General features: G+C 74.0%; 55 protein-coding genes and 2 pseudogenes (2 of these 57 only partly in view). 26 read left to right on the top strand and 31 right to left on the bottom strand.

All coding sequences use genetic code 11. The annotated features are described in order from the left end of the window. On the bottom strand, window positions 1-651 hold the 5' portion of the coding sequence (locus tag ACIQF6_RS31170) for a hypothetical protein (RefSeq protein ID WP_400900999.1). 696 nt of this gene lie to the left of the window's left edge; the window shows 651 of its 1,347 coding nt (coding positions 1-651); its start codon is at window positions 649-651; the stop codon falls past the left edge of the window. A 410-nt stretch (window positions 652-1,061) separates the two neighbouring features. On the opposite strand from ACIQF6_RS31170, the gene ACIQF6_RS31165 reads away from it, so the two are divergent. Continuing rightward, on the top strand, window positions 1,062-1,595 hold the full coding sequence (locus tag ACIQF6_RS31165; RefSeq protein ID WP_400901069.1) for a GNAT family N-acetyltransferase: 534 nt from the start codon (window positions 1,062-1,064) through the stop codon (window positions 1,593-1,595). Window positions 1,596-1,711: 116 nt separating this feature from the next. Continuing rightward, a complete protein-coding gene (locus ACIQF6_RS31160; RefSeq protein ID WP_400900997.1) occupies window positions 1,712-2,608 on the top strand; it encodes an aminoglycoside phosphotransferase family protein in 897 nt (298 codons plus the stop codon). 13 nt (window positions 2,609-2,621) lie between these two features. On the opposite strand, the gene ACIQF6_RS31155 is transcribed toward ACIQF6_RS31160, so the two are convergent. Continuing rightward, entirely contained in the window at window positions 2,622-3,851 is a 1,230-nt protein-coding gene (locus ACIQF6_RS31155) for an MFS transporter (protein WP_400900995.1), read from the bottom strand. Window positions 3,852-4,197: 346 nt separating this feature from the next. Here ACIQF6_RS31155 and ACIQF6_RS31150 point away from each other — a divergent pair, with 346 nt between their 5' ends. Continuing rightward, complete coding sequence (locus tag ACIQF6_RS31150) at window positions 4,198-5,484, top strand: PP2C family protein-serine/threonine phosphatase (RefSeq protein WP_400901067.1); 1,287 nt, start codon at window positions 4,198-4,200, stop codon at window positions 5,482-5,484. 68 nt (window positions 5,485-5,552) lie between these two features. After that, on the top strand, window positions 5,553-6,230 hold the full coding sequence (locus tag ACIQF6_RS31145) for a maleylpyruvate isomerase N-terminal domain-containing protein (RefSeq protein ID WP_400900993.1): 678 nt from the start codon (window positions 5,553-5,555) through the stop codon (window positions 6,228-6,230). Window positions 6,231-6,393: 163 nt separating this feature from the next. On the opposite strand, the gene ACIQF6_RS31140 is transcribed toward ACIQF6_RS31145, so the two are convergent. Continuing rightward, window positions 6,394-7,035, bottom strand: a complete 642-nt coding sequence (locus ACIQF6_RS31140) for a DUF1062 domain-containing protein (RefSeq protein ID WP_400900991.1) — start codon at window positions 7,033-7,035, stop codon at window positions 6,394-6,396. Window positions 7,036-7,309: 274 nt separating this feature from the next. Here ACIQF6_RS31140 and ACIQF6_RS31135 point away from each other — a divergent pair, with 274 nt between their 5' ends. Next, on the top strand, window positions 7,310-7,993 hold the full coding sequence (locus ACIQF6_RS31135; RefSeq protein ID WP_400900989.1) for an HAD family hydrolase: 684 nt from the start codon (window positions 7,310-7,312) through the stop codon (window positions 7,991-7,993). Between the two features lie 13 nt (window positions 7,994-8,006). After that, complete coding sequence (locus tag ACIQF6_RS31130; RefSeq protein WP_400900987.1) at window positions 8,007-8,927, top strand: GNAT family N-acetyltransferase; 921 nt, start codon at window positions 8,007-8,009, stop codon at window positions 8,925-8,927. Here the strand turns inward: ACIQF6_RS31130 and ACIQF6_RS31125 are convergent. Further along, entirely contained in the window at window positions 8,921-9,709 is a 789-nt protein-coding gene (locus tag ACIQF6_RS31125) for a phosphotransferase (protein WP_400900985.1), read from the bottom strand. The genes ACIQF6_RS31130 and ACIQF6_RS31125 overlap by 7 nt on opposite strands. A gap of 114 nt (window positions 9,710-9,823) precedes the next feature. On the opposite strand from ACIQF6_RS31125, the gene ACIQF6_RS31120 reads away from it, so the two are divergent. Continuing rightward, a complete protein-coding gene (locus ACIQF6_RS31120; protein WP_400900983.1) occupies window positions 9,824-10,270 on the top strand; it encodes a hypothetical protein in 447 nt (148 codons plus the stop codon). Here the strand turns inward: ACIQF6_RS31120 and ACIQF6_RS31115 are convergent. Further along, complete coding sequence (locus ACIQF6_RS31115; protein WP_400900981.1) at window positions 10,258-11,352, bottom strand: 2-dehydropantoate 2-reductase; 1,095 nt, start codon at window positions 11,350-11,352, stop codon at window positions 10,258-10,260. The genes ACIQF6_RS31120 and ACIQF6_RS31115 overlap by 13 nt on opposite strands. A 46-nt stretch (window positions 11,353-11,398) precedes the next feature. Continuing rightward, window positions 11,399-12,535: a PP2C family protein-serine/threonine phosphatase gene (locus ACIQF6_RS31110; protein ID WP_400900979.1), complete on the bottom strand. Its 1,137-nt coding sequence runs from the start codon at window positions 12,533-12,535 to the stop codon at window positions 11,399-11,401. A gap of 223 nt (window positions 12,536-12,758) precedes the next feature. On the opposite strand from ACIQF6_RS31110, the gene ACIQF6_RS31105 reads away from it, so the two are divergent. The 4 genes from ACIQF6_RS31105 to ACIQF6_RS31090 all read left to right on the top strand — a co-directional run bounded on the left by ACIQF6_RS31105 (window position 12,759) and on the right by ACIQF6_RS31090 (window position 17,833). Further along, the gene (locus tag ACIQF6_RS31105) at window positions 12,759-14,270 is read left to right on the top strand and encodes a PHB depolymerase family esterase (protein WP_400900977.1); all 1,512 of its coding nucleotides are present in this window, start codon (window positions 12,759-12,761) and stop codon (window positions 14,268-14,270) included. A 180-nt stretch (window positions 14,271-14,450) separates the two neighbouring features. After that, a complete protein-coding gene (locus tag ACIQF6_RS31100; RefSeq protein ID WP_400900975.1) occupies window positions 14,451-15,989 on the top strand; it encodes an APC family permease in 1,539 nt (512 codons plus the stop codon). Then, the gene (locus ACIQF6_RS31095; protein ID WP_400900973.1) at window positions 15,986-16,360 is read left to right on the top strand and encodes a cupin domain-containing protein; all 375 of its coding nucleotides are present in this window, start codon (window positions 15,986-15,988) and stop codon (window positions 16,358-16,360) included. Before ACIQF6_RS31100 ends, ACIQF6_RS31095 begins: the two co-directional genes overlap by 4 nt. Before the next feature lie 81 nt (window positions 16,361-16,441). Next, a complete protein-coding gene (locus ACIQF6_RS31090; protein WP_400900971.1) occupies window positions 16,442-17,833 on the top strand; it encodes an NAD(P)/FAD-dependent oxidoreductase in 1,392 nt (463 codons plus the stop codon). A gap of 130 nt (window positions 17,834-17,963) precedes the next feature. On the opposite strand, the gene ACIQF6_RS31085 is transcribed toward ACIQF6_RS31090, so the two are convergent. Then, the gene (locus ACIQF6_RS31085) at window positions 17,964-18,578 is read right to left on the bottom strand and encodes a DinB family protein (RefSeq protein ID WP_400900969.1); all 615 of its coding nucleotides are present in this window, start codon (window positions 18,576-18,578) and stop codon (window positions 17,964-17,966) included. A gap of 66 nt (window positions 18,579-18,644) precedes the next feature. Here ACIQF6_RS31085 and ACIQF6_RS31080 point away from each other — a divergent pair, with 66 nt between their 5' ends. After that, window positions 18,645-19,082, top strand: coding sequence for a cytidine deaminase (locus ACIQF6_RS31080; protein WP_400900967.1), 438 nt, complete (start codon window positions 18,645-18,647; stop codon window positions 19,080-19,082). 181 nt (window positions 19,083-19,263) lie between these two features. Then, entirely contained in the window at window positions 19,264-19,638 is a 375-nt protein-coding gene (locus tag ACIQF6_RS31075) for a nuclear transport factor 2 family protein (RefSeq protein WP_400900965.1), read from the top strand. Between the two features lie 331 nt (window positions 19,639-19,969). On the opposite strand, the pseudogene ACIQF6_RS31070 reads toward ACIQF6_RS31075, so the two are convergent. Further along, window positions 19,970-20,223 (bottom strand): annotated as a pseudogene (locus tag ACIQF6_RS31070) (IS481 family transposase); the annotation flags it as partial. Between the two features lie 161 nt (window positions 20,224-20,384). Between ACIQF6_RS31070 and ACIQF6_RS31065 the strand changes: the two are divergent. Next, on the top strand, window positions 20,385-20,663 hold the full coding sequence (locus tag ACIQF6_RS31065) for a hypothetical protein (protein WP_400901074.1): 279 nt from the start codon (window positions 20,385-20,387) through the stop codon (window positions 20,661-20,663). A gap of 516 nt (window positions 20,664-21,179) precedes the next feature. Here the strand turns inward: ACIQF6_RS31065 and ACIQF6_RS31060 are convergent. From ACIQF6_RS31060 to ACIQF6_RS31035, 6 genes and pseudogenes are all read right to left on the bottom strand, one after another. Then, a pseudogene (locus ACIQF6_RS31060) lies at window positions 21,180-21,263 on the bottom strand (transposase); the annotation flags it as partial. A gap of 121 nt (window positions 21,264-21,384) precedes the next feature. After that, window positions 21,385-21,855 carry a hypothetical protein gene (locus ACIQF6_RS31055; protein ID WP_400900963.1) on the bottom strand — a complete coding sequence of 157 codons (471 nt, stop codon included), beginning with the start codon at window positions 21,853-21,855 and terminating at the stop codon, window positions 21,385-21,387. Window positions 21,856-21,904: 49 nt separating this feature from the next. Beyond that, the gene (dxr, locus tag ACIQF6_RS31050) at window positions 21,905-22,966 is read right to left on the bottom strand and encodes a 1-deoxy-D-xylulose-5-phosphate reductoisomerase (RefSeq protein ID WP_400900961.1); all 1,062 of its coding nucleotides are present in this window, start codon (window positions 22,964-22,966) and stop codon (window positions 21,905-21,907) included. Further along, the gene (locus tag ACIQF6_RS31045; RefSeq protein WP_400900959.1) at window positions 22,881-23,099 is read right to left on the bottom strand and encodes a hypothetical protein; all 219 of its coding nucleotides are present in this window, start codon (window positions 23,097-23,099) and stop codon (window positions 22,881-22,883) included. The genes dxr and ACIQF6_RS31045 overlap by 86 nt, the downstream gene beginning before the upstream one ends. A gap of 261 nt (window positions 23,100-23,360) precedes the next feature. Beyond that, window positions 23,361-23,630: an acylphosphatase gene (locus ACIQF6_RS31040; protein ID WP_400900957.1), complete on the bottom strand. Its 270-nt coding sequence runs from the start codon at window positions 23,628-23,630 to the stop codon at window positions 23,361-23,363. A 94-nt stretch (window positions 23,631-23,724) separates the two neighbouring features. Further along, window positions 23,725-24,996, bottom strand: a complete 1,272-nt coding sequence (locus ACIQF6_RS31035) for an MFS transporter (protein WP_400900955.1) — start codon at window positions 24,994-24,996, stop codon at window positions 23,725-23,727. Window positions 24,997-25,288: 292 nt separating this feature from the next. Here ACIQF6_RS31035 and ACIQF6_RS31030 point away from each other — a divergent pair, with 292 nt between their 5' ends. From ACIQF6_RS31030 to ACIQF6_RS31020, 3 genes are all read left to right on the top strand, one after another. Then, on the top strand, window positions 25,289-26,341 hold the full coding sequence (locus ACIQF6_RS31030; RefSeq protein ID WP_400900953.1) for a hypothetical protein: 1,053 nt from the start codon (window positions 25,289-25,291) through the stop codon (window positions 26,339-26,341). Window positions 26,342-26,606: 265 nt separating this feature from the next. Next, window positions 26,607-27,815: an MFS transporter gene (locus ACIQF6_RS31025; protein WP_400900951.1), complete on the top strand. Its 1,209-nt coding sequence runs from the start codon at window positions 26,607-26,609 to the stop codon at window positions 27,813-27,815. 176 nt (window positions 27,816-27,991) lie between these two features. Beyond that, the gene (locus tag ACIQF6_RS31020; protein WP_400900949.1) at window positions 27,992-28,960 is read left to right on the top strand and encodes an LLM class flavin-dependent oxidoreductase; all 969 of its coding nucleotides are present in this window, start codon (window positions 27,992-27,994) and stop codon (window positions 28,958-28,960) included. 286 nt (window positions 28,961-29,246) lie between these two features. On the opposite strand, the gene ACIQF6_RS31015 is transcribed toward ACIQF6_RS31020, so the two are convergent. Next, complete coding sequence (locus ACIQF6_RS31015) at window positions 29,247-30,524, bottom strand: MFS transporter (protein ID WP_400900947.1); 1,278 nt, start codon at window positions 30,522-30,524, stop codon at window positions 29,247-29,249. Window positions 30,525-30,892: 368 nt separating this feature from the next. On the opposite strand from ACIQF6_RS31015, the gene ACIQF6_RS31010 reads away from it, so the two are divergent. Then, entirely contained in the window at window positions 30,893-31,270 is a 378-nt protein-coding gene (locus ACIQF6_RS31010; protein WP_400900945.1) for a hypothetical protein, read from the top strand. A gap of 818 nt (window positions 31,271-32,088) precedes the next feature. Here the strand turns inward: ACIQF6_RS31010 and ACIQF6_RS31005 are convergent. From ACIQF6_RS31005 to ACIQF6_RS30995, 3 genes are all read right to left on the bottom strand, one after another. After that, the gene (locus ACIQF6_RS31005; protein WP_400900943.1) at window positions 32,089-33,159 is read right to left on the bottom strand and encodes an RNA ligase (ATP); all 1,071 of its coding nucleotides are present in this window, start codon (window positions 33,157-33,159) and stop codon (window positions 32,089-32,091) included. A 184-nt stretch (window positions 33,160-33,343) separates the two neighbouring features. Next, window positions 33,344-34,411, bottom strand: coding sequence for a phytanoyl-CoA dioxygenase family protein (locus tag ACIQF6_RS31000; protein WP_400900941.1), 1,068 nt, complete (start codon window positions 34,409-34,411; stop codon window positions 33,344-33,346). Window positions 34,412-34,596: 185 nt separating this feature from the next. Next, window positions 34,597-36,915 carry an ATP-binding protein gene (locus tag ACIQF6_RS30995; protein WP_400900939.1) on the bottom strand — a complete coding sequence of 773 codons (2,319 nt, stop codon included), beginning with the start codon at window positions 36,913-36,915 and terminating at the stop codon, window positions 34,597-34,599. 293 nt (window positions 36,916-37,208) lie between these two features. Here ACIQF6_RS30995 and ACIQF6_RS30990 point away from each other — a divergent pair, with 293 nt between their 5' ends. Then, window positions 37,209-37,862, top strand: a complete 654-nt coding sequence (locus ACIQF6_RS30990; RefSeq protein ID WP_400900937.1) for a GNAT family N-acetyltransferase — start codon at window positions 37,209-37,211, stop codon at window positions 37,860-37,862. 75 nt (window positions 37,863-37,937) lie between these two features. Continuing rightward, window positions 37,938-38,255 carry a hypothetical protein gene (locus ACIQF6_RS30985; protein WP_400900935.1) on the top strand — a complete coding sequence of 106 codons (318 nt, stop codon included), beginning with the start codon at window positions 37,938-37,940 and terminating at the stop codon, window positions 38,253-38,255. On the opposite strand, the gene ACIQF6_RS30980 is transcribed toward ACIQF6_RS30985, so the two are convergent. Next, on the bottom strand, window positions 38,230-40,563 hold the full coding sequence (locus ACIQF6_RS30980; RefSeq protein WP_400900933.1) for an FdhF/YdeP family oxidoreductase: 2,334 nt from the start codon (window positions 40,561-40,563) through the stop codon (window positions 38,230-38,232). The genes ACIQF6_RS30985 and ACIQF6_RS30980 overlap by 26 nt on opposite strands. A gap of 126 nt (window positions 40,564-40,689) precedes the next feature. On the opposite strand from ACIQF6_RS30980, the gene ACIQF6_RS30975 reads away from it, so the two are divergent. Then, window positions 40,690-41,463: a hypothetical protein gene (locus ACIQF6_RS30975; RefSeq protein WP_400900931.1), complete on the top strand. Its 774-nt coding sequence runs from the start codon at window positions 40,690-40,692 to the stop codon at window positions 41,461-41,463. 68 nt (window positions 41,464-41,531) lie between these two features. On the opposite strand, the gene ACIQF6_RS30970 is transcribed toward ACIQF6_RS30975, so the two are convergent. Next, window positions 41,532-41,975: a hypothetical protein gene (locus ACIQF6_RS30970; protein ID WP_400900929.1), complete on the bottom strand. Its 444-nt coding sequence runs from the start codon at window positions 41,973-41,975 to the stop codon at window positions 41,532-41,534. Then, on the bottom strand, window positions 41,975-42,604 hold the full coding sequence (locus ACIQF6_RS30965; protein WP_400900927.1) for a hypothetical protein: 630 nt from the start codon (window positions 42,602-42,604) through the stop codon (window positions 41,975-41,977). Before ACIQF6_RS30965 ends, ACIQF6_RS30970 begins: the two co-directional genes overlap by 1 nt. 237 nt (window positions 42,605-42,841) lie before the next feature. On the opposite strand from ACIQF6_RS30965, the gene ACIQF6_RS30960 reads away from it, so the two are divergent. Then, entirely contained in the window at window positions 42,842-44,176 is a 1,335-nt protein-coding gene (locus ACIQF6_RS30960) for an FAD-binding oxidoreductase (protein ID WP_400900925.1), read from the top strand. Between the two features lie 188 nt (window positions 44,177-44,364). On the opposite strand, the gene ACIQF6_RS30955 is transcribed toward ACIQF6_RS30960, so the two are convergent. Then, on the bottom strand, window positions 44,365-45,111 hold the full coding sequence (locus ACIQF6_RS30955; RefSeq protein ID WP_400900923.1) for an alpha/beta hydrolase: 747 nt from the start codon (window positions 45,109-45,111) through the stop codon (window positions 44,365-44,367). A 232-nt stretch (window positions 45,112-45,343) separates the two neighbouring features. Here ACIQF6_RS30955 and ACIQF6_RS30950 point away from each other — a divergent pair, with 232 nt between their 5' ends. Further along, the gene (locus tag ACIQF6_RS30950; protein WP_400900921.1) at window positions 45,344-45,976 is read left to right on the top strand and encodes an AAA family ATPase; all 633 of its coding nucleotides are present in this window, start codon (window positions 45,344-45,346) and stop codon (window positions 45,974-45,976) included. A gap of 203 nt (window positions 45,977-46,179) precedes the next feature. Here the strand turns inward: ACIQF6_RS30950 and ACIQF6_RS30945 are convergent, their stop codons facing one another. The 5 genes from ACIQF6_RS30945 to ACIQF6_RS30925 form a co-directional block, all read right to left on the bottom strand. Further along, complete coding sequence (locus ACIQF6_RS30945; RefSeq protein ID WP_400900919.1) at window positions 46,180-46,413, bottom strand: ferredoxin; 234 nt, start codon at window positions 46,411-46,413, stop codon at window positions 46,180-46,182. Continuing rightward, window positions 46,410-47,621, bottom strand: coding sequence for a cytochrome P450 (locus ACIQF6_RS30940; protein WP_400900917.1), 1,212 nt, complete (start codon window positions 47,619-47,621; stop codon window positions 46,410-46,412). The genes ACIQF6_RS30945 and ACIQF6_RS30940 overlap by 4 nt, the downstream gene beginning before the upstream one ends. 156 nt (window positions 47,622-47,777) lie before the next feature. After that, entirely contained in the window at window positions 47,778-48,182 is a 405-nt protein-coding gene (locus tag ACIQF6_RS30935; RefSeq protein ID WP_400900915.1) for a RidA family protein, read from the bottom strand. Between the two features lie 241 nt (window positions 48,183-48,423). Continuing rightward, window positions 48,424-48,738: a hypothetical protein gene (locus ACIQF6_RS30930; RefSeq protein WP_400900913.1), complete on the bottom strand. Its 315-nt coding sequence runs from the start codon at window positions 48,736-48,738 to the stop codon at window positions 48,424-48,426. Between the two features lie 83 nt (window positions 48,739-48,821). After that, window positions 48,822-49,328: a GNAT family N-acetyltransferase gene (locus ACIQF6_RS30925; RefSeq protein ID WP_400900911.1), complete on the bottom strand. Its 507-nt coding sequence runs from the start codon at window positions 49,326-49,328 to the stop codon at window positions 48,822-48,824. A gap of 108 nt (window positions 49,329-49,436) precedes the next feature. On the opposite strand from ACIQF6_RS30925, the gene ACIQF6_RS30920 reads away from it, so the two are divergent. Then, window positions 49,437-49,838, top strand: a complete 402-nt coding sequence (locus tag ACIQF6_RS30920) for a pyridoxamine 5'-phosphate oxidase family protein (protein ID WP_400900909.1) — start codon at window positions 49,437-49,439, stop codon at window positions 49,836-49,838. Window positions 49,839-49,877: 39 nt separating this feature from the next. Here ACIQF6_RS30920 and ACIQF6_RS30915 read toward each other — a convergent pair whose 3' ends face one another. Both ACIQF6_RS30915 and ACIQF6_RS30910 read right to left on the bottom strand, forming a co-directional pair. Then, window positions 49,878-50,654 (bottom strand): methyltransferase domain-containing protein, encoded by a 777-nt coding sequence (locus ACIQF6_RS30915; RefSeq protein ID WP_400900907.1) that lies wholly within the window; start codon window positions 50,652-50,654, stop codon window positions 49,878-49,880. A 127-nt stretch (window positions 50,655-50,781) separates the two neighbouring features. Next, the gene (locus ACIQF6_RS30910; RefSeq protein WP_400900905.1) at window positions 50,782-51,312 is read right to left on the bottom strand and encodes a 2'-5' RNA ligase family protein; all 531 of its coding nucleotides are present in this window, start codon (window positions 51,310-51,312) and stop codon (window positions 50,782-50,784) included. 62 nt (window positions 51,313-51,374) lie between these two features. Here ACIQF6_RS30910 and ACIQF6_RS30905 point away from each other — a divergent pair, with 62 nt between their 5' ends. Together ACIQF6_RS30905 and ACIQF6_RS30900 are read left to right on the top strand one after the other, a co-directional pair. Continuing rightward, the gene (locus ACIQF6_RS30905; RefSeq protein ID WP_400900903.1) at window positions 51,375-51,869 is read left to right on the top strand and encodes a DUF2809 domain-containing protein; all 495 of its coding nucleotides are present in this window, start codon (window positions 51,375-51,377) and stop codon (window positions 51,867-51,869) included. Window positions 51,870-52,050: 181 nt separating this feature from the next. Further along, window positions 52,051-53,148, top strand: coding sequence for a chemotaxis protein (locus ACIQF6_RS30900; protein WP_400900901.1), 1,098 nt, complete (start codon window positions 52,051-52,053; stop codon window positions 53,146-53,148). A gap of 132 nt (window positions 53,149-53,280) precedes the next feature. Here the strand turns inward: ACIQF6_RS30900 and ACIQF6_RS30895 are convergent, their stop codons facing one another. After that, window positions 53,281-54,009, bottom strand: a complete 729-nt coding sequence (locus tag ACIQF6_RS30895) for a VIT family protein (RefSeq protein WP_400900899.1) — start codon at window positions 54,007-54,009, stop codon at window positions 53,281-53,283. 172 nt (window positions 54,010-54,181) lie between these two features. Further along, window positions 54,182-54,685, bottom strand: partial view of a Clp protease N-terminal domain-containing protein gene (locus ACIQF6_RS30890; RefSeq protein ID WP_400900897.1) — the 3' portion only. It continues 129 nt past the right edge of the window; the window shows 504 of its 633 coding nt (coding positions 130-633); its start codon lies off the right edge, out of view — the gene reads right to left on this strand; its stop codon occupies window positions 54,182-54,184.

Below are 54,685 nucleotides of genomic sequence, written 5' to 3'. Positions count from 1 at the left end.
GGCGAGCAGCTCCGCGTACGCGGTCACGGTGTTCTGGGGGACGATGCGGCGGGCGGCGACCACCGCGCCGAGAGTGCGGATCGCCTGCTCCGGCCGGCCCGCGCGCTCCAGCACCTGTGCGTGCAGGATGTGCGCCCGCCAGGAGTCGTACAGACCGGCGTCCGCGACCTGCGCCAGCCGGGCGAGGACGGCTTCGTCCCGGCCCCGACCGTCCGTCAACTCGACCAGGGCGGTGAGTAGACGGGCCTTCGTGACGTGCGGGTCGAGCACGGCAAGGGCCTCGTCCAGCTGCCCGGCGTGCGCCAGCGCCTCGGCCCGGACCCGGTCGCGCTCCTCGCCGTCGGCGCCGCACCGCTCGGCGAGGGCGAGCGCCTCGCCGGCCCGGCCCGCCGCCGCCAGCGCGGTGACCGCAGCCGACACTGCCGGCGCCCAGCCCGTGCGGGCGAACGGCTCCAGCACCGCCCAGGCCCGCTCCGGCTCGCCCGCCGCGCACAGTCGGTCGGCCGCCGCCCGCGCACAGAACCAGTCCGCCCGGTCCTGCGCCGCCCGCACCACCAGCTCCAGCTCGCCGCGCCCCAGTAGGGCGTCCACCAGTCGCGGCAGGACCCCGCCGTAGTTCCGCAGCTGCCAGTCGAGATCGTCGATGTTCACCGGGGCAGTGTAGGAACCCTCGGCAGGACGGCGGCAGGCCGGGCCCGGTGCGGTCGGTCGGTCGGCCGGCCGGCTTCGGGGAGACCGGTCGGTCGAGAGCGCGGCGGGTGACCGGGCTGATCGGGCCGACCGGGCCGATCGGTTCGACGGCCGCCGCGCCGGGGACGCCGCGTTCGCGCAGCACCGTCCCGGCGCAGCACGTCCTGCGCGACCGCGACCGCGACCGTGACCGCGACCGGGCCGCGCCCGTGCGCCGTGTGCAGGCCCGCCGCGATGCTCGACCTTCCGGACCCGCCGGGTCCGCGCACTGCCGCCAGGCCGTGTCCGTGCTGCCCGGCACATCCACCACCGTCGCCGTGGCGCCGAATTGGCCGCCGCCACGGCCGGTGGGCCAGGATGGGCCGGTGGAGATGCCCAGGGTGGTGCCGGAGATCGCGGCGGAGCACGGATTCCGGCTGCGGCGCTGGGAACTGACGGACCGCGCGCTGCTGCGGGAGGCGGCCACCGACCCGTACATTCCGCTGATCACCACCGTGCCCGCGGCGTACTCCGACGCGGAGGCCGACGCGTTCGTGCACCGGCAGTGGCGGCGCACCGAGATCGGGACGGGCTACCCCTTCGTCATCGAGGACGCCGACGGGCAGGCCGTCGGCAATGTCGGTCTGTGGGTCGGCGAACTGCCGTTGCGCGGCTATGCCACCGCCGGCTACTGGGTGGTCGGCGGCGCGCGGGGCCGAGGGGTCGCGCTCGCCGGGCTGAACGCCGTCACCGCCTGGGGGCTGGGCGAACTCGCCGTCCCGCGGATCGAGTTGCACGTCGAGCCGTGGAACACCGGCTCGCTGCGCACCGCCGAACGGGCCGGGTACCGGCGGGAGGAGCTGATGCCCGCGCACCAGGAGGTCGGCGGCGAGCTGCGCGACATGTGGCGGTTCGCGCTCCCGTAGCGGGCGGCGTGGCTCGCACCCGGGGTCGGGCGGCGCCGGCAGGACGGGCGGGCCGGTGCCGGTGCCGGTGTGACGGGTGGTCGACTCCCGGTCGGCCTGACGTACTGTGCCTCGGCATGAGCGACTCCGAGACGGCGATCGGCGAGGAAATGGTCCGCGATCTGCTCCGGGAGCAGCATCCGGACCTGGCCGGGCTGCCCATCCGCGCGGTGGCGGGCGGGTGGGGCAACCAGATGTGGCGCCTCGGCACCGAGCTGGCCGTTCGGATGCAGCGCATGGACACCGGCCCCGAGCTTCAGCTCAAGGAACGCCGGTGGCTGCCGGCTCTGGCCGCGCGGCTGCCGCTGCCGATTCCCGTGCCGGTGCGGGACGGGACGCCGTCCGAGCGCTTCCCCAGGATCTGGACCGTCATGAGCTGGGTCGAGGGCACGCCGCTGGACCACGGCTCGATCACGCGCGGCGACCACGCGGCCGAGACGCTGGCGGGCTTCCTCCGGGCGCTGCACGTGGAGGCGCCCGCCGACGCGCCGCCCGCCTCGGACTTCGGCGCCCACCCCCGGGACTGCACGGGCGGCTTCGAACACTTCTTCCGGAGCGCGGCCCCCGCCGACCTCGCCGGCGAGATCCGCGAGGTGTGGGGCGAAGCGGTGGCCGCCCCGGCGTGGCAGGGCCCGCCGGTGTGGGTGCACGGCGACCTGCACCCGGCGAACGTCGTCGTCGCGGACGGCACCCTGGCGGGCGTCGTCGACTTCGGCGCACTCTTCGCCGGCGACCCGGCGTGGGACCTCTCGGCCGCCTGGCTGCTGCTCCCCGCGGGCGGTGCCGCACGGTTCTTCGACCGCTACCGGCAGGCCGACGAGGCGTCGGTGCGACGGGCCCGCGGACTGGCCGCGATGAAGAGCCTGTTCCTGATGTCGATGGGCCGGAACGGGGAGCTGGGCCTGCCCGGCGGCCAGCCGAACTGGGGGCCGGTGGGCCGGTCCGCCCTCGATCGCGTCCTCCGGGGCCTGTGACGGTGGCGACCCGTCAGGCGCGGTTGCCGCCCGGCCAGGTGAGGCCGCGAGCGAAGTGGCACAGCGCGGTCAGGACCGCCAGGCCGGCCGTGACGGCGGCGAGGGTCATGACGGCGGACGGGGACGTGCGGTCCACGACGCTGCCCCCGACCAGCGCGCCGAGCGAGATCGTCGCCTGGAACGAGGCGGTGAACAGCACCGACGCCGCCTCGGGAGCACCGGGGGCCGCCTTGGCGAACCAGGTCTGCGAGGAGACGGGCACCGCCCCGTAGGCGACACCCCACACGAACAGCAGGGCCACCGCGCCGACGTTCGAGCCGCCCAGCACCGGCAGCAGCAGCGTGGCCCCGGCGAGCAGGGCGGCCGCCGCACCGAAACCGGTGCGGGGACGCCGGGCGACCAGGGAGCCGCCGAGGAAGTTGCCCACGATGCCCGCGGCTCCGTAGACCAGCAGGAGGACGGTGACCAGTCCGGGGCCCGCATGCGTGACCTGTTCGAGGAAGGGCGTCACATAGGTGTACGCCCCGAAGTGGGCCAGCACCACGAGAAGGGTCATCAGCAGGGCGAAGCGGATGTGCACGCTGCCGAACAGGCCGCCCAGCACCCGCAACCGGGTGGCGGGCCCGACCGGCGGCAGCGGCGGCACGACCGCCAGCAGGAGAACGAGCACACCGACCGAGAGCACGCCCAGGACGGCGAACGCCGCACGCCAGCCCGCCACGTCCCCGAGGAACGTGCCGACCGGGACCCCGAGAACGGAACCCAGTGGGACGGCCGCGAAGATCACCGAGACGGCGCGGCCGACCTGCTGCGCAGGCACCAGCCGGTCGGCGAGCCCGGCCGCGATCGACCAGAAGCCGCCGATGGTGACGCCCACCAGGACCCGTGACAAGAGGATCAGCCCGTAGTTCGGCGCAACCGCCGCCAGGCCGTTCGCCAGGGCCAGCAGGGCCATGAACGCGCCCAACAGCGCCCGGCGGTCGATGCGGGTGGTGGCGGCGGTGACCAACGGCGCCGCGAGCGCGGCGAGGAACCCCGGCATGGTCATCATCAGCCCGGCCATCCCGTCCGAGACGGAGAAGGCGGATCCGATCGAGGTGAGCAGGCCGATCGGCAGGATCTCGGTGGTGACGATCGAAAAGATCCCCAGCGTGATCGCCAGGACGGAGAGCCGTTCGACCACCGGCGACCGGGCCGCCCGGTCGGTCGTACGGGGACGCGGAGCGGTGCTGGTGGGAGCCATGGATTCCGTCCTGGGTCAGGCCGTTCGCGGTCCGGCCAGTCCAGCAGGCCCCTCGGGCAGGGGGCTGGCAGCTTTGCGACATCACCGTGGCCGGGGCGGCCGCGACCAGAGGCGATGCGCAGGGAGCTGCGGGGGGGGGGGCGAGGTCGGGGGCCGGGTGTGTGTGGCGGTCGTGTGCGACCTCGTGGCGAACCTCGGGGACGACCTCGTGGCGTACCTCGGGGACCACGCCGAGGCGGCGCAGGCGGCCGGCCGACCGGGAGCAGGACCCGGGCCGTCTGCCGGTCGCAGCGCGTGTTGCCCCGACAGGGGGAGGTGCGGTGCGTACCGTGGGGTGGTGAACGAGGTGACGCCGGGGCCCGGGCAGGCGGACGACATTGCGGCCCAGCTGCTGGTGCTGGCCGGGGCGCGGGACCGGTTGCAGGGACTGTTGTCGGCGGTGCTGGCCATCGGGGGCGACCTGGAGCTGCCGGCGGTGCTGCACCGGATCGTCACGACGGCGATGGAGCTGGCCGGGGCGCGGTACGGGGCGCTCGGCATTCTCGCGCCGTCCGGGGACCGGCTGGAGCAGTTCGTCACGGCGGGGCTGTCGCCGGAGGAGCGGGCGGCGCTGGCCGGGATCGACTTCCCGCGCGGCCGCGGGGTCCTCGGACACCTGATCCACCACCCCGAGCCGCTGCGGGTGGAGGACATCGGCGCGCACCCGGCGTCGGTCGGCTTCCCGCCGGGCCACCCGCCGATGCGGACGCTGCTGGGCGTGGCGATCACCGTCCGGGGGAAGATCTACGGCGACCTGTACCTGTCGGAGCGTCGGGACGGGCGGCCGTTCGACCGGGCCGACGAGGAAGTGGTGCGGGCGCTCGCGGGGGCGGCGGGCATCGCCATCGAGAACGCCCGCCTGTTCGGGTACATGCGGGACAGCGCCGCGCAGTTCCAACGGCTGCTGCTGCCCACACTGCCGGACCTGACGCCGTTCACCGGGGCCGCCGTGTACCGCACCGCCGCCGACCCGGCCGGGGTCGGCGGCGACTGGTACGACGCGGTGATCCTGCCGGACCAGGCGTGCGCCGCCGTCATCGGCGACGTGGTCGGCCACGACCTGCACGCCGCGGCCGCGATGGCCCAGGCCCGCAACATGCTGCGCGCGCTGCTGTACGACCGCCGCAGCCCGCCCAGCTCGGTGCTCGCCCAACTCGACCGCACCGTGGAGGACATCACCGACCTGCCGGTCACCACCGCGTGCCTGGCCCGGATCGAGCCCGCCGCCGGGGACGGCTGGACGGTGCACTGGAGCACCGCCGGGCACCCGCCGCCGCTGGTGCTCGACCCCGACGGGCGCGCCTGGTACCTGGAGGGCGAGCCCGGCATCCCGATCGGCGTCGATCCCGACGTCCCACGGCCCGACCACGCCGATCCGCTGCCCAGCGGCGCCACCGTGCTGTTCTACACCGACGGCCTGGTCGAACGCCCCGACCGCGACATCGACGAAGGGCTCGCCGCCCTCGCCGCGCTCGCCGCCGCGCACGCCGACCGGCCGCTCGACGAACTGGTGCAGACCCTCGCCGACCTGCACCCCGGCGACGGCCACGACGACATGGCGGTGCTGGCCATCCGGACGCCCGCCCGTAGGTGAGGTCCGACGGGCCGGGCCGAACCGCCCGGCGGGGGACGGGCGGTGGAGCAGGGGTAGCGTGGGCGGCCATGCAGAAGAAACTGGTGGAGCAGGCGTTCCGGGCCGAGGCCGGGGCGCTCGGGGCGGCGCTGGCCGGACTGGGAGCGGGGGACCGGTCCCGGGCCACCCGGTGCGAGCCGTGGACGGTGGTGGAGCTGCTGGCGCACGTCCGGGTCGCCGTCGGGCGGGTGGAGGCGATGCTGGCCGCGCCCGAACCCGGGCGGGCCGAGGTGACGGCGGTGGGGTACTACCGGCCCGACGAGCGGTTCGACGCGGCGACGAACGAAGCGCGGATCGCGCTCGCCCGTGATACGGCGGAGGACGACACCGAGGCGGTCGCCGCCTTCGGGCGGACCTGGCAGGACGTGGCGGCCCGGTTCGAGGCGGAGGCCGGGACGCGAGTGGTGCGGACCCGGCACGGCGACCCGATGCTGCTCACCGAGTTCATGATCACCCGGGTGGTGGAGCTGGCCGTGCACGGCCTCGACCTGGCCGACGCGCTCGACCGTCCGGCCTGGCTGACCGACGAGGCCTCCGACGTGCTGGAGAGCCTGCTGCTGAAGGACGCTGACGGGCCGTCGGTGCGGACGGCGCTCGGCTGGGACCGGGCGACGTTCCTGCGCAAGGCGACCGGACGGGCCGAGCTGGACACGGCCGAGCAGGCCGAGGTGGCGCGGGCCGGGATCACCTGGCTGACGCTGGGCTGAGAAGGCCGGCCACGGCCGGCCTCGCGGGGGCGGGTGTCGGAACGCCGGACCTGCCGGGCTGCTCGGCGTCGGCCGCGGGAGCCGTGGGGTGTCGGCGGGGTCGGGTACGGCCTCCCGGGTGGGCGTAGGAACGCCCGGCCCGGGAGGCCGGATTGACGGATCGTCAGGCTCCGAGGGCCTCCGGGTGGGGCCATCGGGCGGTGGTGGGGAGTTCGGTGGCGGGGGCGGGCGGTGCGGCGGGGCCGTGGAGGGTGAACTCGAAGTCCCGGTGTGCCTTGGCGCCCAGGCCCGGCGGCAGCCGGAGCAGGCCGTCGGTCGTCAGGCGTCGCACCCGGGGCCGGCTGAGGCCGAGCCCGAGCATCAGCAGTCGCTCCACCCGGACCGGTGCGGGCAGGTCGAAGGTGACCTGTATGCGCAGCGGGGCGCGGGAGCCGAGGGCGAACAGTGGGGTCCGGGCGTCCAGCGACCAGGTGCCGGTCCAGTCCAGGCGGTAGCCGTGCTTCGCGGCCAGCGCGGCGTTCATCGTCAACTCCCGTACCACGGACGGATCATTGGTCTCGTAGGAGACCAGCCGGGACGGCTCCAGCGTCGAGACGTGGGCGCGTTCGTGGACGGGGACCTTCGAGGTGCGGTCGCAGCCGGCGCAGCTCAGCAGCAGCCAGACGTCGAGCAGTTTGCCGCTCGCGTTGACCCGGATCCTGCCGGTGGGGCGGTGCCGGGTGCCGGGGCAGTCGGGGCAGGGCCGGACGACGGCGGGCAGGGCGGACTGGCGCACGGCCCACTGGGCCTTGCGGTCGGTATGCATGTGGGTGATGGCTTTCAGGACATGGCGGGGACGCTCAACGGCCGGCGCGCAGGCCGGACCGGGCCCCCGCGGTTCGGCGGGTGCACACGAGGGCGCGAAGCATCGCCCCGGGGCCCGGTCGGGGGCTGCGAGGTCGATCGCGCGACAGATCGGCGGTCACTGCGTGGCATCTGCTAAAAGTCCATGCGGTGATCGTGATCGACACCACGCTCCGGCGGCAACTCAATTTCCGTCCCCCGCCCAGGCGTTCGGGTGTCACACTTATGCTGATCCGATGATCGAATCGAGCAAGCCCGTCGAACTGGTGATCTTCGACTGCGACGGCGTCCTGGTGGACAGCGAGCGGATCGCCGTCCGCGTCCAGTGCGAGGTCGGCGCCGCGCTCGGCTGGCCGCTCACCGAGGACGAGGTGGTGCGGCACTTCATCGGACGCTCGCACGCCGCCGCCTGGCAGGTCGTCGCCTCGCGGCTCGGCGACCGCGTCGCAGCCGAATGGGAGCAGCGGTTCGAACAGCGGCACCGGGAACTGGTGGACACCGAACTGGAGCCGGTGGACGGCATCGTGGAGGCGCTCGCCGAGCTCGACCTGCCGTACTGCGTGGCCTCCAGCGGGACGCACCGGAAGATGCGGCACACCCTCGGCCGGACCGGACTGTACGAGCGGTTCGAGGGACGGATCTTCAGCGCCGTCGAAGTGGCGCACGGAAAGCCCGCACCCGACCTGTTCCTGCACGCCGCGCAGCGCATGGGCTTCGCCCCCGAGGTGTGCGCGGTGGTCGAGGACAGCGGCCCCGGCACCCGGGCCGCCCGCGCCGCCGGAATGCGCTGCTTCGGCTACACCGGCGGCCCCACCGGCGCCGACGCGCTCACCGGCCCCGGCACCGTACTCTTCTCCGACATGCGGCAACTGCCCACCCTGCTGCGGCACGCCGCCACCACCGTCATCACCACCGGCTGAAGGAGCCCGTCCCATGGCAGAGGCCCGACTGCCCGCCGGCTACACCGCCCGGCCGATCGACCCGGCCACCGACCTCCCCGCCGTCCAGCACCTGGTCAACACCTGCGAACGCGCACTCGGCGGCACCGCGACCACCGACGCCGGCGCACTCACCGCCGTCCTGAGCCGCCCCGGGCTCGACCCCGCCACCGACACCCTGCTGGTGCACACCGCCGACGGCCGACTCGCCGGCTGGGCCTGGACCGACCGCCGCACCGACGCCGACGTGCACCCCGAGCACCGCGGCCGCGGCCTCGGCACCGCACTGCTGCGCTGGATCGAACAGCGGGCCCGCGAAACCGGCACCGCCGAAATCGCCCAGGTCGTCCCCGACCGCGACACGGCCGCCACCGCACTGCTGGACGCCCACGGCTTCCGCCCCGCCGTCACCAGCTGGCTGCTGGCCATCGACCTCGACGACCTCCCCGACGACCTGCCGCCCGCACCCGAAGGCATCACCGTCCGCCCCTTCCGGGCCGGCGACCCGGCGGACGAGCAGGCCGCACACCGGCTCGTCGAGGACGCCTTCGACGAATGGCAGCAGCGCCGCAAGGACTTCGACGAATGGGCCGCCCACACCGTGCGCCGCCCCACCTTCGCCGCCGACCGCTCCCCGCTCGCCTTCGCCGACGGCCGCCTGGTCGGCGCCGCCCTCGCCCTCGACCTCCCCGACACCGGCGAGGGCTACGTGGAGAACGTCGCCGTCCACGGCGGTCACCGCCACCGCGGCATCGCCCGCCACCTGCTGCACCACACCTTCCACGCCTGCCGCACCGCCGGCCTGGCCGGCTGCACCCTGTGGACGCACTCCGCGACCGGCGCGCTCGACCTGTACCTGAAGGCCGGCATGACGGTCCGGCACAGCTCGACCGTACGGAAGAAGACCCTTCAGTAGTCCAGCAGCGCCCGCAGCCGCGCGGCCTGCCGGTCGGCGGTGCCGGGCGGGTTGCGGGCCTCCGTCGCCGGATCGGTCGTCAGGAACACCAGCCACAGCAGCGCGAACAGCCGCCGGCACTCCCACAGCCGGGCCGACTCCGCCGGACCGAGCACGAAGCGGCCCAGGAACGCCGCCGCGTCCAGATCGGTGTCCACCCAGGCGGAGAGGTGCTCGACCACCTCGGCCAGCTCGTACGGGCGGTCGCTGCGCCCCGAGTCCTCGAAGTCGACCAGCCGCACGTCGGCGCCGTCCCAGAGGAAGTTCGCCAGGTTGCCGTCCGCCTGCCCGAGCACCGGCGCCCCCGTCTCCGCGCCGGCCAGCAGCCCGGGCTCCGCGCCCGCCAGCCAGCGCAGGCCCTCCTCCAGCGCGGGCGACGAGGCCCGCACCGCCCGGCGGCGGATCGCGGCGACCGAGTCGCGCACGTACCAGCGGCGCGCCGGGAGCGCGGCGGCCGTGGCGGACGGGACGGCGTGCAGCAGGCGGTCGACGGCGCGGGCCAGGGCATCCAGGTGAAGGGGCGTCAGCTCGGCTCCGCGCAGCGGGACCCCGGGCAGCCGAGCCATGGTGACGGTGCGGCCGGCCAGCGACAGCGGGCGCGGCGCCAGGCCCGGCGCGTACCGGTCGAGCAGGGTGAGCGCCCGCCACTCGCGGTCCGGCTCCCCGTCGGCGCCCTCGCGGAAGACTTTGCGGACAGCGCCGGGGAGCAACTCGACGCCGTGGGTGGTCCACTGGGTGGTCATGGCGTCAGTCTCCCCGACCGGCCGGGGGCCGGTGCGGAAAGTCGGGTACGGAGGTCGGTGCGGGTCAGTAGGCTTGGGGCGGCAGCCTGCGGACGACGAGGGGTGGCGGCGCGAATGGTGGGGACCGAACTGGCCGAACTGGCGGCCTCGGGAGCGACGGCACTGGTCGGTGCGGTGGCCACCGACCTGTGGGGCCAGGTCCGGGACCGGGTCGGGCGGCTGCTCACCCGTGGCCGGGAGAGCCGGGTCGAGGCGGCCCGCATCGAACTCGCCTACGCCGAGGTGCTGGACGCCGAGGAGAACGGCCTGCCCGAGGTCCGCGAGAACGTCCGCCAGGACTGGGAACAGCGCCTGCTCACCGTGCTGCGCGAGGACCCGACCGCCGTCGCCGAACTGCGCGCCCTGCTCGACGAGATCGCCCCGCAGGGCGGCGGGCAGCGGGTCGACGTGACGGTCGTCCACAACGAGATCAGCGCCGACGTGAACGGCATCGCCCTGCAGATCGGCCGGGTCGACACCAACAATGTGACGATGCGACAGCCCGGCGATCAGACTTCCTGATCGTCCAGCGCGGCGAGCAGCTCCGGCCCCGACCAGCTCGGCGGGGCCGGCGCGGACTCGGCGGCCCGCACCAGCTCCAGCAGCCGCCGGTTGGCGGGCGCGGCCAGCCCGTGCCGCTCGGCGAGCGCCAGCACCTCGCCCTGGAGTTCGCCGATCTCGGTCCGGCGGCCGCGCTGCAGGTCCTCCCACATCGAGGACCGGGCCTGCGCGTCCACCCGCAGACTGGCCGCCGCGAGCCGCCGGAACAGCCCGTCCGGCAGCCCGAGCACGGCCGGCATCCACCCCGCCGGCACCGGGCCGAGCCGGGCCGGCGCCAGCCCCGCCGCCCGGAGCGCCGCCAGCCCCTCCCGCTGACACCGCGCCAGCACCAGCCGGTACGGCCGGCTCCCGAGCTGCTCACGGAGCGGCCGGCCGGACAGCGCGTTCACCGCGTTGTTCAGGTTCAGCAGCAGCTTGGCCGCCTGCACCTGCGGCATGTCGTCGCGCAACTCCACCGGCAGGCCGGCCGCCCGCGCGAGTTCGGCGAACCGCTCCGCGGGGGAGCTGCGTCGGGCGGGCGCGCGGCCCGCGGGCGGCTGCTCGGGTGCAGCGGGCTGCTCCGCGGCGGCGGTGCGCTCCAGCATCAGGCGGCCGTCGGTGCCCTGGTGGAACGCGGCCGCTCCGGTGCGGACGACGTTGTACGGGACCATGCCGGCCAGGACCTGCCGGTCCGGGAGGGCGGCGGCGAGCAACTCGGCGTTGTGCAGGCCGTTCTGGAAGCTGATCACGGTGGTGCGGGCGTCCAGGTGCGGGGCGAGCGCGCGGGCGGCCCCGGCGGTGTCCGCGGACTTCACGGTGACCAGGACGTAGTCGGCGCCCGCCGCGGCCGAGGCGTCCACGGCGGTGGCGGGACGGACGTGCACCCGGCGGTCGCCGGGGCCGGTCAACGTCAGCCCGGTGCGGTCGAGTTCGGCCATCGCGTCCGGGCGGCCGATCAGCGTCACGTCGGCGACGGCGGCGAGCGCCCCGCCGAGGCGGCAGCCGATGCTGCCCGCGCCGAACACGGCGATCCGCAGCGGGGGCACGGAACGGTCCTCGGACACCGGGGCTCCTTCGTCGACGGCAGCGGCCCCCGAGGCTACCGCCCGGTCAGTCGAGGTCGGTCGACGGGTCGTCGGCCGGAGGCGCGTGGCGGGTGGCGAGGAGGGCGGCCACGTCGTCGTCGGCGGGGCCGCCGGCGTAGCGGCGGAGGTCGCGGCGGAGGTTGTCGAGGAGCCGGGCGGACGGGTCGGAGGTCCAGCGGGTGAGCCGGTCGGTGAGGGGGTAGAACTCGCCGCTGCGGTCGCGGGTCTCGGAGATGCCGTCGGTGTAGAGCAGCACCCGGTCGCCGGGGCCGAAGGGGACGGTCTGGGTGCGGTAGTCGGAGGCCACCAGCGCGGACAGGTTGAGCGGCGGCAGCGGCAGTTCCGGCTCCAGGAGCCGGACCCCGTCGGGCTGGATCAGGCCGGGCGGCGGGTGGCCGCAGTTGAGCAGGCGGGCCTCGGGGCGGTCGTCGGGGATCTCCAGCAGGACGGCGGTGGCGAAGCGTTCGGCGGCGTCCGGGGAGGAGGCGCGTTCGGCGTAGCGGCTCAGGCCGGTCTCCAGGCGGCTGGCCAGCGCCGGAAGGTCCTTGGAGTCGTAGGCGGCCTCCCGGAACGAGCCGAGCAGCGCCGCCGCCATCTCGACCGCCGGCAGGCCCTTGCCCTGGACGTCGCCGAGGATGATCCGGACCCCGAACGGGGTGCGGACCGCCTCGTAGAAGTCGCCGCCGATCTGGGCCTGTTCGGCGGCGGCGTTGTAGTACAGATCGAGGTCGACGCCGTTGATCCGGTCCGGCAGCGGGCGCAGCACCACCTCCTGGGCGGCCTGCGCCACCGAGCGGACCATCGCCAGGTCGCGCTCGCGGTGCACCCGCTGCCCGGCGGTGTACGCGGCGGCCAGCGAGACGGTGACGGTCGCGGCGATCACCGAGACGGCGGACGCACCGACCACGCCCTCCCGGATCAGGGCCAGCAGCACTTCCGTCAGCACCGCGATCACGCCGATCATCAGCGTCCCCAGCGGGCCCCAGCTGGCGGCGGCGAGCGCGGGGGCGGCCACCACGAAGCGGTCGTAGCGCTGACCGGCCGGCGTCTCGGAGTCGGCCGCCGCGGCCAGGGCGATCAGCAGGAACGGCGACAGGAGGCTGATGGTGCTCAGCACCGTGCGGGGCCGAGCCGGATCCGGTGCGTCGGTGATCGTGGGCATGACCCGGTGAACGGTACCCGGGCGAGGTGCCCGGGTGTGGGAGGCACGGGCGGGGCCGCCCGGCCGACGTGGCCTCAATGGTCGCCGCCACCATGCCGGACGGCCCGCCGGTGGTGCACCGGGCCATGGGCGGCCGCCCGGGGCGCGCCGATGATTCACGCCAACCGTGCTCGGCCACCCCCCACCCCGGCCCACGAGCACACAGCGAGAACGGAACCCCCACATGGCACGACACACGAGCAGGGCAGGACACGCGAGCAGGGCAGGACGGATCGGACGCTGGGCGAAGGCGCTGGTGGCAGGAGCGGTGCTGACCGCCGGGATGCTGACCGGCGCGCCGCAGGCCTCCGCGGCCGGCCTCGGCCAGGTCACCGGCTTCGGCACCAACCCCGGCAACCTGGCGATGTACAGCTATGTCCCGAGCGGACTGGCCACCGGCAAGCCGCTGGTGGTGGCGCTGCACGGCTGCACCCAGACCGCCACCGACTACTACAACAACTCCGGCTGGGCGCAGCTCGCCGACCGCTGGGGCTTCGCGGTGGTCTTCCCGCAGACCGGCGCCACCAACAACGCGCTGTCCTGCTTCTCCTGGTTCGACAGCAGCAAGGACACCCGCGGCAAGGGCGAGGCGCTGTCGGTCAAGCAGATGGTCGACAAGGCGGTGGCGCTGTACGGCAGCGACCCGTCCCGGGTGTACGTCACCGGCCTGTCGGCGGGCGCGGGCATGGCCGCCGACCTGCTGGCCGACTACCCGGACGTGTTCGCGGGCGGCTCGATCGCCTCCGGCCTGCCCGCGCAGTGCGCCACCGCGCAGGCCGCCGCGTCCGGCTGCCAGAACTCCAACCAGAACCTGACGCCCGCCCAGTGGGGCGACAAGGTGCGGGCGTCCAACCCGGGTTGGACCGGGCCGTGGCCGCGGGTGGCGATCTGGCACGGCAGCTCGGACACCACCGTCGCCCCCGTCAACGCGACCGAGCTGCGCGACCAGTGGACCAACGTGTGGGGCATCCCGCAGACCGCCTCCGCCACCCAGTCGCTGCCCGGCAGCACCACGCTGAGCGTGTACAACGACGCCGCCGGCAAGCCGGCCGTCCAGCTGTACAGCGTCTCCGGGATGGGCCACGGACTGCCCGTCAGCCCGGGCAGCGGCACCGCCAACTGCGGGCAGAGCGGCGCCTACTTCCTGAACACCATCTGCTCGTCGTACTGGACCGGGCTGTTCTGGGGCCTGGACGGCAGCGGCGGCGGCAACAACGGCGGGGGTGACAACGGGGGCGGCGCCCAGCTGCCCGCGCCGGGCGGACTGGCCGTCACCGGCACCACCGACACCACCGCCTCGCTGAGCTGGAACGCGGTGGCCGGGGCGGCGTCCTACACCGTGTACCGGGGCGGCGCGCAGGTCGGCACCACGACCGGCACCACGTACACCGACAGCGGCCTCAGCGCGGGCACCGGGTACGCCTGGACGGTGGCCGCGGTGGACGCCAACGGGCAGGCGGGGACGGCGAGTTCGGCCGTCACCGGGACCACCGCCGGCAGCGTGTTCACGCCCCGGTGCTTCACCGACAACAACTACAACCAGGTCGCCGCAGGTCGGGCCCACCAGAGCGGCGGGTACGCGTACGCCAACGGCTCCAACCAGAACATGGGGCTGTGGAACCTGTTCGTGGTTCACACGTTGAAGGAGTCCCCGGCCGGGTACTTCGTGCTCGCGGACTCCGGATGCGCTGCGTGAGCGGGTGTTAACCGCCCCTGACCAGCGGTGATGTGGGCTCCGCCGGTTTTCCGGCGGGGCCCGCCAGAGTGTCAGGGGGGCATCAAGACGTCTGACAGATTGAACGATTGTCGTACGTCACAGTGGCGACCAGACTCGTGCACCTCACATTCGTGCCGAAACCCGATTGCCAAGGTGAAAATGACCGCCATCCCCGTGGCCCCGCCGGAGAACCGGTGGGCAACGCCCAAGCGCGTGAGCCTGGTTCCCCTCGTCGCCCTGATCTTCTTCGGAGTCTCCGGCGGCGCCTACGGCATCGAGCCGCTGTTCTCGACCTCCGGGCCCGGCATGGGAATCCTGCTGATCCTGATCGCCCCACTGATCTACAGCGTCCCGCACGCCCTGGTCTGCGCCGAACTCGGCACCGCCATCCCCGTCGAGGGCGGCTACTACCACTGGGTCAAGCGCGGCCTCGGCCGGTTCTGGGCCTTCCAGCAGGGCGTGTTGCAGTGGGTGTGCAGCTTCGTCGACATGGCGCTCTACCCGGTCATGTTCACCTCGTACCTGTCCAGCCTGATCAGCGCGGTCGCCCCCGGCGAGCACGTGCTGTTCGAGATCCTCGGGCTGAAGATCGACCTGAACTGGGTGATCTGCGTCGGCGTCATCGTGATCTTCACGCTGCTGAACCTGATGGGCGCGGGCTGGGTCGGCGACTCCTCGGTGGTGTTCGCGATCATCTGCCTCACCCCGATGCTGATCCTCACCGCGATCGGCGGCTACCACCTGCTGACCGACGGCATCAACCCGGTCTCCTCACTGACCGCCGACCAGGGCCAGTCCACCTGGAACGCCTTCGGGTCGGGCCTGTTCATCGTGATGTGGAACTACTCCGGCTGGGACTCGGTCTCCACCGTCGCCGGTGAGATGGAGAACCCGAAGAAGCACCTGCCCAAGGCGCTGTTCTGGTCGGTGCTGCTGATCATCGTCGGCTACCTGCTGCCCTCGGTCGGCGCCCTCGCGGTCGGCGCGGACGGCGACAACGGCTGGAAGGGCTGGAAGGACGGCTCGTTCTCCGACATCGCGGGCCAGCTGGCCGGCCCCTGGCTCCAGTACACCGTCACCATCGGCGGCCTGTTCGCCTCGGTCGCGATGTTCTCCGCGCTGCTCGCCTCGTACTCCCGGCTGCCCTCCGCGCTCTCGCAGGACGGCTACCTGCCCAAGTGGGTCTCCAAGGAGAGCAAGCGCTACAAGATGCCGATGGCGTCGATCATCGGATCGTCCGTCATCTACGCGCTGTTCTGCTTCTCCAGCTTCAGCAACCTGGTGATCTTCGACGTCTTCCTCACCAACATCGGCATCCTGCTGGAGGTCGCCGCGCTGATCATGCTGCGGATCCGGGAGCCCGAGCTGGAGCGCCCGTACAAGATCCCCGGCGGCTGGTGGAGCGTCGGCCTGATCACCGTCAGCCTGACCGCCGTCAGCGTCTGGGCCGCCATCGAGCAGTACAACGCGGAGGGCGCCAAGGCCGTCGTGTACTGCCTGATCGTGGTCGCCGGCGCGGTGGTGCTCTACCCCGTGCTGTCGATGCGCAAGGCCGCCCGGGACGCCGCCGCCGTCGAGCGCGGGGCCGTCGAGTCGGCCGCCGGTGCGGAGGCGTACGGCCTGTCAGAGCGGCAGCCGGACTCGGCACACAGTGACAAGGCCGCGGCCGGCAGCGGAACGGATAGCGTCGAGGCATGATCAACAGCTTCGCCCTGAACGTCGCGGACGCCGAGCTGGAACCCGAACCGCTCGACGCCGAGCAGATCGTCTCCGGCACCCCCGAGGTCACCGGCAAGGTGGTCTGGGAGTCCGCCGACGGCCGCCAGATCCGCGGCATCTGGCAGATCACCCCCGGCGTGGTCACCGACACCGAGGCCGACGAGATGTTCGTCGTCCTCAGCGGCCGGGCCACCATCGCCTTCGAGAACGGCCCCGTCCTGGAGGTCGGCCCCGGCGACCTCGCGGTGCTGCGCGAAGGCGACCGCACCACGTGGACCGTCCACGAGACGCTCCGCAAGGTCTACACCATCAACCTCGGCCCGGAGACGGCCGAGGACGAGGACCGATAACCGCCGCCAACCGGCACAGCAGCCGGCCCGGCCGCCCCCACGGCCGGGCCGGCGCCCCTCCCAAGGCAAGGAACCGAGAACATGGACCCCGTACACGCCCTGCGGGACGCCAAGCCCACCCCGTTCTGGCTGGAGGACCCCGGTCGTCCGCAGGCCAACTCGGCGCTCACCGGAGACGTCCGCTGCGACCTGCTGGTCGTCGGCGGCGGCTACAGCGGCCTGTGGACCGCGCTGATCGCCAAGGAACGCGACCCCGGCTGCGACGTGGTCCTGATCGAGGGCCAGGAGATCGCCTGGGCCGCCTCCGGCCGCAACGGCGGCTTCTGCGCCGCCAGCCTCACCCACGGCCTCGGCAACGGCTACGAGCGCTGGCCGAACGAACTCGCCGCGCTCGAACAGCTCGGCGCCCGCAACCTGCAGTCCATCGAGGACGCCGTCACCAAGTACGGCATCGACTGCGACTGGGAGCGCACCGGCGAACTCGACGTCGCCACCGAGCCGCACCAGGTCGAGGAACTCGCCGAACTGTACGAACTCGCCAAGGAGTACGGCGACTACGAGTTCCTGGACGCCGACGCGGTGCGCGCCCAGGTGAACTCCCCGACCTACCTCGGCGCGCTGTGGGACAAGGACGGCGTGGCGATGGTCCACCCCGCCAAGCTCGCCTGGGGCCTCAAGCAGGCCTGCGAGCAGCTCGGCGTCCGGATCTACGAGCACACCAAGGCCACCGACATCGCCGAGGCCGGCTCCGGCATGGCCGTGCGCACCCCCTACGGCCGGGTGTTCGCCCGCAAGGTCGCGCTCGGCACCAACGTGTTCCCCTCGCTGATCAAGCGGATCCGCCCCTACACCGTGCCGGTGTACGACTACGCGCTGATGACCGAACCGCTCAGCGACGAGCAGCTCGCCGCGATCGGCTGGCAGGGCCGGCAGGGCGTCGGCGACAGCGCCAACCAGTTCCACTACTACCGGATGTCCGCCGACAACCGGATCCTGTGGGGCGGCTACGACGCGATCTACCACTACGGCGCGCGGGTCCGCTCCGAGTACGACCACCGGCCGGCCACCTACCGGACCCTCGCCCGGCACTTCTTCGAGACCTTCCCGCAGCTCGAAGGCCTGCGCTTCACCAACGCCTGGGGCGGCGCGATCGACACCTGCACCCGGTTCTCCGCGTTCTTCGACACCGCGTACCACGGCAAGGTCGCCCTCGCGGCGGGCTTCACCGGACTCGGCGTCGGCGCGACCCGGTTCGGCGCGGAGGTCATGCTCGACCTGCTCGACGGGAAGCCCACCGAGCGCACCACCCTGGAGATGGTCCGCCGCAAGCCGCTGCCGTTCCCGCCCGAGCCCGTCCGCTGGGCCGGCATCGGGATCACCAAGTGGTCCCTGGACCGCGCCGACCGCAACGGCGGCCGCCGCAACCTCTGGCTGAAGACCATGGACACCCTGGGCCTCGGCTTCGACAGCTGACGCTCCGACACCTCCCGAACCGGCCGTCGGCGTGCCTTGAGAAGTGGCCGGCGACATCCTCCGATTCGGCAGCCCGGTGCTCCGATGCCTCCGCCGGCCACTCTTTTGGGTGGCCGGCGGTACGGCGCCGTCAGTCCGGGACGCTCTCGCCCGCCGCGACGGCCGCCGCACGGGCGGCCTGCTCGACCCGGGCGTGGTGGGCCGGCCAGAAGTCGGCGGCGACGTCCGGGAGGACCGGGTCGCCCGGGCGCAGGCCGGTGGAGCCGTCGACGAGCTCGCGGACCAGGTCGAGCTGGCCGGTGTGGCGATGCGTCTCGGCGACCATGTGGAGCAGGATCCGGGCCAGCGTGAGCTTGTTGCGCGGGGGCCAGGGAACCTGGCCGAGCGCGTCCAGCGGGAGCGCGTCGATGGTGGCGTCGGCGTGCGCCCAGACACGGCGGTACTCGGCGATCACGGTCTCGCGGCTCTCCTCCGGGCGGGCCCAGAAGTCGCCGTTGGCCTCGTCGGTACCCGCCACCCACAGGCCCGGGGCGCCGTCGAAGGGACGGTCGAAGCTCTCGCCGAAGTACAGGGCCTCCGCGCCCGTCAGGTGCTTCACCACACCGAGCAGGTTCGTTCCCGAGGGAGTCACCGGGCGGCGGACGTCGTACTCCGACAGGCCCTCCAGCTTCCACAGCACCGCATCCCGGGCGTCCTGCAGATAGGTCGTCAGATCTGCTTTGACAGCGTCCAGTTGATTGGTCATGGCCGGAGTCTGGTCAAGCCGGGAACGCGCTCGCAAGCGTTTTTGTGCTCGGATAAGGTCCCCGGCATGGCCATCGACAAGGAACTCGTGGACGCCGCGATCGAACTGACCCGCCGCCGCTTCCCCGGACAGGAGTGGGCCGGCGCGGCGGCACTGCGCCTGGACGACGGCACCGTGCTGACCAGCACCGCGCCCGAACCGCCGAACAACGCGGTGCGGCTGTGCCACGAGACCGGGGCGATCTGCGAGGCGTTCAAGCTGGACCGCCGGGTGGTCGCCTCGGTGTGCGTCACCGCCGCCGACGAAGGCCGCGGATTCTGGGTGCTCGCCCCGTGCGGCGTCTGCCAGGAACGGCTGTTCGCGTACGGCCCCGACGTGGAGGTCGGCGTCCCCGTCCCCGAGGACCCGACCCGGTGGCGCACCCTGCGACTGCGCGACGTCCAACCCCACTGGTTCGCCCGGGTCTTCCCCGACGAGGTGTGGCCCTACCGGCCGCCGCAGTAGCCCCGACAAGGTGTGGCCCTACCGGCCGCCGCAGTAGCCCCGACGGGCGAGCGGCTCCGCGCACACGGCGTGCCGTCTTCCCGGCGGCGGGCCGGTGCCGTACTGTCACGCAGCACGAAACTCCTTTGATTTAAGGGGAGTTGAGGATCAGCCGCCGCCGTCCGACCCAGGGAGCGTGCCCATGCCTCGTACCGACATCCGCGCCGCGCTCAACGACCTCGTCTTCTCCCCGGACCTCGACCTGGACGAGGCCGCCGAACGCCACATCACCCCCGACTACGTCCAGCACACCGACGGCAACCCCCTCGACCGCGACGCCTTCCTCGCCCACATCGCCCACCTCCGCGAGACCGTCGCCTCCGGCGTGATCGACGTCCACCAGGAACTCTTCGACGGCGACCACTACGCCGACCGGCACACCGTCACCATCGCCATGAAAGACGGCTCCACCCTCCACATGGAGGTCCACCTCTTCGGCGAGTTCGCCCCGGACGGCCGCTTCCGCCGCGTCGACGAGACCACCCTCGCCCTCGACGGCCCCGCCGCCGGACACTGAACCGCCGCCGCCGGCGCCGACGCCGACGCCGGGGGGCTGACGCCGATGCCCGGGGCCGGGTGGACCGGAGCACGGTCGGCGTCGACTCGACCTCGGGCCGCGGCCGCCGGCCCGCGGCCGGGCTCCGCGGAGAACGCCCCGGGTTCCGAAAAGGTCGACGGCCCGGCAGTAAGCGCCACGATGAAGAACTTGGCAGCTCCCGGGGCGGTCTGACCCGCAGAGTCCACCTCGCCGGCGCAGGCGGACGCCGACCGACCGCTCGCGCCGCCGATCACCCCGGGCCAGTGCGGCGACAGCCCGCAGCTGCTCCCCGTGCCCCAAAGGAGGGGGTGATGCGGGCGGGTCCCCGGCGGCGGAGCACGCGACTTTGACGATGCGTCGTATGGGTGCGGGCCGAGTGCCGGTGCGGACTGCGGTGCGGACGGCTGGAGCGGTCGACCAAGCTGGCCTCGCCGAGCGCGCGGTGGCGGTCGGCGAGACCTGGAAACGTTCGGCGGCCCGTCGCGGTGGCCAGCCGCCCTCGGCCGCGCAGCGGGCCGGGCGCAGCCGGCCGGTCTCGGTCAGCGGTGCGTTGCGGTGTGGCACGAGGGCCTTTGGGGTCGCTGGTGCAGATGTCGCAATCCGCACCTGGCCAGAGGGCCCGCACCCATTTCAGGATCGCCGTGCCGTGAGCCCCCTTCGCCAACCTCCGTGGTCAGTACACCTAGGAGCTGTCCGGCCGATCAAGCAGTGGAATGATCGCCGGCGTGGAAACAGAGTTCTGGACGGGCGATGTGGATGGCCCGGTGGGTGAGGTACTTCGTCTGGTGTCCACTCAGGTGCCTGAGTTGGTGATCGGGCGCCTGAGCAGCAGCAGTGGCAGAGCAGGCTTCTCGATTCGACTTGAAGGCAGCCTCGAAGCCGTTGAGATCGAGTGCCGGGCGGCTGGCGAGTCGCCGTTCGTCGTCTCGGACGAGTACTCGTGGGTGCAGGTGGACGATCCGGCCGCGGCCGCCGGGGCCGTCCTGGGTCTGCTGCGTGCGTGAACTGCGTCCGGCTTGGGCTGCTGGCTCCGGGATCGTGTGCCGGATACCGCGTCTGCGCAGGTGGTCGCGGCACGGCCCGTTGCTGTATGCCTTGTCGGAGGCCAGACTGTCCGGCTTGGTCCGAGGCCGGCCCGGACCGATCTGCGGGACGCGGATCTTCTCCTGTACAGGCTTGAACCGCGTGCAGTCGGCCCGCTGTCCCGCGGTGGGGATCGGGGACAGCGGGCGGCAGCGGCCGTCCGCACTCAGGTGGATCTTGCCGGTGAACCCGCCCCGCGAGCGGCCAAGGCCCTCACCTCCGGCACCACCTCCGCCAGGCGGGCGACGAGACTCTGCCACGGCGTCCCGCCCTGGTGTTCTCCCGCTCCAGCTCCCTTTGGAGCGAGGGCCGGCGGCGGATCGATGCGTGCACCGGCCGCGTGGTGATGAGCCCGGACGATCGTGGAGTCCACCGAGATGTCCCGGTCGATCCCGACGGCCGCGTCCGCCTCGGACCTGCTGGAGCAGTCGTTCGCATGTCCCGTCGGCCGGCCACAACCGGTGGCGTTCGTGGACCGTCGTCCACGGGCCGAACCGCTCGGGCAGGTCGCGCCAGTGCACGCCGGTCCGAACTCAGTGGAGGATCCCGTCAATCACCTGCCGGTGGTTCCGCCACCGGCCACAACGCCTGTTTCTGACCGGCAGGAACGGCCGCAGCCGTTCCCACTCGGCATCAGTCAGATCACCCCGCCCATGCCTGAGCCAACGACCGGAACAGGCGAAAGTCACATGATCGGCCGGACAGCTCCTGGCCGCAGTCGGCCCAGCCGGCCAGGTCCGAGCGTTTCACGGTCGGACGGGACAGTCCGCACGGCACCGGCGTGGAGTCAGTGATCCAGACCGTATCGGTCCAGAGGTCGCTGTCCCGGGCGAGTTTTCGGACCATGCGTTTGACCAGCGGAAGCGCCGAACGGAGTCGCTTGTTGTAGCCCGCACGATGGGGCAGGCAGGGGAACATGCCGCTCAGGTGTTTGCGGGCGTGGCGCAGCCAGCGGGCCTCGGAGTGGTGGCCGAGGAGTGCCTGCGCGACCGCGAGGCAGACGAGTTCGGAGTAGCTGAGCAGGGGCGGGCGGCCCATCCATCGCGTTCCTCCGATCTCGTCGTCGATCTTCACGTACAGCGCGGTCAAGAGGGTGTTCAGGTCAGTCGCCACAGGCCGATCTTGGACACCCTCGCCCCTTTCACGGGGCGGAACTTCGGATTTACCCGAAGCGCTGGGCGATTACCTGCCCCGCCTGCCTGCGGGCTGTCGTGTCGTACTCCATCAGCGACTCCAAAGTCAGCCGCTCGTGCGGCGGTTCGTACTCGGAAATGACCGCTTCGACCACTTCGTGGATAGCCAGGAACGGTATCCGCGAGTTTCGGAACGCGTCGACGCATACCTCATTCGCCGCGTTGTAGACCGCTGGCGCTGCTCCGGCGAGCCGACCGGCGGTGAAGGCAAGCGAGACCATGGGGCCCAGGTCCTCGTCGAGCGGACTGAGCTCCCAGGTGTGGGCCAGGGTCCAGTCAACCCCCGGCACGACGTCCGCCATGCGGTCCGGCCACTTCAGGCCGAGAGCGATCGGCAGCCGCAGGTCCGGCGGGTTCACCTGGGCGATCGTCGAACCGTCATGGAACTCGACCATCGAGTGGATGTACGCCTGAGGGTGGACGACGACCAGGATCTTGTCGTAGCCGATGTCAAACAGCAGGTTGGCCTCGATGATCTCCAGGCCCTTGTTCGCCATGGTCGCGGAGTTGATGCTGATCACCGGCCCCATGGACCACTTCGGGTGGTCCAGGGCCTGCTCCACGGTGACGTGCTTCAACTCCTCGCGCTTCATACCCCTGAAGGGTCCGCCGGTCGCCGTCACCACCAGCCGCTTCACCTCGGAGTGCCGGCCGCTGCGCAGCGCCTGGGCGAGGGCAGAGTGCTCGGAGTCCACGGGCACAAGCTGGCCCGGCGCGGCCTCGCGCTTGACCAGCTCCCCGCCCATGATCAACGACTCTTTGTTGGCCAGCGCGAGGACCCGTCCCGCCCGCAGCGCCGCCAGGGTGGCGGGCAGCCCGGCGGCACCGGTGATGCCGTTGAGGACAACGTCGGACTCCACCGTAGCCAGCTCGGCCAATGCCTGGTCGCCGCCGAGGTACTCGGGGTGGACGAAACCCGCGCTCGAGGTGTGCGCGACCATGGCGTCAACAGCCGCGCGCACTTCGGCCACCGCCCCGGCGCGGCTCACCGCGACGGTCCGCGGCCGGAACTCCACGATCTGCTCGGCCAAGACCTCCACACTGCCACCGCCGGCCCCCGAGCCCCGCAATGGCGAACTCACCCGGATGCTCGCGAACGACTGCGGCGCACTGCCGTCCCACGGAACCGGTGGAACCGAGCACAACAACGTCTCGTGGAGCCATGAGCAAGCCTCTCGTCACAGGACGGCAGTCCTGGGCGGACGAACAGCTCCCGCGTGCGTCGACGGACGCCCAGAAACACCAGAGCCGCAACAGCATACGTTGCTAAGAATCTTGACTGTCCGTGAGGGCATGCCGGGCTCGACCGCCGAGAGAAGCGCCTCCTGCGACCTCAGGACGACCCCACCCCAGATCGGGGCCGAGGCTGCCGAAACGGCCCGCCCCGATCGTCTACGCCCACCAGCCGACTTCGGAACCACTCGTCTAGACGGTGACGGCGAAGACCAGCAGCCCCTCCGGCGGCTCCGGGAGCACCTCGACGTGTCGGACGGCCGCTCGGGGTGGGCCGTGGTGCATCCAGGCCACCATCTGCTCCACCGGGGCGTCGTCACCCTCGAACACCGCCTCGACGCGGCCGTCCGGGAGGTTGCGCACCCAGCCGACCACGTCTGCCTGCTGGGCCGCCTGGCGGCAGGAGTCGCGGAAGAACACGCCCTGCACCGTGCCCGACACCAGCACCCGCCGCCGGATCACCCGTAGCCACCTCGCCCCGTTCGCCGCCGTCACTGCCCGCCAGATATACCGCAGTCGGCCCGGCCCGCGGCGGCAGGCGGGGCCGGACGGGCCGTCAGTTCGCGACCGGTGCGGGCTGCGGGACGGCGGCGGCGGACGGTTCGGGGTCGTCGATGGAGCGGTTGAACGGGCGCCACGCGAACAGCGTCAGCAGTGCCATCACCACCGCCGAGAACCAGAACGGGCCGGTCAGGCCGAAAGCGCGGGCGAGCGGGCCGCCGATCAGGGCGCCCAGGGCCGAACCGCCCACCGCCAGCGCCATGAAGACGCTCATCACCCGGCCGAACAGCTCACTCGGCACCGCCCGCTGCACCAGCGTCCGGTCCACGCCCATCCACACCGCGCCGTGCACCCCGAACGCCGCCAGCACCAGGCCCGCCACCCATGCCGAACCGGCCAGCGCCAGGCCGACATGCGTCAGCGTCTCCAGCACCAGGCCGACCCGCAGCAGCACCGAGGACGGGAACCGGGCCTGCAGACGCGGTGCCAGCACCGCCCCCAGCAGGCCGCCCACCGCCCCGGACCCCATCAGCACGCCGTAGCCGAACTCCGACAGCCCCAGGTGCTCACGGGCGTACAGCACCATGACGGAGAACCCGGCGATCAGCGTCACGTTCATCAGACACAGCGCCAGCGTCAGCGTCCGCACCGCCGGCTGCCCCCACAGCCAGCGCGCGCCCTCGGTGAACTGACGGCGCATCGGAAGGCGTTCCTGCTTCGGCGGCTCCTCGCGCGGCAGCAGGCGCAGCGCCGAGAGCAGTGCGGCGGCGCCGGCGAAACTCGCCGCGTCGACCGCCATCGGCAGGCCCGCCGCCACCCCGAACAGGGCCGCGCCGAGCGGCGGGCCGCACAGCTTGTTGAGCACCGAATACGCGCCGAAGATCCGGGAGTTGGCGCGCGGCAGCTGCTCGGACGGGACGACGGCGGGCACCAGCGCGGACGAGGCGTTGTCGCCGAGCGCCGCGCAACTGCCCAGCAGCAGACCGACGGTGTAGATCAGCGGCAGCGAGGCCGCGCCCGCGAACACCGCCCCCGCCAGTACCGCCGTCAGCGCGGCCCGCGCCGCGTTCATCGCCACCGTCAGCCGCCGCCGGTCCACCCGGTCCACCAGCACCCCGCTCACCGGGGCGAGCAGCAGCCACGGCGCCTGCTGGACGAACACCGCCAGGCCGACCAGCACCGGATCCCTGGTCAGCGACGTCACCAGCAGCGGGGCCGCCGCCGCGACGATCCCGTCCCCGAGCGTCGACACCGCCGACGCCGACCACAGCAGCCCGAACTGCCGCCCCAGCCCACCGGCCCGCCCCGGCCCACCGGCCTGCCGCATCCCGCATCACCCCGCATCGCACCCGAAGCCCCGAACCCGCAAACGCCCGACGCTAGCCTCCGCGGGCATCCGGGCGCACACGGTTTTCCGGTGGGGCGCGGCGCGGCGCGGCGGGGCGCGGCGGGTGGGACGACGGTCGGAGGCTGTCGCGGGCCGTCGGTGCGCCACGGGGAGGTGAAGCGCTCCGGTGCGAGGTGCCAGGCGGCGAGCAGGGCGCAGAGCAGGGCGGAGGGCAGGCGGAGGGTGAGACCTCGGGCGGCGGGCTGTCGGAGAGCTGCCCTAAGGTGCGGCCGTGATCTTCAAGCGAAAGAAGTCCTCCGGCCTCGCCGACGCCCTGACCGAGCTGGAACAGTCCGTCGCCGCCCGCGACGGGGACCGCACCGAGCGGGCCTTCGGCGCCGCGATCCATGCCCTGCAGCAGGCCGAGGCCGCAGAGTGCGTTGCGGCCGGGCCCCGACTGGCCGGGCTGCTCCCGCAGTTCCCGCCGGTCGGGCCGAAGGCGATGCTGGCCGTCGCCGCCGGGTTCTGCGTCGAACAGGGCGCCGACCCCGCCGCCTGCGCGGAGCCGATCCTCGCCGCCGTCCGGGACGAACTGGCCGCCGCGCTGGAATTCGTCGCCCGCTGGCGGGCCGCCGGCAGCGACGAACTCCCCGAGCCCGACGAGGAGTCGATCGACGACGCGCTGCTCGCCCGGCTCGGCGACGACCAGTACGAGGCGCTGCGGCTCGCCCTCGCCTGGTGCACCGTCGAGCGGTGGCAGGCGCCCGCGCTGGCCGTGCTGGGCCGCAGCGCCGAGGTGCGCCGCCGGTACGCGGCCGCGCTGCTGCCGGCCTCCCGGGAACTGGAGGCGCTGGAGGGGCACGACCTCAAGTGCCTGACGTCGATGCTGGCCGTGTTGGACGACGAGCCCGTGCTGGTGCTGCACCGGCCCACCGGCACCGGCTACCTGGTCCGGATCGGTGGTATGGGCGACAACTTCCAGCTGCACACCCTGCTCGCGCACGTGCTGATCGGCGGCGGCCACCTCCCCGGCACCGCGCCGTCCGCGGACAGCGTCCGCCTCGCCGCCGACCCCGCGCCCGCCGACGGCAGCCGCAGCGGCGTCGTCGCCACCGGCGCGTTCGAACTGCTCGCCCCCGACGGCAGCCGGATCTGGAACGAGGGAACGCCCGACGACATACCCGTGGTCGACGGCCACCGCCTGCTGGTGCTGGACGACCCGGGCTACGCGCGCAGTTGGAACGCCGACCGGTTCTTCCCGATGCTCCCCGGCCGGGCCGAACTCGTCCGGGTGCTGACCGCAGACGAGACCCGCACCTGGTTCGCGCGCACCACCACGGGCTGACCGAGCGTCGACGGCTGATCGCGCGGCGGGCGGCCGCGGGCCGACGGGCACCCGGACGACACCGGCCCGCCGTCCGTCCGCCGTCCGACCGCCGTCCGTCCGCCGTCCGTCCGCCGTCCGACCGCCATCCGTGCGGGCGGTCGGGGAGGTGGGCCGGGCCGGTAGGATCGGGTGGCGCTGACAACGTTGACATACCGTCGGCGCCGCACCCGGCCAAGCCCGCCGGCCCGTCGAATCCCGTCGAACCCCGTTGTGGAGCACCCCCATGCCCTTGGCGCTCGTCGCCCTCGCCATCACCGCGTTCGCCATCGGCACCACCGAGTTCGCCGCCATGGGCCTGCTCCCGCAGGTCGCCGACAGCCTGCACGTCTCCATCCCGCACGCCGGCTGGCTGATCTCGATGTACGCGATCGGCGTGGTGATCGGCGCCCCGCTGCTCACCGTCGGCGCCGCCCGGCTGCCCCGCAAGGCCGTCCTGGTCGGCCTGGCGGCGCTGGTCGCGGGCGGCAACCTGCTGTGCGCGATCGCGCCGAGCTTCGGCTTCCTGGCCGCCGCCCGGCTGATCGCCGGACTCCCGCACGGCGCGTTCTTCGGTGCGGGCGCCGTCGCCGCCGCCGAACTGGTCGCCCCGCACCTGCGGGCCCGCGCCGTCTCGGTGATGTTCTCCGGCCTGACCGTCGCCAACATCCTCGGCGTCCCCGCCGCCACGCTGCTCGGCCAGCGCCTCGGCTGGCGCGCCGCGATGCTCGTCGTGGTCGTGATCGGCCTGCTCGGCACCCTCGCCATCGCCCGCCTCGTCCCGTCGCTGCCCACCCATCCCGGCGGCGGACTGCGCAGCGAACTCGCCGCGTTCCGGAGCGGGCAGCTCTGGTACGCGCTGGCCACCGTGGTGTTCGGCTGCGCCGGACTGTTCGCCTGCTACAGCTACATCACCCCCGTCCTCACCGAGGTGGCCGGCTTCGCCGACTCCTCCGTCACCGTGATCCTCGCGCTGTTCGGCGTCGGCATGACCCTCGGCAACGCGATCGGCGGCTACGCGGCCGACCGGGCACTGCGGCCGTCGCTGTGTGCCGCGTTCCTCGTGATGTCCGGCGCGCTCGCGCTGTTCGCGGTCACCGCGCACGCCCGGTGGTCGGCCGCCGTGACGGTGGTGCTGATCGGCATGGCCGGCTTCGCGGCCGTGCCCACCGTGCAGACCCTGGTCATCCAGAAGGCCCGCTCCGCGCCCACGTTGGCGTCCGCGACCGTGCAGGGGGCGTTCAACCTGGCCAACGCGCAGGGCGCGGCCTACGGCGGGCTGGCCCTCTCCGCCGGTCTCGGCTGGACGTCGCCGACGCTGGTCGGCGCCGGGCTGGCGTTCCTCGGCTTCCTGATCGCGGCCGGCGCCTGGGCGGCGGACCGGGGGGTGCCCGTCTCGGTGGCCGACCAGCCGGTTGCCGCAGAGCCGGCGGTGGCCTCTGCCGGCGTGAGCTGACGGGGCATCACCCAAGGGGCGGGCAGCGCGGCTATCACCCCAGGGGCGGGCGGGGCGGTTGGTACGGGCGGTACGGGCGGTGCGGGGCGGGACGCGGGGGCGGGCTGACGGTATGATCACCCGATTTCCGCGTCGGCGGTGGGGTCGCGCGGAGCCACCCCGGTGAGGAGTCCTCGATGCCCGGTACCGACGCAGTCGTCACGCGAGGCCGGGTCGGCGTCATGCTGCCCCGCGACCTGCCCGCATCCGACCTGATCCCGTACGCGCGCCGAGCAGAGCAGCTGGGCTTCGACGAGGTGTGGGTGGTCGAGGACCTCGGCTGGCGCGGCGGCGTCGCGCAGGCCGCCACCGCGCTCGCCGTCACCGAACGGATCACCGTCGGCATCGGCATCATGCCCGCCGGCGCCCGCAACGTGTGCTTCGCCGCGATGGAACTCGCCACCCTCGCCCAGCTCCACCCCGGCCGGGTGGTCGCCGGCATCGGCCACGGCATGCCCGGCTGGATGCGCGACGCCGGCGCGTGGCCGGCCAGCCCCGTCACGCTGCTGAAGGAGTACACCACCGCGCTGCGCACCCTGCTGCGCGGCGAGCCCGGCCCCGCGAACGGACGTTACGTGCAGTGCGAGGGCGTGCAGTTGACGGAGATCCCGGAACTCGCGCCGCCGGTGATCCTCGGCGTACGCGGCCCCAAGTCGCAGGCCGCGGCCGGCGAGGTCGCCGACGGCCTGCTGCTCGCCGAACCCGCCGCCCCCGCGTACATCGAGAACTCGCGCCTCCACCTCGGCCCCGACGCCACAGTCGTCAGCTACGACGCCGCAGCCGTCGACGAGGACGAGAACGTCGCGCTCGACCGCGTCCGCGACGGCCTGGCAGCCATCGGCGAACCCGACTGGGCCGCCCACATCGCTCCCCTCCCGTTCGCCGCCGAACTCGGCGCCCACCGCGAGGCGAGCGCCGACGGCGCCGAGTTCGCCCGGACCCTCCCCGCCGAGTGGGTCCGCGCCCTCGCCATCACCGGCACCCCGGCCCAGGCCCGCGCGGCGATCGCCGCCCGGCACGCGGCCGGGGCCAGTACCGTCGTCCTCGCCCCGGTCGGGGCGGACGCGCTGCATTCGTTGGAGTCGCTGGCCCGCGTGCTGTCCTGACGGGACGTCGCAGCGGGTGCGGGCGCGAGCGCGGGTGCGGGCGTGGGCGTGAGGTGGCGGCCCGCGTTCGCGCCCTCATCCTCCCGGCCGGCGTTGTCCCACAGCAGATCCGGCATGTCGCCATGCTGCCGGGTCGGCCCGCCCGGGCGCAGCCCGATTTCCTCGACGAACCCCGTAGCGGCACCCCGGGCCCTGGAGCGCGGTGCGTTCGCCGGAGCCCGGGCGGTGGACCGGGCGGAGGTCGGTGACTGCCGCTTCGACGGCGGTCGGGCCCCGGTCCGTTCGCTCAGGCGCCGAGCTCCCGGGAGTGCCCGGCCCACCGGACCACGAGTGGCATGGCCAGTCCGGCCGCGACGAAGACGCCGCCCATGACCAGCCAGCCGGGGACGCCCCAGCTCAGGCAGAGCAGGCCGAGCAGTCCCGGAGCCACGGTGTAGCAGAGGCCCATGCCGATGCCGAACACACCGGAGTACTGGCCCTGCGCGTGCGCGGGGGCCAGCCGGAACCGCAGCTCCATCGACCCGGCCGCGTGCCAGAGCGATCCCACGGTGTGGACGGCGACGCCGGCCGTCATGATCGCCGCGGCGGCCCAGCCGGGCAAGTCCGAGGCCGTCGCGATGACCGCCATGCCGACCAGGAACGCCAGCCCGGCCCGCCGGGTGGCCCGGCCGGCGACCCGGCCGCCGTTGATCCCGCGGCTGGTCCGGACCTGGAGGAGGACCACCATTACGGTGTTGACGGCGAGCGCGACGCCGGTGAACCAGCGCGGTGCATGGGTGTGCAGGACCACCCACAGCGGCAGCGCGTAGGTCACCACCTCGCCCTGGATCCACAGGATGCCGTCCAGCACGACGAACGCCATGTACGGCTTGTCCTTCAGCGCGAGCCACCGGTCCGACCCGGTCGATGCGGGCAGCGGTTCCAGCTTGGGCAGCCGGAGCATGACGGCCGCGCAGCCGAGGAAGGTCAAGGCGTTGGCGACGATGAGCGCGCGGTAGGCGGAGCCGGAGTCGAGCTGGATCACCACACCGGCGGCCAGTGCGCCGAAGGTACTGGCCAGGAAGGCGATCGAGCGCAGGTAGGAGCGGAACTTCGGGACCTCGTCGCCGCCGAACCGGCGGATCATCGGGCCGCGCGCCGCGCCCCCCGAGGCTCCGGCCAGGTCGGTCACCGCCACCGCCAGCACGAACGCCGCGAACGAGTGGGCGAACAGCAGCGACACCATGGCCACGGCCTGGATCAGTAGGGTGACCAGGAAGACGCCGTTCGGGCCGCGGCGGTCGGCGAGGTGCCCGACGGGCGGGCCGGCGAGCAGGCCGACCACCCCCGCGACCCCGAGGCCGAGGCCGACCTGCCCGATCGGCAGGCCGATCACCCGCAGCGCGTACAGCGGCGCCGTCGCCAGGAAGGCCGCGGTGCCGAGCTGGTTGATGAAGCCTCCGAGGGCCAGCCTGCGCCGGGGGCCGGATTCGAGGAGTAACCCTCGGCGCACCAGCCAGGGCCGGCGGTCCGCGGTGGTGGCCTCCTGCAGGCCGTCGGGGGAGAGCGTGCTGCTCCGACTCACGTGGTACTCCTGGATGTCGATCGGACGTCGATCACGGCTGGGTGGGGGAGAGGGGAGGAGAGCGCGGCGCAGCGCCCGGGGGCGAGCCGCGCGGCGAGCGCCTCGGCGAATTCCGGTGAGGGGGTCGGGCGAAGTCACCGCTGTGGATCCGCTCACCGTTGGCCCCGGCCGTCGGGCCGGGGCTCAGTGATCATGCCAGAAGGGAATGTTCGCTGCTCCGGCATCCGGCGATCCGTCAATTCCCTTCGGGAGGCGGCGGTCCGGTCCGGTTCCGGGACGGTGAGGGTGCGTACTTGGGTAAGGCCCTTGTCCCGTAAGCCAATTGGGGGAGGGCGGACGCGATTCTCGATCGGAGTCCGGACGCGGGCATGGACCGGCTGCACGACCTGGTCGGCGTCAAGCTCGGGGCCGATCCCGCGCTGGACCGGGCCCGGGAGGAGGCCGGGCAGGGCGAGCCGGGCGAGCGCACCCGGCAGCGTCTGGTCCTCGCCCTGGAGGAGGCCGTTGAGCAGGACGAGGACTTCGCGCGGGCCCTGGCGTCCGCGGTCGCCGACGTGCAGGCGGCCGGGCCCGTCGACCGGGCGGCCGACACCGGCGCCGCGCACGCGACGGACGGAGGCCGCGCGAGTACCGGTGTGGTGCGGCCGGGCGGTGCGGGGAGCGGATCGGCCACGGCGGAGCGGACCGGCGACGCCACCGCACACGGAGCCGGGAGCAGGGCGAACAGCGGTGTCGACTGCAGCTGACCAGCCGGACACGCCAACACCCGCCCCCCGTCCGGCCGTTGACGGCTCGGCGGCTGCCGGGGCGCGGGTGCGGGCGACGGACACCGGTGCCGCGGACGCGCGGGGCGGCGGGGCGGCCGTGTCGGGTCACCGCGGCCCCGGGCCCGAGACCGGCGACGCCCCGCGGTCGACGCAGGTCTCCAGGACCGGGCCGGCGTACGCGACCGGGGCCGGTGCGACCGCGGTCAGCGGGAACATGATCGTGCAGCAGACGGTGTTCCAGCAGCGGGACCGGCCCGAGCCCGCCGCCTGGCCGCACCAGGTCGGCGTCATTCCGCCCCGCGCACAGTCCTTCCAGCACCGCGCCGAGGCGGACCGGCGGCTCGCGGCAGCATCGCCCGTACAGGCGTCCATGGCTCCCGGAGGAGTGTTCGGCGGCTCGCGGCAGCATCGCCCGTACAGGCGTCCGTGGCTCCCGGCGGAGCGCTCGGCGGCTCGCGGCAGCACCGTCCGCACAGGCGTCCGTGGCTCCCGGAGGAGCGCTCGGCGGCCTGCCGCAGCACCGCCCGCACAGGCCGTCCGCAGTCCCGCAGCGGGCGGCCGGCCATGCCGCCGCCGTGCCTGGTCGGGATGGCCCCGTCCGGCCGGGCGTGCCGGTCACTCTCGCCAGGGCTGTCCACGCCGTGGCTTCGAGGCCCCGTCGGAGGCTCCGCCACCCGTCGCGCCGGTCGCACTGCCCCCGGAGGCCCCGCGCGCCGTGCCGAAGTGCTGCCGGGACGTCATGAGCAACGGGGCGGGGCCTCGGCTTCCGGGTTGCCGCCCCGCCCCGCTCGACCTGCTCATTCGTACTCGGTGCCGCCCTTGCGGGTCAGGTAGCCGGCGCCGACCGCCTTGACGATCGCCCGGCCGCCCAGGACCGGGCTGTGGCGCTCGACGGCGGGCCGGACCACCACGCCCTCCCTGGTGTGCAGTTGACGCCCGGTGACGGTCTCGCGGCCCTCGGCGAGCTCCAGCACGCGGTCCGCGTCGAACGGGCCGCGCCACAGCTCGGGGACCACCGGCAGCTCGCCGGCGAGCAGTCGGGCCGCGTCCAGCCAGTGCAGCTGACCGTCGATCACCGCCGAGACGTCGAACGCCGCGTACCCGGGCGGCTGTTCGGTGCGGCTGCTCGCCCCGTACCCGAGGTCCTGCACGCCGTCGCCGAAGACCTCGCCGAAGATCCCGACCCGGCTCGCCCCCAGCCGGTCGGCGAGCCGGGCGGCCAACTCCGGTATGCCGTGGGCGCGGACGGCGCGCCAGTAGAGGTTGCGCCCGTCCTCCTTGAGGGCGAGCCCCTGCGCCCCGATTCCCTTGGACGAGACCTGGACCGCGCCGGTGTCGGCATGGAAGGTGAGCAGGCAGCAGCTTCCGTGCAGCTTCTCGGTGACCACCACCGGCTCGCCCGGCTCGAAGACGTCGGGGAAGCGCTTGAGGTTCTCGATGTCCACCCAGGGCAGCAGGTCGGGTGCTGCCTCGACCTCGCCGCTCATCATGGTCGGCACCGGCGGCGCCCACTTGGTGACGCCGAGCAGCTCCGCGAAGTCGACGCCCTCCTCGGCCGCCCGGGACAGGTCGACCTCGGCCAGGGCGCGGGGGCGGCACACGATGCCCTGCGACAGCTCGCCGCGCAGCCGTACCGCCTTGACCCGGTCGGCGTTGCCGCCCGCGAGTCGGCCGGTCAGCCCGAGCTCCTCGATCAGCTCGGCCGGCAGCACCGACTGCTCGGGGAGGTAGCACGCGAAGTCCCCGGTCCGGTACGCCCCCTTGGCCACGACGGCCCGGTAGAGGCCGACCTGCGCGAGTTCCAGGGCGTCGGCGTTCGGATGCGCCAGGATGGTCAGGCGCTCGGCGGTCACCCGCAGTGTGGACATGGCGGTTTCGTCCTCCCCTTCTCGGTGCGTCCGCGAACCGGACGAGATCAACCCTGTCGGGTGGACACCCTCCGACGCCACGGGTTTTCGGGTTCTCCTGCCGCATCCTCGGCGGCCTGACCAGGCGGGATGTGCGCGGAGCGCCGCCCGGGCGGGGGAGGTGCGGGCCCGGTCGGCGGGTGGGTCAGGCGGGCGCGGCGCACCGGTCGACCCCGAAGCGGGAGTCGACGGGCTCGTGCCAGGAGGCCAGGCCGAGCAGCTTGGAGCCGAGTTCGGTGAGCCGGGCGGTCGGGTAGCGCTTGGACTCGTGCAGGACCGGGTCGCCCACCAGGGTGCGGTTCCAGCGCGGGGTGCGCAGGTGGCGCCAGGAGTCGACGCGGGACTTGCGCAGCCGCTCGTGGTCCTCCAGCGCGGGCATCATCGACAGGTACTGCACGGCGCGCACGCCCCGCTCGGACAGGTTGCGGGCGACGCCGTGGGCCAGCAGGCCGTTCCAGATCAGCAGGTCGCCGGGGTGCAAGTCCGGCCGGACCAGCGGGAGTTCGGTGCGATCGACGCAGGGGCGGACGGGGTCGCGGTCGGCCGGCTGGGTCAGCTTCCAGGCCTCGAACCGGCGGAACAGCTCCGGGTTGCAGTGGAAGCCGCCGGTCTCCGGCGAGGTGTCGTTGAGCGCGACGATGCCCTGGACACGCTGCGGGGGCACGCCGAGCGAGGTGTCGACGTCCCAGTGCAGGTCGATGTCGGAGCCGCGGTCGGTGGGGTCGATCAGCGCCCGGTCGCGGTTGCCGCGGTTGGGCGGGTTCAGGTTGAGCCGGTCCAGGGTCACCCACAGCTCCTCGCAGTCCCAGACGTCCACGAAGGCGTCGTAGACCCGCTGGTGCTGCCGGCTGTCCCAGAGCAGCTGGTGGTGGTACGCCTCGACGAAGCCGTAGACGTGCAGCTGCTGGTCGAGTTCGGAGCGGAACGGCCGGTGCGCGAACCAGCTGTCCGGGTCCTCGGGGTCCAGCCCCTGGAACTGCCAGGCGAAGTCGAGCATCCGGCGGGCGTGTTCGGCCGGCACGGCCTCGCGGACGATCACGTAGCCGTAGGTCTGCCAGTGTGCGAAGTCCTCCGCGGAGAGCACGCGCAGCGGCCGGGACTTGGTCAGTTCGCGCAGGGTGTGCTGGGCGAGGTACGACTCGCCGTCGCTGCTGAAGTACGGGCGGTCGGTCGCGGCCCGGAACAGATGGGCGCGACGGGAGGGCAGAGACACGGCAGGCCCCTTCGGGGAACAGGCGGGGAGGGCAGGGGAGCGAGAAGGTCCCGTACGAGAGGTCGGGACGGGCGCGGCAGCCCCCGCAGCGGGGCCGGGCGGCGCGATCGGCGGTGGGGAAGGGCGGCGCCGGAAAGGCGCCGCGGCCGCTTCGATCGTCAGATTGGTTCAGACCACAAATCTTGTCAAGTTCCTGACCAGTAACCCGTCCGGCGCACATCGCCGGCCTCCGCCGCCACCTCCCGGGCCTGCCGCCACAGCGCCACCGCGTCCCCGCGCCGCCCCAGCGCCGCGAACGCGTGCCCCAACTGCTCCAGCGCGCAGCCCTGCGCCCGGTGGTCGCCCGCCGCCCGGTGCAGTTCCAGCGACCGCCGCAGACAGCCCACCGCCTGCGGCAGCCGGCCCAGCGCCCGGTGCACCGTGCCCAGGTGCAGCAGCGCCAGCCCCTCGGTCCGGCCGTCCGCGCCGCCCGCGCGCAGCGCCAGCGCCTCCAGCAGCAGCCGCTCCGCCTCCGCCAGCCGGCCCACCCGGAGCGAGGCCTCGCCCAGATTGGTCAGCGTCACCCGCTCCACCCAGCGGTAGCCGATCGCCCGGCCCAGCGCCAGCGCCGGATCCAGCAGCTCCAGCGCCTCCGCGGAACGGCCCTGACGCAGCATCAGCTCGGCCAGGTTGTTGCGCGCCGCGCACTCGCTCGCCGGATCCGCCGCGCCGTCCGCGCACCGTTCGAGCGCCCGCCGCAGGTGGATCTCCGCCTCGACCGGCCGCCCCGCGTGCGACTGCGCCGTTCCCAGCAGCACCAGCGACACCGTCAGCGCCCGCGGATCCGGGCTGTCCGCCGCCGCGGCGACCGCGATCCGCGCCGCGTTCAACCACTGCGCCCGGTAGTGCCGCAGATGGAAGAACGACCACAGCGCGAACGGCAGTTGCCAGGCCGCCGGCGGCCGACCCGCCAGCGCCGCGTACCGGACCACCGACAGCAGGTCCGCCAGATGCGCCTCGCACCACGCCACCGCCTCCTCGACCGAGGCGAACGCCGGCGGCCGCACCCCCGGCGGCGACGCCCCCGTCACCGGGCGGCCGCCCGGCTCCAGCAGCCGGCCCGCCGCGTCCGCACCCTGCCGGTACCAGTCGAACAGCCGGTCCAGCGCCGCCGCCCGGTCCCGCGGCGAATCCTGAGTCTCCGCCAACTCCCGCGCATACACCTGAAGCAGCGCATGGAAGCGGAAACGTTCCGGCGCCTCCACCTCCAGCAGATGAACGTCCGCCAGCAGGTCCAGCAGCTCCCGGGCGTTGCCCGCCGTGGTGCCCAGCAGCGCCGCCGCCGTCCCGCCCGTCAACGCCGCCCCCGGATGCAGGGCCAGCAGGCGGAACGCCCGGGCCGGCTCCGGCGCCAGCGCCCGGTACGACCAGGAGAACACCACCCGCAGCGCCGAATCCCCGTCGTCCGCCGCCGCCAGCACCCGCAGCCGGTCGCGGCCCGAACGCAGCTCCTCGTTCACCCGCGACAGCAGCTGCCCCGGCCGCGCCGCCGCCCGCTCCGCCGCCACCAGCAGCGCCAGCGGCAACCGCCCGCACAGCCGCACCAGTTCCTCCGCCGCGGCCGGCTCCGCGTCCACCCGCTCCGCACCCAGGGTGCGCCGCAGCAGCTCCACCGCGCGGCGCTCCGGCAGCGGCGCCAGCGTCACCCGGCGCGCCCCGTCCCGCACCACCAGCCCCGCCATCCTGGTCCGGCTGGTCACCAGCACCACGCACCCCGGCGCGCCCGGCAGCAGCGGACGCACCTGGGCCGGCGCCGCCGCGTTGTCCAGCACCAGCAGCACCCGGCGCTCCGCCAGCAGCGTCCGCAGCAGCGCACTGCGGTCCGCCAGCCCCGGCGGGATCGCCCCCGGGTCCGCGCCCAGCGCCCGCAGGAAACTGTCCAGCACCTCGCCCGGCTCCCGCGGCTGCCCCGAATCCCCGTGCCCCGCCAGGTCGCTGAACAGCACCCCGTCCGGGAACCGGTCCCGCACCCGGTGCGCCCAGTGCACCGCCAGCGCCGTCTTGCCGACCCCGCCCATCCCGTCGACCACCCACACCCGCGGACCGCCCTCGCCCCAGCGGGACCGGGCCGCGGACAGCGCCGAGTCCAGCTCCGCGAGCGCCGCCTCGCGGCCTGTGAAGACACCCGGCGCGGGCGGCAGCTGCATAGGCACCGGCACCGGCGGCGGCGGTGTCGGTGTCGGTGTCGGTGGCGTCGACGGGGTTGCCACCGGGTTGTCCTCGGCGTTGCCCGGGGCGCCGACCGGGCCCAGCAGCGCCGCGTCCACCCCCAGCGCACCGGCACAGGCCGCCGCCAGCGCCTGCGTGCCGTGCCGCCGGCCGGTCTCCACCCGGCTCAGGTAGCTCTTGCTGTAGTTGGTCGCACGGGCGAGCCCGGCCAGCGAGACCCCCCGCTCCTCCCGCAGCCGCCGCAGCCGCTCGCCGAACGTCACCGGCCCGGCCCCCACTTCCTGATGTGCTGTCACTGCCCGGCGGTGCGGGGGGAGTCGCCGCGGCGTCGCCCGGGCGTTGACACCTGCCCCTGTCAACAGGCAACACCTTGCCGAAGCCCCGCACGAACCCGAAGGATGGAGGAGGCGCCCGGCTCCGCAGCCGCCGTCGCGCCAGCCTATCCGCCGTCAGGGAAGCGGCGGACCGGCCGTCCACCGGAACCGACCAGGCCAGCGGAGTGCGATGTCCCTGCCACCACCACGAGTTGCCCCGGCAGTGCCCGGAAAAACGACCGACTCCGGCGTGCCGCAACAGGCACACTGATGCGATGCTGACCGACCACTGGCCGCTCGCCGGACTGGGCGTGCGCACCCCGCGCCTGGAACTGCGACTGCCCACCGAACCCGAACTCGCCGAACTCGCCGACGTCGCCGCCCGCGGCGTGAACAAGCCCGGCACCCGGCCGTTCCGCTCCGCCTGGTCCTACGAACCCCCCGCCGAGCGGGCCCGCTCCGTCCTGAAGGCGCACTGGCGCTCCCAGGCCGAGTGGACCCGCGAGGACTGGCTGCTGCCGCTGGTGGTCTTCGACGAGGGCCGGCCCGTCGGCGTCCAGTCGCTGCGCGCCACGGACTTCGCGATCCGCCGCGAGACGCTGTCCGGCTCCTGGCTGGGCGTCGAGCATCATGGCCGCGGCCTGGGCACCGAGGCCCGCAGCGCGGTGCTCCACCTCGCCTTCGCCGGCCTGGCCGCCGAGTCGGCGACCTCCGGCTCGTTCACCGACAACGCCGCCTCCGTCGCGATCTCCCGCCGGCTCGGCTACCGGCCCGACGGCCTGGAGCGCGACAACCGCCGCGGCGAACTCGCCCTGACCCAGCGCTTCCGGATGGACCGCGCCGACTGGCAGCCCACCCGCCGCGACGACATCCGGATCACCGGTCTCGACCGCTGCGCCGAACTGTTCGGCCTCACCCCGGAGGACTGAGGAACTGCCGCTCCCGCTACGGACGTTGGACGGACGGACAATCGGACGAGCACCCGGACGGACGACGGAGCGGTGATGCTGCCCTACCTGATCACGCTGGCGGTCCTGGCCGGCGTCGTGACCCTGCTCGCCCTCGGCGGGCAGGCCCTGCGGCGGCACCGCGGAGCCGCCGCCGCGATGGGCGGCATGCTGGTCGCGTACGAGGAGGCGGTGCGCGGCACCTCGTACGCGGCGCACGCCGAACTGCTCGCCGAGGCCGACCGGAAGACGCCCGTCGAGACGCCCGGCGGCCGGTTCGACGGCCTGGCGCTGCTCGCGGACGGCGCCGGCCGCGCGGACCGCCCCGCGCGCGGCAGGTGGCGGACCGTCAGGGCGTGGTGGCGGCGGGGCTGACCACCACGTTCAGGTGCTTCATGATCGGCTGGTCGCTCTGGCTGCTGTAGTCGCCCAGCGCGCACAGCACGTTCATCTCCGGCATGTACCCCGCCGCGCAGCCGCGCGGCAGGTCGTACGGGACGGCCAGGTACCCGTGCAGCGCACGCGTCGACCCGTCCCGGGCGGTCGCCGTGATGTCGACCGGGTCGAGCTCGGCGAGCCGGCGCTCGCGCATGTCCTCGCGGTTCATGAACACCAGCGTGCGCAGGTTCTTGACGCCCCGGTAGCGGTCGTCGTCCGAGTAGATCGTGGTGTTCCACTGGTCGTGCGAGCGCATCGTGCCCAGCACCAGCGTCCCCGGGCCCGGCAGCACGTCCGGCAGCGGCGCGGCGGAGAACTCCGCCTTCCCCGACGGAGTGAGGAACACCAGCTCACGGGCCGGCTGCTTGATCCGGAACCCCAACGGGAGCCGCACCCGCCGGTTGAAGTCCTCGAAACCGTCCAGCACCTTCGCCATGGTGTCGCGGATCCGGTCGTAGTCCTCCACGTACCACTCCCACGGCGTCGCGCTGTCCGGCAGCGCCGCCCGCGCGATGCCCGCGACGATCGCCGGCTCGGACAGCAGCTGCGGGGACGCCGGACGCTTCCGCATGCCCACCGACAGGTGCACCATGCTCATCGAGTCCTCCACCGACGTGGCCTGCACCCCGCCGCGCTGCCGGTCCTGCTCGGTGCGGCCCAGGCACGGCAGGATCAGCGCCCGGCGTCCGTGCACCAGATGACTGCGGTTCAGCTTCGTCGACACGTGCACCGTCAACTCGCAACGGCGCAGTGCCCGGTGGGTGAACTCGGTGTCCGGCGCGGCCATCGCGAAATTGCCGCCCATCCCGACGAACACCGACACCTCGCCGCGCGCCATCGCCCCGATCACCCCCACCGTGTCCAACCCGTGCTCGCGCGGCGGATCGATCCCGCAGACCTTCGCCAACCGGTCCAGGAACTCCGGCTTCGGTCGGTGGTCGATCCCACAGGTCCGGTTGCCCTGCACGTTCGAATGCCCGCGCACCGGCGACGGACCCGCCCCCTCCCGGCCCAGATTCCCGCGCAGCAGCAGCACATTGACGATCTCCCGGACGGTGTCCACCCCGTGCTCGTGCTGCGTCACCCCCAGACACCACGAGAAGATCGACCGGTCCGCCTCCCGGTACACCCGCGCCGCCTCCAGCAGCTGCGCCCGGCTCAGCCCGCTCTGCCGCTCCAACTCCTCCCACGGCGTCCGCTCGCACAGCTCCCGGTACGCGGCGAAGCCGGTGGTGTGCCGCTCGACGAACTCCTCGTCCATCGCCCGCGGGTCGTGCGCCGCCTGCTCCAGCAGCGCCTTCGCCATCGCCCGCAGCAGCGCGAAGTCCCCGCCGATCCGCACCTGGAGATTGAGCGTGCTGGTCGCGGTCGCCCGCATCAGCGCCATGTTCGCGAACTCGTGCGGCACGATGGTGCGGGTCGCCGCCGCCTCCACCAGCGGATTGACGTGCACCACCTGCGCACCCCGCCGGTGCGCGTCCGCCAGCGCGGTCAGCATCCGCGGCGCGTTCGACGCCGCGTTCACCCCGAGGACGAACAGCGCGTCCGCCGCCTCCCAGTCCCGCAGGTCGGCCGTGCCCTTCCCGGTGCCGAGCGCCGCCGTCAGCGCCCGACCGGACGCCTCGTGGCACATGTTCGAACAGTCCGGGAGGTTGTTGGTGCCCAGCTCACGGGCCATCAACTGGTACAGGAACGTCGCCTCGTTGCCCAGCCGCCCCGAGGTGTAGAACGCCGCCCGGTTCGGATCGTCCAGACCGCGCAGGGTGCTGCCGACCAGCTCGAACGCCTGCTGCCAGGTGATCGGCCGGTAGGTGTCCGTCTCCGCGTCGTACACCATCGGCTCGGTCAGCCGCCCCTGGTCCTCCAACGCGAAGTCGCTCCACCCCGACAGCTCGGTGACGGTGTGCGCCGCGAAGAACTCCCGCCCCACCCGCTTGCGGGTCATCTCCCAGGTGACGTGCTTGATGCCGTTCTCGCAGATGTCCAGATGCAGGCCCTTGTAGTCGTCCGGCCACGCACACCCCGGGCAGTCGAACCCGCCGTTCTCGTGGTTCATCCGCAGCACCGCCCGCGGCCCGTCCACCCACTCGCCGGTGCGCGCCAGCACCCGCCCCACCGACTTCGCCGCGCCCCACCCCGCCGCCGGATGCCGGTACGGCTCCACCTTCGGCTCGGCCCGGTCCCGTTCCGCCCCCGGCCGATCCACGGTCGGCTCGGCCCGGTCCGGCTCCTCGGTTTCGGTCACGACGGCACTCCTGGCTCTGCGGGGCGACAACGGCCCGCACGATCCTGCCCTCCCGCCCCGCGCCGGTACGCCCGCCCACGCCAGGCCGCCGCCGTGAACCACCCGGGCGGCGGCCACAATGACGGCATGCACGACACGACGAAGCAGAGCGCCGCGCAGTGGCCGACGGCGCCGCGCAGCTCGGTCGACTGGCTGGCCGAGCTGTGCCAGGACGACGGCCTGACCGGATTCCCGGCACCCGCGATGCCCGACGCCGTATGGGTGCTGAACGCCATGTACCAGCACGACGACGGCCCCGGGCGGGCGAACCCCGAGGACGCGGAGCCGCCCTCCGAGCTGCCCGGCCTGCCCGGCGTGCCGACCGTCGGCGTCGGCGGCGGACTCGGCCGCGCCGACCACCCCGGCCCGGGCTGGCGGCGCCTGCGTTGGGCCGAACTCGCCGAGCGGGTCGGCGACCCCGTCGTCCCCGAGGGCATCCCGCCCTGCTACCGCTGCTTCCCGTCCGTGACGGACAACGGAGGCCGGCCGACCGGCATCGCCTGGCCCACCGAAGGCAGCCTGGACCGGGACACCTGGAACCGGCTGATCGCCGTCCTCACCGCGCACAGCCCCGCCGGCCCCGACACGCCCTGCCTGGCGTACTACAACCCGATGACACTGGGCCTCGACGACTTCAAGACCCAGCACGTCGTCACCGCCCGCCTCGGCGACGCCCTCGCGCTCTTCGACTACCCCGAGGCCGAATTCACCCCCGCCAACTTCTGGCCGCAGGACCGCAGTTGGCTGCTGTGGACGGACTACGACCTGTGGGCGACCAAAGTGGTCGGCCCGACGGCCCTGATCGAAGCCGTCCTCACCGACCCGGAACTCGAGGCCCTGCGGCTGCCCTGGCACCACTGACCCCCCGTCACCGCGAAGCGACACCGACCCGACGGCGGAGGCAGCACCCGGCCCGCCGGCGCCGGTCGTCACTCACTCCTGCTCCTCGCTCTCCGCCACACGCTCGACGGATCCAGCCGCTCCAGCCGGTCCAGGCACTGCCCGATCGCGGCGGCGAGCTCCTCGGCACTCGCGGGGAACTCCTCGGGCCCGGTGCACAGCAGCTCCTCGACGTTCCCGTCCCGGTCCTCGACGGAGAGCGAGGCCTGAAGGTCGGTGCCCGCGGCGTCGAAACGGACGGCCAGGTGGAGAGCCAGCGTCAGGCCGCCGGTCAGTTCGATCAGTCGGCCGTCCGAGTAGGACGCCTGGTCCGGCCGGTCCGACCAGTGCCATTCCGGGCCCAGTGGCATGCGTCCGCGGACCGAGCCGGCGGGGGCGTGCTCCTCCCAGGCGCGGGCGAGCGCCGTCAGCCGGAAGTGGGCGTCGCGGAGCGCCACCACCGCCCCGACCGCGGCCTGTCCGCTGTCGTTCATCACGCCGGATTCCGTCTCTCGTCGTCGGGCGAGCCGTCGACGCCCGCCCCGATGCCCGTGCCGTTCCCGGCGGGGTCGCTCCGGAGGGCCGGGACGAAGTCGGGTGCGATCCCGAGCGTGCGCACCTCGGCCCGGATCGCTTCGACGAACGACGCGACGACCGGCCGAAGGTCCGTCCAGGCCGACGGGGCGGCGCAGGCGTTCGGGGCGAAGACGGAGCCGACCCGCCAACCCCCGTCGGCCGCCGTAATCAGGACCGCGCCGGGCACGTCGTACGACATCGAGTCGAAGGCGAAGTCCTCCCGTTCGTCGTCCGGGAGCCGGAGCCAGTGCGCGAGGGCGCGGGCCAGTTCGGCCACCGGGAAGGCGTCCTCGCGCCACACCGTGCGGTCGCCGTCGGTGACGGCCAGGTCCGCCTCGATGTCCAGGAGCAGCACGGACAGCGGCGCGGTGGCCGCGGTGACTCCGCGGCGGGCCAGATCGGGTGCGCCGAAGTTCCGGTGGGTGAACCGCACCGCTCCGTGCGGCATCGCCGTCACCGCCGTCACCGCCGTCACCGCCGTCACCGCTGGCACCGGGCGGCGCTCGCCCTGCTCGGGGTGGGCTTCCGGTACCGGCTGTCTCCGCATGGCCGCGAGCATATGCCGGACGGACCGGCGCCTCGTGGGGAGGGTCTGCGCCGGGCAACGCGCCGTCACTGGGCGCCCGTTGTGCCCGACCGGCACCACACGCCCCCTGGTCACCACGGGCCGTGCGGCCGCACAATCGGCGGGATGACTCAGACGCGTACGACCTCAACCGACTGGCGTGGCTTGGCCCGTGACCTCGACGGTGCGGTGGTTCGGCCGGGGGAGGAGGGGTACGGCGTGGCGCGGCTGCCGTACAACTCGCGGTTCGACGTCCGGCCGCAGGCGGTGGTGTTCGCCCAGGGCGTCGAGGACGTGCGGCAGACGCTTGCCTTCGCCCGGCGCCGCGGGCTGCCGCTGGCGGCCCGCAGTGGGAGCCACAGCTACGGGGGGTGGTCCACCAGCCCGGGGATCACGCTCGACCTGGGCCGGATGAACGCCGTCACCACCGGGGCCGGGACCGCCGCGATCGGTGGCGGTGCGCTGCTCATCGACGTGTACGACGCGCTGCTCGCCGAGAACCTGAGCATCCCCGCGGGCAGCTGCCCGACCGTCGGCCTCGCCGGGCTGACTCTCGGCGGCGGGCTCGGATCGGTCTGCCGCGCCTACGGGTTGACGTGCGACCGGCTGCTCTCGGCCGAGGTGGTGACGGCGGACGGCCGGGTCCTCCAGTGCTCGGCGGAGCGGGAACCGGAGCTGTTCTGGGCGTTACGCGGCGGCGGGGGCGGCAACTTCGGGGTGGTGACCGGCTTCACCTTCCGCACCCACCCCACGACCGCGATCACCAGGGCGTACCTGCGCTGGAATTGGCGGGACGCGGCCCGGGTGCTGGACGCCTGGCAGCGCTGGGCGCCGGGGCGGCCGGACGAGGAGTGGTCCGCGCTGCGGCTGACCGCCGAACCGCCGGACGGGTGCACGGTGGAGGTGCGGCTGTACGTGCTCGGCGAAGCGCTCGACGTCGTCGACCGGCTGGTCGCCGCCGTCGGGATCGAGCCGGTCGAGCAGAGCAACGAGGTCATCTCCTACCAGGAGATGATCATGTCGATGACGGGCTGTCACGGCACCGTGTCACAGCTCCACCTGACGGGCCGGACACCGGACGCCGTGCTCGACCGGCCGCCGTTCGTCGCGGCGTCCAACTTCTTCCCGGTCCACCTGCCGCCCGCCGGCACCGACGCGCTGGTGGCCGCCGTGACCCGCCGGGCGGCCGACGGCGGCCCCGCGTACGTCCTGCTGGACAGCCTGCGCGGGGCCGTCGGAAGGATCGCCCCGCAGGACACCGCGTTCGTCCACCGGGAGGCGCTGTTCTCCGCGCAGTACCACTGCTCGTTCGACCCCGGCACCCCGCCCGCCGCCCTGGACGAGGCGGCGCGCTGGCTGCGGGACGTGCGGCGCGCCATGCGCCCGTGGGCCGGCGACAGCGCCTACGTCAACTACGCCGACCCGCGGCTCGACGACTACGCCCGCGCGTACTACGGCGCCAACCTGCCACGCCTCGCCGCCGTCAAAGCGGCCTACGACCCGGACGGGTTCTTCGACTTCCCGCAGGCCGTCCCGCCCCGGCGGGCACCCTAGGGCGGGGGAGCGGAGCCCGGAGGAGATCCACCTCGACGGGCCTGGCACCGAACCCGCCGGCCGGCTCCGGTGCCAGGTGGAAGGCCCGGCGCAGCGGGCCCGCCCCGGCCCCGAGGGATGGCCGCGGGGCCGGCCGGGACGGGCCCCCGACGGGAGGCGTCCCGGCCGGCCCGGTCATCGACGGGCCGTCACCGCTTCAGGTGCCGGGCAAAGAACCGGGCGCCGGCGTCGAGTTCGAACTGCGGGACGCCGGTGTGCCCGCCCATGTTGGCGTGCAGGGTCTTCTCCTTCGAACCGAGGGCGTCGAACAGATTCAGCGACGCCTGCCGGTCGTTGCCCTCGTCGTCCCACTGCAACAGGACCAGCAGCGGAACGGCGACCCGGCGCGCCTCCTCGACCATCGACTCCGGCACGAAACTGCCGGCGAACAGGGTCGCGGCCGCGATGCGCGGCTCGACCGCCGCCAGCCGCACGCCGACCGAGATCACGCCGCCCTCGTAGCCGGCCGGGCCGCCGATCTCCGGCAGCGCCAGGCAGGCGTCCAGGGCGGCCTGCCACTCCGGGACGGCCTTCTCGACCAGGGGGAGGACGAGCGCGTCGATGATCTCGCCGCCGACCGGACCGCCGGCCGCCATCGCCTCGCGCAGGCCCGCCCGGGCCTGCTCGATCTCGGGCCAACGGGGCCGCTCACCGCTGCCGGGCAGCTCGATGGTGGCCGCGGCGAAGCCGTACCGCGCCGCGTAGTGGCGGGCCCGCGCCGCCAGCCGGGGATACATCCGGCGCAGCCCGAGCGGCGGGTGGCCGATCAGGATCAGCGTGGCCGGCGCAGCGGCGGACGCGGAACCGGGCGTCCAGAGGATGCCGGGGATGTCACCGAGGGTGAATTCGCGCTCGAGGACGCCGTCGTCGTGGCGCTGCTCGGAAGTGAACTGCAAGTGCACGGTCGTGCCTTTCGGGAGTGCTCGGAAAAACGGCGCTCCCGGACGACGACCTATCGCCCGACCGTGACCCCGGAGGGGAGCACCCATGTCGAAACTGCGTTCACGGGTACCACCTCCCTGTTCTCTCGCACGGCCACCGGAAAGGTAGCAGCGCCCACCCCGCCCCGCCAAACGGATTTCGGCGCGGGCCCGGCGAGACGCCGGAAGACCGTGGAAGACTCGGGCCATGCTGGTGTGGATCAACGGACCCTTCGGCGGCGGCAAGACCCAGACCGCCCACAACCTGGCCCGCCGAGTGCCCGGCGCGGCCGTCTGCGACCCCGAGGAACTCGGCTTCGGCCTGCACCGGATGCTGCCGGCCCCACTACGCGGCGACTTCCAGGACCTCACCGCCTGGCGCGCCGGCACGGTCGACATGCTCGACCTCGCCGTCCGGTGCCACCCCGGACCGGTGATCGTCCCGATGACCGTCACCGAACCCGCGTACTTCGCCGAGACCGTCGGCCGGCTGCGCGAACTCGGCCACGACGTACGGCACTTCACCCTCCTCGCCGACCGCGGCACGGTGCTGCGCCGGCTCGCCGAACGCGAGCCCGTGCACCACCTGCGCCGCCTCGCCGGGCTGCCCGCGCCCTCCCGCGGCGAGAGCTTCGCCGTCCGGCGCCTCGACGACAGCCTGCACCGGCTCGCCGACCCCGCCTTCGCCACCCACCTGCGCACCGACCGGCTGACCGTCACCCAGGTCGCCGACCGGATCGCCGAGCTGGCCGGACTGCGCGCCGCCCCCGACACCGACACCGCACTCCGCGCGACCCTGCGCCGGGCCGCCGTCAAGATCCGCCACCTGCGCCTCGGCTGAAGCCCGCCGGACAGCACCGGGACACCGGGCCCCACGGCCGGTCCCCCCGGGGGCGAAGCGGTCCTCGAAGGCGGTCGGCAGGTCGGCGAGCGCCGTTTCGACGCGGCCCGGCGGACGGTCACGGTGCCGGAAGGGCGGGTCGGTCGAGCCTGCCGCGCCACCGCCCCGGCCCCGAGGGACAGCGCCCCCGGGGCCGGGGGCGGTCACCAGACGGGGGCGAGGAGTTCGCCGGTGGTGGCGTGGCGGACGGCGATGGCCTCGACGGGGCACATCTCGGCGGCCTCGGTGAGGGCGTCGGACGGGGTGGCGGTGGGGCCGAGGGGTGCGGCGCGGCCGTTGGCGGCGAGGGTGAGGGCGTCGGGGGCGGTGCGGGCGCACAGGCCGCTGCCGATGCAGCGGGCCTGATCGACCGTCACGGCGACGGGGTCGGCGCTCACCAGGCGACCTCCAGGCGCAGCGGGCTGCGGGTGAGCAGGCCGGTGCGCCAGGCGATCTCCTCGACGGGGGCGGCCAGCCGCAGCTCGGGCAGGGCGCGCGCCAGGTGGTGCAGGCCGAGTTCGAGTTCCATCCGGGCCAGCCAGGCGCCCAGGCAGTGGTGCGGGCCCGCGCCGAAGGTCAGCGACGGGGTGCCGAGCGGGGCGAACAGGTCGACCGGGCCCGGCGGGTAGACGTCCGGGTCGAGGTTGGCGGCGGCGGCGTCACAGGCGATGATCGCGCCCTCGGGGATCAGCACCCCGCCGATCTCCACGTCGGTGACGGCCCGGCGCAGCTGCCCGGGCGCGGAGGTGCGGTCGCCGAGCGGAACGGTGCGCAGGATCTGCTCGGTGGCCGCGGTCGCCGCCGACAGGTCCGCGCCGATCCGCCGCCAGGCGTCGCCGTGGTCGGCGTCGAGCAGGTACACCAGCGCGTTGCCGAAACTGGTCATGGTGGTCTCGTGGCCGGCCACCACCAGGCCGATGGTCAGCTGGGTCAACTGCACCTCGCTCACCCCGCCGGTCTGGTCGGCCGCCTGCACCAGCGAACTCACCAGGTCCTCACCGGGGTTCGCGCGGCGGGACTGCACCAGCTCGTAGCCGAACGCGCCGAACTCCGCAAGGGCGGTGCGGATCTCCTCCGCGGTGTACGCCGTGGTGGACAGCGCGTGGTCGCTCCAGTGGCCGAGCCGGTCCATGTCCAGCCCGTCCAGCTCCATCAGCCGGCTGATCACCCGCACCGGCAGCGGCTTGGTGAGGCCTGCGACCACGTCCGCGGGCGAACCGGAGGCGACCAGCCCGTCCACCAACTCCCGTACCACGCCGTCCACCCAGGGCCGCCAGCGCTCGATCGCCCGGGGCGTGAACGCGCGCTGCACGGTACGGCGGACCAACTGGTGGTCGGGGCCGTCGCTGTTCAGCATCGACGACGGCTCGTCCAGGATGTTCGGCGTCAAGGTCAGCGGCGGGGCGTCCGGGGCGTACAGCGCGGCCCGGCCGAAGCCGGGGTGCGCCAACGCCTGCCGGACGTCCGCGTGCCGGGTCAGCACCCACACCGGGGTGCCGGTCGGGAGCGCCGCGAGCTTCGGCGGGCCGGGCTGGGCGCGCAGCAGGCAGTGCAGGGGAACCAACGGTTGTGCGGCGGACGCCTCGATGTTCGCGGCGGCGGTCAATTCGGTCCTCCTGGCGAGAGAGCACGGACTGCCGACCGGCAGCCACTCCCGACCGTATGCGGCGCGCCCGCCCCGCAGCAGCACGGAAATCAGCCACCCGTGGAATCCCAACTGGTGGACACGGAGCGGAAATCCGTTCGGAAAAGTGACGACTCGTCAGTTCGCGACGACGGCCAGCGCCTCGATCTCGATCAGAATCTCGGGCCGGAACAGCGCCACCACCTGCATCGCCGAACTCGCCGGCAGCGGCGCCGCGCCGAGGAACGCCTCGCGGGCCTCGCGGACCGCCGGGAGGTACCCGATGTCGGTGACGAAAATGGTCAACTTGACGACGTCCGAGAAGCCTGCACCGGCCGCCGCCAGGCAGCGCTCCAGGTTCGCGAAGACCTGCCGGGCCTGCGCCGGCGGATCGCCGGCGCCGACCACCCGGCCCTGCTCGTCGAGGGCGACCTGCCCGGAGACCTGGACCAGCCGGCCGGTGCCGGTGACCACGTGGGTGTAGGCGGCGGCCGGGGCGACACCCGGGGGCTCGGCGATGTGCGTGAGGTGCGAAGAGCTCATGCCGATCATCCTGGTCCGTCCGGGCCGTCCGGCGCACCCCATTTCGACCGGAAGACCAGCGCTCGACCTCCGGTGCGCCGAGGGACAGTCGGCCGCCACGTGCGCACCGGGACGCCGCGCCGCGCCGTCCGGCGGACATCGACCGGCCGGAGCCGCCGGAGCCGCCGGAGCTGCGGGAGCCGCCGGAGCCGCCGGAGCTGCGGGGCCCAGCAGGCCGCCGGGCTCAGCAGGGCTACGGGCTTCAGCAGGCCGGCGGCACCTGCGGGCACTCCCAGTCGGCGGCGTCGACCGGGTTGCCCGCCCCGTCGGTCAGGTGGTAGCAGGCGCCGAACGGCCGGACCGTGACCGCATCCGGCCGACGATCGACCTCGAAGGGCTCGTGCAGGCGGTTCGCGCCCGGCCACGGACCGCGGTCGTCCGGAGTGTGGGTGAGCACGGTGAACGTCTGCCCCGGTGGGATCCAGCAGCTGTCCGCCCACGGCTCCACCGTCAACTCCAGTGGGGAATCACCGCTGTTGTCCACCAGCAGCCGTGCCGCTGCGCCCTCGACGGCCATGCTCGGTCCCCTCCCGCGTCCGGCCGCCCCGCTCCCCGGGGCGGTGCGCCAGTCACCGGCGGCCGGGCGGGCCACCGGGTGGCTCAGAGAGTACGGCGCATCGCCAGCCGCGGCCAGCGGTCCAACCCGAGCGCCACCTCGCGCGCCCGCACCTCCCGCAACTCCGGCCCCAGCAGCTCCTCCGGCACCGGCCGGAACCCGCAACGGGCGTAGTACGGCGCGTTCCAGGGCACCTCGGCGAACGTCGTCAGCGTCACCGCAGGCAGGCCCTGCTCCCGCGCCACCTGTGCCGCGTGCTCCAGCAGCGCCCGACCGACACCCCGGCGGGCCGCGTCCGGATGCACCGACACCTGCTCCACGTGCAGCGCGTCGTCCACCCGCTCGGCGATCAGGTACGCCACCGGACGGTCCTCGTCGTCCACCGCCACCCAGGCCAGGCCCGCCTTGACGAAACGTGCCAACTCCTCGACCGGCAGCGGCTCGTCCTCCGCGATCTCCGCCATCCCGACCTCGTGGAACCACCGGCCGGCGGCCCGCTCGATGTCCTGAAGCGCCGACAGTTCCCCGACCTGCACCGTTCGTACCTTCATGCGGCCATTGTGCACGGCCGGACACCCGACCCCGGTGGCAGGGCCGCCCGGCCGCCGGACCGGGAACGCGCCGCAGGCCCGCCCGGCGCCCGGCCGTACCATGCCGACATGGCACACGACATCCGCAACCTCGACCCCGCGTACCTGGCCTTCTGGCGCGAGTACCAGCTGTGCACCCTCACCACGCTGCGCCCCGACGGCAGCCCGCACGTCGTACCGGTCGGCGCGACCTTCGACCCGGAGACCGGGATCGCGCGGGTGATCAGCAGCCGGGAGAGCCGCAAGGTCCGCAATGTGCTGGCCGCCGGGGCGGCCGGGCAGCGGGTGGCGATCTGCCAGGTCGACCGGGCCCGTTGGGCCACCCTGGAGGGCCGCGCGGTGATCCGGCAGGACGCCGCGTCGGTCGCCGACGCCGAACGCCGCTACGCCGAGCGCTACCGGCAGCCGCGGGAGAACCCCGAGCGGGTGGTCATCGAGATCACCGTCGACCGGGCCCTCGGCCGCGCCTGAGCCGCGGCGCCGTCCGCGCCGTCCGCGTCATCCGGGCCGTCAGGCGCGGGCGGTGACGACGTGGAAGGTGACGGTGGCCAGGAACGGGCCGGTGGCGAGGTGGGCGAGCCAGCGTTCGGCGTCCGCGGCGGAGAGGTAGCCGGCGGCGACGGCGCGGCGGGTGACCCGCTGCAGGCCCAGGACCCGGTCGGCGGTGGCCACCTCGCGGAACACCGGCGTGAGCGGCTGGACGTCCACCACCTCGAACCCGGCCTCGGCCGCCAGGCGCGGCAGTTGACTGCCGATCCGGGCGTTGCGCACCGCGTGGTCGGTGACGTACCGGGTGTACGCGGACGTCAGCGACGGCTCCGGGTGGTCGATCGTCAGGGTGCCCCAGTCCGGCTCGCCCAGCACCAGCAGGCCGCCGGGCCGCAGCACCCGGCGGGCCTCGCGCAGGGCGAGCGCAGGATCCGCGACGTGCTGGAGCACCCGGTCGGCCCGGGCCCGGTCGCAACTGGCGTCCGCCATCGGCAGATCGTGCACGTCGGCGAGCCGCACCGCGACCTGGAACAGGTGCGCCGTACGGTCGGTGGCCGCGTCCGCCGCCTCCCGGTCGTGGTCCACGCCGTACACGGTGCCCTCCGCGCCGACCGCCTCGGCCAGCGCCGCCAGGTCCGTGCCCGGGCCGCACCCCAGGTCGACCACGGTGTGACCGCGCTGGGCGGCCAGCGCCGTGAGCATCGTCGCCTTGTAGTGCAGACCCGGATCCGAGACGGCCAGTCGATCCAGGTAGGCGATCGGGTCGGGCGGCACGGTCTCGAACACACGGGAGGTCATGACCGGAAGTCAATCAAACCCGGCCGCACCAGGGAAGCGTCTTCCCGCAGGACAAGGGGCGTACGCCGGGGAGGTCAGGGTGTTCGACGGGGGAGCGGTGGCGCGTTCCCGGCCCCGGCGGCCGGCCTCAACACCCCGCGGGCAGCGGGACGGTGAGCTGGCTCTCCGAGTCGAACGTCCGCGCCGCGTCGAAGGTTCCCGTCAAGTCCGGGTGACGGCCGAGCAGTTCGTGCGCCTGCGCGAGAGCGGCCGGCTCCAGGCGGCGGGTCAGCCCCAGGTGCGGCATCCAACGGCCCGGCAGGTACAGCGGATTGGGGTCGGGCGCGGCGGCCAGCAGCCGCCACACCTCGCGGTGCAGCTCCACCAGTGCCGGGCTCGGCACCACGCCCCAGGCCAGCACCCGCCGCCGGCTGCGCGCACCGAACGACAGCAGACCCGAGAACCGCACCTCCAACGGCAGTGCACCGGCCAGGAGTTCACCCAGCGCCGCGAGCACGTCCGGTTCGATCGCCCCGCACGCCGCCAGCGTCAGGTGCGGCCGGTGCGCCGGATGCGGACGGTCCGCCAGCGAATCCACCCCGCCGTCGGCCAACTGCCGCCACACCGTCCGCACCGCCCGGTCCAGCGCCGGGGCGCAGGTCAACTCGATGGTCCGCATACCCCTACGGTAGGGCCCGCCCCGGCCGCACCCGCGGCCGCCCCGTGTGATGGGCTGGGCCGATGCGAACCGGCGACCCGCACCCGACCGAACCCCACCGGCCCCCCGGAACCGCCGGGCTGACGGAGCATCCGACGGGACGCGGCGCCGCCGCGAGGGCCCGGGCCGGCTGGCTGCTGGCCGCCGCGGCCGTCGTCGCGCTGGGCCTGGCCGCGCCCGGGCTGCTGCCGGCCGCCGCCGGGGCGCTGCTCGGCGGAGCGCTCTACACCGTGCTGCTGCACACCCTGCTGATGGCCGCCGCACCGCGGCTGCGGCCGCGGACCGCCGGCGCGGCCGCCCTCGCCGCCAGCTGGGCGGTCGAACTGTTCCAGCTCACCGGCGTCCCCGCGGCGCTCAGCGCCCACAGCCGCCTGGCCCGGCTCGCCCTCGGCACCACCTTCGACCTCTCCGACCTGCTCGGCTACACCCTCGGCGCGGCCGCCGCCGTCGCCGTCCACGCCGCCGCCCGCCGCATCCGCCGCCGGGCGGTGCGCCGCCCGGCGGCCGGGCGTGGCTGACGGGCGTGGCTGAGGGGCGCGGCTGAGGGGCCGGGGAACGCCCGCGAGGACGCGGCGTGCCGGGCGGGCGCGCGGTACGACGCGCCGGAGGGCAGATGGGTACATTTGGGACATTCGGGAGCAGAATCAGGCTTCGCGCGTCCACGCACAGAAGGCCGAACCGCCTTCGGAAAGGGTCTCCATGTACCCCGCCCTCAGCCCCGCCGTCCTCGCCGAGCTGCGCCGGCCGCGCCCGTACCCGGCGGTGTCGATCCTGATGCCCACGCACCGGCGGGAGCCGGACAACGCACAGGACCCGGTCCGGCTGCGCAACCTGGTGGCCGAGGCGAAGGAGCGGGTCCAGAACGACCCCGCGGTCGACCGCGCCGTCCGGATCGACGTGCTCGGGCAGCTCGACCGGGCCCTCACCGAGGTCGACCTGGTGCACGCCGAGGACGGCCTGGCGATCCTCGCCGCGCCCGGCGAGCACCAGGTGTGGTCACTCGGCCGTACCGCCCCCGCCCGGGTGGTCCTGTCCGACACCTTCCTGACCCGCAACCTGGTCGCCGCGCAGATCGCCGAGCGCCCGTACTGGGTGCTCGCCATCGCCGCGGACCGGGTGGTGCTGTGGGGCGGCAACCAGGAGAAGGTCACCGAGGAGAAGGCCCACGGCTTCCCGCTGGTGCGCGAGTACGACAACCCCGACCCGGAACGCCAGGAACAGATCGGCGACACGCCCAGCACCTTCCGCGACGAGGAGACCAAGACCTTCCTGCGGCTGGCCGACGTCGAGACCGCCAAGGTGCTCGCCGCCGACCCCCGCCCGCTGTACGTGGTCGGCGACGCCCCGGCGCTGGCCCTGCTGGACGCCGTCGGCCCGATGAAGAAGGAATCCACCGCGCAGCTCCCGCACGGCGGCCTCGCCCAGGCGAACGCCGAGACCGTCCGCCAGGTGGTCGAGCCCGCCGTCCGCGCCCACGCCGACCAGGAGATCTCCGCCGCGCTCGCCCAGCTCGACAAGGCCCGCGGCCGCAAGGCCTTCGCGGCCGGCCTGGACGAGGTCTGGCAGACCGTCGGCGAGGGCCGGATCGCCCTGCTGGTGGTCGAGGAGAACTTCCGCACCACCGTCCGCGACGACGGCGACCACCTGGTGCCCGCCGATGCCGACCAGCCCGGCGCCCGCGAGGACATCGTCGACGAAGTCATCGAACGCGCCCTCGACGCGGGCGCCAAGGTCAGCTTCGTCCCCGACGGCACCCTCTCCGACGCCGGCCGGATCGCCGCCGACCTGCGCTACTGATCCACCGCCAGGGACGCTCCCGATCCACCGTCAGGGAAGCTCCCGATTCACCGTCAGGGCGTTGCTGATCCACCGTCAGGGGCCCGCACCGCGGCAGCACGCGCGGTACGGGCCCCTGACGCACGCCCGGGCTCACTCCGTGGACGCGCCCAGGATCGTGCCGACCGCGTACGTCACACCCATCGCGATGCCGCCGCCCACCACATTGCGCAGCACCGCCCGGCGTGGATCCGCGTCGCCGAGGCGGGCGCTCTGCCAGCCCGTGAACACCAGGGCCGCCAGCACCGCCACCACGGTGATCCAGATCCGGTGCGTGGGCGGCGGCAGCACGATCGCCAGCAGCGGCAGCAGCGCACCCACCGTGAACGCCACGAAGGACGCCCCCGCGGCGTGCCACGGATTGGTCAACTCGTCCGGGTCGATGCCGAGTTCGACCTCCGCGTGGGCGGCCAGCGCATCGTGCGCGGTCAGTTGCACCGCCACCTGATGGGCCAGCTCCGGATCCAGGCCCTTCGCCTCGTACAGGCCCGCCAGCTCCACCAGCTCCGCCTCCGGCGTGTGCCGCAGTTCGAGCCGCTCCTTCGCCAGCGCCGCCTGCTCGGTGTCCCGCTGGGTGCTCACCGACACGTACTCGCCCGCCGCCATCGACAGCGAACCCGCCAGCAGGCCCGCCAGGCCCGCCGTCAGCAGCTGTGTCGAGGTGGCGTTCGCACCTGCCACGCCCACCACCAGGCCCGCCGTCGACAGCACGCCGTCGTTCGCGCCGAGCACCCCCGCGCGCAGCCAGTTCAGCCGCCCGCCCAGCCCCGGCTCGTGCGCCTCGTCGTGATCGGCCGGGCCCTGCCCGGGGGAAGCAGTCATGCCCCCAGTCTGCCCGCCCGCCGCCCGGCCACCCCGCAACGGCGACGGGACACCGCAGAACGCGTCGCCGGCGGGACACCGGAGAGCGCGTCACGGGCGGCCCGGTTCGGGTGGCCCAGTTCGGGCGGGCGGGCGGACTGGCCAGGACGGACGGACTCGGGCGGTCGGGGGTTCAGGCGGCGGCCAGCCGGCGGGTCAGCTCGCGGTGCACCTGCCGGGTGGTCAGGCCCAGCGTGTGCAGGGCGAACCGGCCCGGGCCGGCCGGGTCCGACTCCAGGACCGCCAGCAGCAGCCGCTCCGTCAGCAGACCCGCCCCCGCCGACGGATCGGCGAGCTGCCGGTGCACCCGGTCCGCGCCCGCGGCGAACGGCGGGAACTCCCCGCGCGGCACCGGCGGCACCGGCCAGCGGTGCTCCTCCCAGGCCTGCACGAGCGCCGACTCCCACGCCTGCTGCGACACCCCCAGCCCCGCGAGCACCGCCGTCGCCGTGCCGTCCGCCGCCGTCAACGCCAGCAGCAGATGGCCGGTGTTGGTCTCGCGGTGGCCCAGCTGCCCGGCCCGCTGCCGCGCCTCGTCCAGCAGCGCGTCCGTCTCGTCCTCCGCCGCCTGCGCCTCCTCCGAGCGGGCCCCGGCCGCCGTCGCCGCCGACCCCGCCGCCGTCAGGTAGTGCTCCAC

Source organism: Kitasatospora sp. NPDC092948, from assembly GCF_044754805.1.
In the GTDB taxonomy this organism is placed as follows: Bacteria; Actinomycetota; Actinomycetes; order Streptomycetales; family Streptomycetaceae; genus Kitasatospora.
Note: the sequence above shows the minus strand (reverse complement) of the source record. Positions and strands in the feature narration are given on the sequence as shown.

What these genes read in the sequence shown, in the direction of transcription:
- ACIQF6_RS31165 (WP_400901069.1), top strand. Translation starts at nt 1,062, where the DNA reads ATGCCCAGGGTGGTGCCGGAGATCGCGGCGGAGCACGGATTCCGGCTG.
- ACIQF6_RS31160 (WP_400900997.1), top strand. Translation starts at nt 1,712, where the DNA reads ATGAGCGACTCCGAGACGGCGATCGGCGAGGAAATGGTCCGCGATCTG.
- ACIQF6_RS31155 (WP_400900995.1), bottom strand. Translation starts at nt 3,851, where the DNA reads ATGGCTCCCACCAGCACCGCTCCGCGTCCCCGTACGACCGACCGGGCG.
- ACIQF6_RS31145 (WP_400900993.1), top strand. Translation starts at nt 5,553, where the DNA reads ATGCAGAAGAAACTGGTGGAGCAGGCGTTCCGGGCCGAGGCCGGGGCG.
- ACIQF6_RS31140 (WP_400900991.1), bottom strand. Translation starts at nt 7,035, where the DNA reads ATGCATACCGACCGCAAGGCCCAGTGGGCCGTGCGCCAGTCCGCCCTG.
- ACIQF6_RS31135 (WP_400900989.1), top strand. Translation starts at nt 7,310, where the DNA reads ATGATCGAATCGAGCAAGCCCGTCGAACTGGTGATCTTCGACTGCGAC.
- ACIQF6_RS31130 (WP_400900987.1), top strand. Translation starts at nt 8,007, where the DNA reads ATGGCAGAGGCCCGACTGCCCGCCGGCTACACCGCCCGGCCGATCGAC.
- ACIQF6_RS31125 (WP_400900985.1), bottom strand. Translation starts at nt 9,709, where the DNA reads ATGACCACCCAGTGGACCACCCACGGCGTCGAGTTGCTCCCCGGCGCT.
- ACIQF6_RS31120 (WP_400900983.1), top strand. Translation starts at nt 9,824, where the DNA reads ATGGTGGGGACCGAACTGGCCGAACTGGCGGCCTCGGGAGCGACGGCA.
- ACIQF6_RS31110 (WP_400900979.1), bottom strand. Translation starts at nt 12,535, where the DNA reads ATGCCCACGATCACCGACGCACCGGATCCGGCTCGGCCCCGCACGGTG.
- ACIQF6_RS31105 (WP_400900977.1), top strand. Translation starts at nt 12,759, where the DNA reads ATGGCACGACACACGAGCAGGGCAGGACACGCGAGCAGGGCAGGACGG.
- ACIQF6_RS31100 (WP_400900975.1), top strand. Translation starts at nt 14,451, where the DNA reads ATGACCGCCATCCCCGTGGCCCCGCCGGAGAACCGGTGGGCAACGCCC.
- ACIQF6_RS31095 (WP_400900973.1), top strand. Translation starts at nt 15,986, where the DNA reads ATGATCAACAGCTTCGCCCTGAACGTCGCGGACGCCGAGCTGGAACCC.
- ACIQF6_RS31090 (WP_400900971.1), top strand. Translation starts at nt 16,442, where the DNA reads ATGGACCCCGTACACGCCCTGCGGGACGCCAAGCCCACCCCGTTCTGG.
- ACIQF6_RS31085 (WP_400900969.1), bottom strand. Translation starts at nt 18,578, where the DNA reads ATGACCAATCAACTGGACGCTGTCAAAGCAGATCTGACGACCTATCTG.
- ACIQF6_RS31080 (WP_400900967.1), top strand. Translation starts at nt 18,645, where the DNA reads ATGGCCATCGACAAGGAACTCGTGGACGCCGCGATCGAACTGACCCGC.
- ACIQF6_RS31075 (WP_400900965.1), top strand. Translation starts at nt 19,264, where the DNA reads ATGCCTCGTACCGACATCCGCGCCGCGCTCAACGACCTCGTCTTCTCC.
- ACIQF6_RS31045 (WP_400900959.1), bottom strand. Translation starts at nt 23,099, where the DNA reads ATGGCTCCACGAGACGTTGTTGTGCTCGGTTCCACCGGTTCCGTGGGA.
- ACIQF6_RS31035 (WP_400900955.1), bottom strand. Translation starts at nt 24,996, where the DNA reads ATGCGGCAGGCCGGTGGGCCGGGGCGGGCCGGTGGGCTGGGGCGGCAG.
- ACIQF6_RS31025 (WP_400900951.1), top strand. Translation starts at nt 26,607, where the DNA reads ATGCCCTTGGCGCTCGTCGCCCTCGCCATCACCGCGTTCGCCATCGGC.
- ACIQF6_RS31020 (WP_400900949.1), top strand. Translation starts at nt 27,992, where the DNA reads ATGCCCGGTACCGACGCAGTCGTCACGCGAGGCCGGGTCGGCGTCATG.
- ACIQF6_RS31010 (WP_400900945.1), top strand. Translation starts at nt 30,893, where the DNA reads ATGGACCGGCTGCACGACCTGGTCGGCGTCAAGCTCGGGGCCGATCCC.
- ACIQF6_RS31005 (WP_400900943.1), bottom strand. Translation starts at nt 33,159, where the DNA reads ATGTCCACACTGCGGGTGACCGCCGAGCGCCTGACCATCCTGGCGCAT.
- ACIQF6_RS30990 (WP_400900937.1), top strand. Translation starts at nt 37,209, where the DNA reads ATGCTGACCGACCACTGGCCGCTCGCCGGACTGGGCGTGCGCACCCCG.
- ACIQF6_RS30985 (WP_400900935.1), top strand. Translation starts at nt 37,938, where the DNA reads ATGCTGCCCTACCTGATCACGCTGGCGGTCCTGGCCGGCGTCGTGACC.
- ACIQF6_RS30975 (WP_400900931.1), top strand. Translation starts at nt 40,690, where the DNA reads ATGCACGACACGACGAAGCAGAGCGCCGCGCAGTGGCCGACGGCGCCG.
- ACIQF6_RS30970 (WP_400900929.1), bottom strand. Translation starts at nt 41,975, where the DNA reads ATGAACGACAGCGGACAGGCCGCGGTCGGGGCGGTGGTGGCGCTCCGC.
- ACIQF6_RS30965 (WP_400900927.1), bottom strand. Translation starts at nt 42,604, where the DNA reads ATGCGGAGACAGCCGGTACCGGAAGCCCACCCCGAGCAGGGCGAGCGC.
- ACIQF6_RS30950 (WP_400900921.1), top strand. Translation starts at nt 45,344, where the DNA reads ATGCTGGTGTGGATCAACGGACCCTTCGGCGGCGGCAAGACCCAGACC.
- ACIQF6_RS30935 (WP_400900915.1), bottom strand. Translation starts at nt 48,182, where the DNA reads ATGAGCTCTTCGCACCTCACGCACATCGCCGAGCCCCCGGGTGTCGCC.
- ACIQF6_RS30930 (WP_400900913.1), bottom strand. Translation starts at nt 48,738, where the DNA reads ATGGCCGTCGAGGGCGCAGCGGCACGGCTGCTGGTGGACAACAGCGGT.
- ACIQF6_RS30925 (WP_400900911.1), bottom strand. Translation starts at nt 49,328, where the DNA reads ATGAAGGTACGAACGGTGCAGGTCGGGGAACTGTCGGCGCTTCAGGAC.
- ACIQF6_RS30920 (WP_400900909.1), top strand. Translation starts at nt 49,437, where the DNA reads ATGGCACACGACATCCGCAACCTCGACCCCGCGTACCTGGCCTTCTGG.
- ACIQF6_RS30915 (WP_400900907.1), bottom strand. Translation starts at nt 50,654, where the DNA reads ATGACCTCCCGTGTGTTCGAGACCGTGCCGCCCGACCCGATCGCCTAC.
- ACIQF6_RS30910 (WP_400900905.1), bottom strand. Translation starts at nt 51,312, where the DNA reads ATGCGGACCATCGAGTTGACCTGCGCCCCGGCGCTGGACCGGGCGGTG.
- ACIQF6_RS30905 (WP_400900903.1), top strand. Translation starts at nt 51,375, where the DNA reads ATGCGAACCGGCGACCCGCACCCGACCGAACCCCACCGGCCCCCCGGA.
- ACIQF6_RS30900 (WP_400900901.1), top strand. Translation starts at nt 52,051, where the DNA reads ATGTACCCCGCCCTCAGCCCCGCCGTCCTCGCCGAGCTGCGCCGGCCG.
- ACIQF6_RS30895 (WP_400900899.1), bottom strand. Translation starts at nt 54,009, where the DNA reads ATGACTGCTTCCCCCGGGCAGGGCCCGGCCGATCACGACGAGGCGCAC.